This window comes from Streptomyces sp. NPDC090741, from assembly GCF_044769045.1.
In the GTDB taxonomy this organism is placed as follows: domain Bacteria; phylum Actinomycetota; class Actinomycetes; order Streptomycetales; family Streptomycetaceae; genus Streptomyces.
Map to the genome: position 1 here is coordinate 121,476 of NZ_JBIVXF010000010.1, position 57,003 is coordinate 178,478.

50 protein-coding genes and 6 pseudogenes (2 of these 56 running past the window's edge) are annotated in these 57,003 nt (G+C 72.6%); 38 read left to right on the forward strand and 18 right to left on the reverse strand.

The features are described 5' to 3' along the window. Positions 1 to 311: the end of a transposase gene (locus tag ACIQU4_RS26205; protein WP_403735290.1), read on the forward strand. The gene continues 313 nt to the left of window position 1, outside the view; the window shows 311 of its 624 coding nt (coding positions 314-624); its start codon lies off the left edge, out of view; its stop codon occupies positions 309 to 311. Between the two features lie 132 nt (positions 312 to 443). Here the strand turns inward: ACIQU4_RS26205 and ACIQU4_RS26210 are convergent, their stop codons facing one another. After that, positions 444 to 1,349: a S41 family peptidase gene (locus tag ACIQU4_RS26210; protein ID WP_403735293.1), complete on the reverse strand. Its 906-nt coding sequence runs from the start codon at positions 1,347 to 1,349 to the stop codon at positions 444 to 446. 57 nt (positions 1,350 to 1,406) lie between these two features. On the opposite strand from ACIQU4_RS26210, the gene ACIQU4_RS26215 reads away from it, so the two are divergent. From ACIQU4_RS26215 to ACIQU4_RS26225, 3 genes are all read left to right on the forward strand, one after another. Beyond that, on the forward strand, positions 1,407 to 1,949 hold the full coding sequence (locus ACIQU4_RS26215) for an ArsR/SmtB family transcription factor (RefSeq protein ID WP_403735296.1): 543 nt from the start codon (positions 1,407 to 1,409) through the stop codon (positions 1,947 to 1,949). A 93-nt stretch (positions 1,950 to 2,042) separates the two neighbouring features. Further along, on the forward strand, positions 2,043 to 2,597 hold the full coding sequence (locus tag ACIQU4_RS26220; protein WP_403735299.1) for a helix-turn-helix domain-containing protein: 555 nt from the start codon (positions 2,043 to 2,045) through the stop codon (positions 2,595 to 2,597). 114 nt (positions 2,598 to 2,711) lie between these two features. Next, on the forward strand, positions 2,712 to 3,662 hold the full coding sequence (locus ACIQU4_RS26225; protein WP_403735302.1) for an aminotransferase class IV: 951 nt from the start codon (positions 2,712 to 2,714) through the stop codon (positions 3,660 to 3,662). On the opposite strand, the gene ACIQU4_RS26230 is transcribed toward ACIQU4_RS26225, so the two are convergent. The 3 genes from ACIQU4_RS26230 to ACIQU4_RS26240 all read right to left on the reverse strand — a co-directional run bounded on the left by ACIQU4_RS26230 (position 3,631) and on the right by ACIQU4_RS26240 (position 5,950). After that, positions 3,631 to 3,927, reverse strand: a complete 297-nt coding sequence (locus tag ACIQU4_RS26230; RefSeq protein ID WP_229343881.1) for a hypothetical protein — start codon at positions 3,925 to 3,927, stop codon at positions 3,631 to 3,633. The two genes, ACIQU4_RS26225 and ACIQU4_RS26230, sit on opposite strands and share 32 nt — an antisense overlap. A 120-nt stretch (positions 3,928 to 4,047) precedes the next feature. Further along, complete coding sequence (locus ACIQU4_RS26235) at positions 4,048 to 4,872, reverse strand: hypothetical protein (RefSeq protein ID WP_403735306.1); 825 nt, start codon at positions 4,870 to 4,872, stop codon at positions 4,048 to 4,050. Further along, entirely contained in the window at positions 4,865 to 5,950 is a 1,086-nt protein-coding gene (locus tag ACIQU4_RS26240; protein WP_403735308.1) for a Gfo/Idh/MocA family protein, read from the reverse strand. The genes ACIQU4_RS26235 and ACIQU4_RS26240 overlap by 8 nt, the downstream gene beginning before the upstream one ends. A 327-nt stretch (positions 5,951 to 6,277) precedes the next feature. Here ACIQU4_RS26240 and ACIQU4_RS26245 point away from each other — a divergent pair, with 327 nt between their 5' ends. The 23 genes from ACIQU4_RS26245 (at position 6,278) to ACIQU4_RS26355 (ending at position 32,301) form a co-directional block, all read left to right on the forward strand. Further along, positions 6,278 to 7,093, forward strand: a complete 816-nt coding sequence (locus ACIQU4_RS26245; RefSeq protein ID WP_385575845.1) for a transketolase — start codon at positions 6,278 to 6,280, stop codon at positions 7,091 to 7,093. Then, positions 7,090 to 8,034, forward strand: a complete 945-nt coding sequence (locus tag ACIQU4_RS26250) for a transketolase C-terminal domain-containing protein (protein ID WP_403735311.1) — start codon at positions 7,090 to 7,092, stop codon at positions 8,032 to 8,034. Before ACIQU4_RS26245 ends, ACIQU4_RS26250 begins: the two co-directional genes overlap by 4 nt. Positions 8,035 to 8,036: 2 nt before the next feature. Then, positions 8,037 to 9,293: a hypothetical protein gene (locus tag ACIQU4_RS26255; protein WP_403735313.1), complete on the forward strand. Its 1,257-nt coding sequence runs from the start codon at positions 8,037 to 8,039 to the stop codon at positions 9,291 to 9,293. After that, positions 9,290 to 10,321, forward strand: a complete 1,032-nt coding sequence (locus ACIQU4_RS26260) for a phosphotransferase (protein ID WP_403735315.1) — start codon at positions 9,290 to 9,292, stop codon at positions 10,319 to 10,321. Before ACIQU4_RS26255 ends, ACIQU4_RS26260 begins: the two co-directional genes overlap by 4 nt. After that, positions 10,314 to 11,834, forward strand: a complete 1,521-nt coding sequence (locus ACIQU4_RS26265) for an FAD-dependent oxidoreductase (RefSeq protein WP_403735318.1) — start codon at positions 10,314 to 10,316, stop codon at positions 11,832 to 11,834. Before ACIQU4_RS26260 ends, ACIQU4_RS26265 begins: the two co-directional genes overlap by 8 nt. Beyond that, entirely contained in the window at positions 11,831 to 14,266 is a 2,436-nt protein-coding gene (locus ACIQU4_RS26270) for a non-ribosomal peptide synthetase (RefSeq protein ID WP_403735321.1), read from the forward strand. The genes ACIQU4_RS26265 and ACIQU4_RS26270 overlap by 4 nt, the downstream gene beginning before the upstream one ends. Continuing rightward, positions 14,263 to 17,340, forward strand: a complete 3,078-nt coding sequence (locus ACIQU4_RS26275; RefSeq protein ID WP_403735323.1) for a type I polyketide synthase — start codon at positions 14,263 to 14,265, stop codon at positions 17,338 to 17,340. The genes ACIQU4_RS26270 and ACIQU4_RS26275 overlap by 4 nt, the downstream gene beginning before the upstream one ends. Continuing rightward, a complete protein-coding gene (locus ACIQU4_RS26280) occupies positions 17,337 to 18,179 on the forward strand; it encodes a 3-hydroxyacyl-CoA dehydrogenase family protein (protein ID WP_403735325.1) in 843 nt (280 codons plus the stop codon). The genes ACIQU4_RS26275 and ACIQU4_RS26280 overlap by 4 nt, the downstream gene beginning before the upstream one ends. Before the next feature lie 2 nt (positions 18,180 to 18,181). Beyond that, positions 18,182 to 18,463 (forward strand): acyl carrier protein, encoded by a 282-nt coding sequence (locus ACIQU4_RS26285; protein WP_403735328.1) that lies wholly within the window; start codon positions 18,182 to 18,184, stop codon positions 18,461 to 18,463. Further along, positions 18,460 to 19,644 (forward strand): acyl-CoA dehydrogenase family protein, encoded by a 1,185-nt coding sequence (locus tag ACIQU4_RS26290; protein WP_403735331.1) that lies wholly within the window; start codon positions 18,460 to 18,462, stop codon positions 19,642 to 19,644. The genes ACIQU4_RS26285 and ACIQU4_RS26290 overlap by 4 nt, the downstream gene beginning before the upstream one ends. Continuing rightward, positions 19,631 to 20,764 carry an HAD-IIIC family phosphatase gene (locus ACIQU4_RS26295; RefSeq protein ID WP_403735334.1) on the forward strand — a complete coding sequence of 378 codons (1,134 nt, stop codon included), beginning with the start codon at positions 19,631 to 19,633 and terminating at the stop codon, positions 20,762 to 20,764. The genes ACIQU4_RS26290 and ACIQU4_RS26295 overlap by 14 nt, the downstream gene beginning before the upstream one ends. Beyond that, the gene (locus tag ACIQU4_RS26300) at positions 20,761 to 21,384 is read left to right on the forward strand and encodes a class I SAM-dependent methyltransferase (RefSeq protein ID WP_403735337.1); all 624 of its coding nucleotides are present in this window, start codon (positions 20,761 to 20,763) and stop codon (positions 21,382 to 21,384) included. The genes ACIQU4_RS26295 and ACIQU4_RS26300 overlap by 4 nt, the downstream gene beginning before the upstream one ends. Continuing rightward, entirely contained in the window at positions 21,384 to 22,118 is a 735-nt protein-coding gene (locus ACIQU4_RS26305) for an SDR family NAD(P)-dependent oxidoreductase (protein WP_403735341.1), read from the forward strand. Before ACIQU4_RS26300 ends, ACIQU4_RS26305 begins: the two co-directional genes overlap by 1 nt. A gap of 93 nt (positions 22,119 to 22,211) precedes the next feature. Then, on the forward strand, positions 22,212 to 23,486 hold the full coding sequence (locus ACIQU4_RS26310) for an MFS transporter (protein WP_403735344.1): 1,275 nt from the start codon (positions 22,212 to 22,214) through the stop codon (positions 23,484 to 23,486). A 142-nt stretch (positions 23,487 to 23,628) separates the two neighbouring features. Continuing rightward, the gene (locus tag ACIQU4_RS26315) at positions 23,629 to 24,444 is read left to right on the forward strand and encodes a 4'-phosphopantetheinyl transferase family protein (protein ID WP_403735347.1); all 816 of its coding nucleotides are present in this window, start codon (positions 23,629 to 23,631) and stop codon (positions 24,442 to 24,444) included. Between the two features lie 108 nt (positions 24,445 to 24,552). Further along, positions 24,553 to 25,800: an ATP-grasp domain-containing protein gene (locus ACIQU4_RS26320; RefSeq protein WP_403735350.1), complete on the forward strand. Its 1,248-nt coding sequence runs from the start codon at positions 24,553 to 24,555 to the stop codon at positions 25,798 to 25,800. Between the two features lie 53 nt (positions 25,801 to 25,853). Then, a complete protein-coding gene (locus ACIQU4_RS26325; RefSeq protein WP_403735353.1) occupies positions 25,854 to 26,585 on the forward strand; it encodes a class I SAM-dependent DNA methyltransferase in 732 nt (243 codons plus the stop codon). Positions 26,586 to 26,589: 4 nt separating this feature from the next. Further along, positions 26,590 to 27,435 (forward strand): hypothetical protein, encoded by an 846-nt coding sequence (locus ACIQU4_RS26330; protein WP_403735356.1) that lies wholly within the window; start codon positions 26,590 to 26,592, stop codon positions 27,433 to 27,435. Further along, entirely contained in the window at positions 27,432 to 29,444 is a 2,013-nt protein-coding gene (locus tag ACIQU4_RS26335) for a hypothetical protein (protein ID WP_403735359.1), read from the forward strand. The genes ACIQU4_RS26330 and ACIQU4_RS26335 overlap by 4 nt, the downstream gene beginning before the upstream one ends. Then, the gene (gene gntA / locus ACIQU4_RS26340; RefSeq protein WP_403735361.1) at positions 29,441 to 30,133 is read left to right on the forward strand and encodes a guanitoxin biosynthesis heme-dependent pre-guanitoxin N-hydroxylase GntA; all 693 of its coding nucleotides are present in this window, start codon (positions 29,441 to 29,443) and stop codon (positions 30,131 to 30,133) included. The genes ACIQU4_RS26335 and gntA overlap by 4 nt, the downstream gene beginning before the upstream one ends. A 192-nt stretch (positions 30,134 to 30,325) precedes the next feature. Further along, positions 30,326 to 31,705, forward strand: a complete 1,380-nt coding sequence (locus ACIQU4_RS26345; RefSeq protein WP_403735363.1) for a helix-turn-helix domain-containing protein — start codon at positions 30,326 to 30,328, stop codon at positions 31,703 to 31,705. 123 nt (positions 31,706 to 31,828) lie between these two features. Further along, positions 31,829 to 32,044, forward strand: coding sequence for a hypothetical protein (locus tag ACIQU4_RS26350; RefSeq protein ID WP_403735366.1), 216 nt, complete (start codon positions 31,829 to 31,831; stop codon positions 32,042 to 32,044). Positions 32,045 to 32,124: 80 nt separating this feature from the next. Beyond that, complete coding sequence (locus ACIQU4_RS26355) at positions 32,125 to 32,301, forward strand: hypothetical protein (RefSeq protein ID WP_403735369.1); 177 nt, start codon at positions 32,125 to 32,127, stop codon at positions 32,299 to 32,301. 97 nt (positions 32,302 to 32,398) lie between these two features. On the opposite strand, the gene ACIQU4_RS26360 is transcribed toward ACIQU4_RS26355, so the two are convergent. The 6 genes and pseudogenes from ACIQU4_RS26360 to ACIQU4_RS26385 form a co-directional block, all read right to left on the reverse strand. Then, positions 32,399 to 35,326, reverse strand: a complete 2,928-nt coding sequence (locus tag ACIQU4_RS26360; protein ID WP_403735372.1) for a BTAD domain-containing putative transcriptional regulator — start codon at positions 35,324 to 35,326, stop codon at positions 32,399 to 32,401. A 158-nt stretch (positions 35,327 to 35,484) separates the two neighbouring features. After that, a pseudogene (locus tag ACIQU4_RS26365) lies at positions 35,485 to 35,916 on the reverse strand (arsenate reductase ArsC); the annotation flags it as partial. Between the two features lie 123 nt (positions 35,917 to 36,039). After that, positions 36,040 to 36,228: pseudogene (locus ACIQU4_RS26370) on the reverse strand (aquaporin); the annotation flags it as partial. Positions 36,229 to 36,349: 121 nt separating this feature from the next. Continuing rightward, positions 36,350 to 36,634 (reverse strand): hypothetical protein, encoded by a 285-nt coding sequence (locus ACIQU4_RS26375; RefSeq protein WP_403735375.1) that lies wholly within the window; start codon positions 36,632 to 36,634, stop codon positions 36,350 to 36,352. 66 nt (positions 36,635 to 36,700) lie between these two features. Beyond that, a complete protein-coding gene (locus tag ACIQU4_RS26380; RefSeq protein ID WP_403735378.1) occupies positions 36,701 to 37,168 on the reverse strand; it encodes a hypothetical protein in 468 nt (155 codons plus the stop codon). Continuing rightward, positions 37,150 to 37,917, reverse strand: coding sequence for a hypothetical protein (locus ACIQU4_RS26385; RefSeq protein WP_403735381.1), 768 nt, complete (start codon positions 37,915 to 37,917; stop codon positions 37,150 to 37,152). Before ACIQU4_RS26385 ends, ACIQU4_RS26380 begins: the two co-directional genes overlap by 19 nt. Positions 37,918 to 37,980: 63 nt before the next feature. Here ACIQU4_RS26385 and ACIQU4_RS26390 point away from each other — a divergent pair, with 63 nt between their 5' ends. Together ACIQU4_RS26390 and ACIQU4_RS26395 are read left to right on the forward strand one after the other, a co-directional pair. Next, the gene (locus ACIQU4_RS26390) at positions 37,981 to 38,745 is read left to right on the forward strand and encodes a polysaccharide pyruvyl transferase family protein (protein ID WP_229343867.1); all 765 of its coding nucleotides are present in this window, start codon (positions 37,981 to 37,983) and stop codon (positions 38,743 to 38,745) included. Next, positions 38,742 to 39,560, forward strand: coding sequence for an aspartyl/asparaginyl beta-hydroxylase domain-containing protein (locus ACIQU4_RS26395; RefSeq protein WP_403735384.1), 819 nt, complete (start codon positions 38,742 to 38,744; stop codon positions 39,558 to 39,560). Before ACIQU4_RS26390 ends, ACIQU4_RS26395 begins: the two co-directional genes overlap by 4 nt. 23 nt (positions 39,561 to 39,583) lie before the next feature. Here the strand turns inward: ACIQU4_RS26395 and ACIQU4_RS26400 are convergent, their stop codons facing one another. Then, positions 39,584 to 41,791 carry a sulfotransferase gene (locus tag ACIQU4_RS26400; RefSeq protein WP_403735387.1) on the reverse strand — a complete coding sequence of 736 codons (2,208 nt, stop codon included), beginning with the start codon at positions 41,789 to 41,791 and terminating at the stop codon, positions 39,584 to 39,586. After that, positions 41,788 to 43,152 (reverse strand): 2OG-Fe(II) oxygenase, encoded by a 1,365-nt coding sequence (locus ACIQU4_RS26405; protein WP_403735390.1) that lies wholly within the window; start codon positions 43,150 to 43,152, stop codon positions 41,788 to 41,790. Before ACIQU4_RS26405 ends, ACIQU4_RS26400 begins: the two co-directional genes overlap by 4 nt. Positions 43,153 to 43,187: 35 nt before the next feature. Here ACIQU4_RS26405 and ACIQU4_RS26410 point away from each other — a divergent pair, with 35 nt between their 5' ends. Continuing rightward, a complete protein-coding gene (locus tag ACIQU4_RS26410) occupies positions 43,188 to 44,168 on the forward strand; it encodes a hypothetical protein (RefSeq protein ID WP_403735393.1) in 981 nt (326 codons plus the stop codon). Here ACIQU4_RS26410 and ACIQU4_RS26415 read toward each other — a convergent pair. Beyond that, complete coding sequence (locus ACIQU4_RS26415; protein ID WP_403735396.1) at positions 44,137 to 44,925, reverse strand: hypothetical protein; 789 nt, start codon at positions 44,923 to 44,925, stop codon at positions 44,137 to 44,139. The two genes, ACIQU4_RS26410 and ACIQU4_RS26415, sit on opposite strands and share 32 nt — an antisense overlap. Before the next feature lie 130 nt (positions 44,926 to 45,055). On the opposite strand from ACIQU4_RS26415, the gene ACIQU4_RS26420 reads away from it, so the two are divergent. After that, positions 45,056 to 45,349: a hypothetical protein gene (locus ACIQU4_RS26420; RefSeq protein WP_403735398.1), complete on the forward strand. Its 294-nt coding sequence runs from the start codon at positions 45,056 to 45,058 to the stop codon at positions 45,347 to 45,349. 8 nt (positions 45,350 to 45,357) lie between these two features. Here ACIQU4_RS26420 and ACIQU4_RS26425 read toward each other — a convergent pair whose 3' ends face one another. Both ACIQU4_RS26425 and ACIQU4_RS26430 read right to left on the reverse strand, forming a co-directional pair. After that, positions 45,358 to 45,864, reverse strand: coding sequence for a hypothetical protein (locus tag ACIQU4_RS26425; protein ID WP_403735401.1), 507 nt, complete (start codon positions 45,862 to 45,864; stop codon positions 45,358 to 45,360). 32 nt (positions 45,865 to 45,896) lie between these two features. Next, positions 45,897 to 46,079, reverse strand: a pseudogene (locus ACIQU4_RS26430) (helix-turn-helix domain-containing protein); the annotation flags it as partial. 330 nt (positions 46,080 to 46,409) lie between these two features. On the opposite strand from ACIQU4_RS26430, the gene ACIQU4_RS26435 reads away from it, so the two are divergent. Further along, entirely contained in the window at positions 46,410 to 46,712 is a 303-nt protein-coding gene (locus ACIQU4_RS26435) for a hypothetical protein (RefSeq protein ID WP_403735404.1), read from the forward strand. Between the two features lie 14 nt (positions 46,713 to 46,726). Next, positions 46,727 to 47,020: a hypothetical protein gene (locus ACIQU4_RS26440; protein WP_403735407.1), complete on the forward strand. Its 294-nt coding sequence runs from the start codon at positions 46,727 to 46,729 to the stop codon at positions 47,018 to 47,020. Between the two features lie 337 nt (positions 47,021 to 47,357). Here ACIQU4_RS26440 and ACIQU4_RS26445 read toward each other — a convergent pair whose 3' ends face one another. Then, entirely contained in the window at positions 47,358 to 47,729 is a 372-nt protein-coding gene (locus tag ACIQU4_RS26445; RefSeq protein WP_403735410.1) for a hypothetical protein, read from the reverse strand. Positions 47,730 to 48,606: 877 nt separating this feature from the next. Then, positions 48,607 to 49,425: a phosphotransferase family protein gene (locus ACIQU4_RS26450; protein ID WP_403735413.1), complete on the reverse strand. Its 819-nt coding sequence runs from the start codon at positions 49,423 to 49,425 to the stop codon at positions 48,607 to 48,609. A 1,282-nt stretch (positions 49,426 to 50,707) separates the two neighbouring features. Here ACIQU4_RS26450 and ACIQU4_RS26455 point away from each other — a divergent pair. The 4 genes and pseudogenes from ACIQU4_RS26455 to ACIQU4_RS26470 form a co-directional block, all read left to right on the forward strand. Beyond that, positions 50,708 to 51,011 (forward strand): annotated as a pseudogene (locus ACIQU4_RS26455) (aldo/keto reductase); the annotation flags it as partial. A 1,747-nt stretch (positions 51,012 to 52,758) separates the two neighbouring features. Continuing rightward, entirely contained in the window at positions 52,759 to 53,088 is a 330-nt protein-coding gene (locus tag ACIQU4_RS26460) for a hypothetical protein (RefSeq protein WP_403735416.1), read from the forward strand. Positions 53,089 to 53,685: 597 nt separating this feature from the next. Next, positions 53,686 to 54,275: pseudogene (locus tag ACIQU4_RS26465) on the forward strand (50S ribosomal protein L25). Between the two features lie 1,097 nt (positions 54,276 to 55,372). Next, positions 55,373 to 55,483 (forward strand): annotated as a pseudogene (locus ACIQU4_RS26470) (AAA family ATPase); the annotation flags it as partial. 38 nt (positions 55,484 to 55,521) lie between these two features. Here ACIQU4_RS26470 and ACIQU4_RS26475 read toward each other — a convergent pair. After that, positions 55,522 to 56,307, reverse strand: coding sequence for a GNAT family N-acetyltransferase (locus tag ACIQU4_RS26475; RefSeq protein WP_403735419.1), 786 nt, complete (start codon positions 56,305 to 56,307; stop codon positions 55,522 to 55,524). 337 nt (positions 56,308 to 56,644) lie between these two features. Here ACIQU4_RS26475 and ACIQU4_RS26480 point away from each other — a divergent pair, with 337 nt between their 5' ends. Continuing rightward, positions 56,645 to 57,003 carry the beginning of an ISL3 family transposase gene (locus tag ACIQU4_RS26480; protein ID WP_403735422.1) on the forward strand. 1,234 nt of this gene lie beyond the right edge of the window, so 359 of the gene's 1,593 nt are visible here — the first part of the coding sequence; its start codon is at positions 56,645 to 56,647; its stop codon lies off the right edge, out of view.

Genomic DNA, 57,003 nt, shown 5'->3' on the forward strand with positions numbered 1-57,003 from the left:
TTGTCGAGGCACCGATCGTGCTGGTCTGGGACCGCCTGAACACCCACGTCTCCCGCAAGATGCGGCAACTCGTGGCCGAGCGTGAATGGCTGACCGTGTTCCTGCTGCCCGCCTACTCATCCGACCTGAACCCCGTCGAGTGGGTATGGGCACACGTCAAACGCAGCCTCGCCGACCTCGCCGTCATGGCCCTCGACCGCTCGAATCCCTCGTCCGCAACCGCCTCAAACGCCTTCAATACCGGGCCCCACACCCTCGACGGCTTCATAGCCGGCACCGGCCTGACCCTCGACGACCCGGCGTCACCCTGACGAGCCGAAGTCAGTAGTCGTGCGGGGTGAACACGGGGGCCGTCGGAGACCGGGGCCTCCGCCGCCGAAGTCAGCCGCTGACGTTGATAGGGCGAGGTGCTGCGCGCAGTGCTGTCGACGACCTGGACTGGGTCAGCCTGCCAGTTGGGCAAGGGCCAGCGTGTGTGCGCGGGCGAGGGAGTCAGCAGCAGCGCAAGGGATGTCCGGCTGCACGCCGGTGCCCTCCCAGTTCGTGTTGGAGACGGGGTTGATGGCGCGGCCAACGGGGATGGTGGCTTCCAGGTGTGGGTGCACCGTCCAGCCGTTGCACGGATGTGCGCCGCCGCGGGTGCGCTCGCCGACGACTACGGCGCGGCCGAGCTGCTGGAGGTCGTACGCCAGCTCTTCAGCGGCAGAGAAGGTGCTGTCGCTGGACAGCACGTACAACGGCTTGCTGCCGCCGAAGCGCGCGCCGGGAACGTGCGGCAGGCTCCAGGACTGCTCGCTGCGCTCGCCGCCGCGCCAGTGCATGGTGTTGAGGTGAGTGCGCTCGTCGAGTAGGTAGCTGCAGACGAAGGCGACCGTGTCCGGGTCGCCGCCCCGGTTGGTGCGAAGGTCAACGATCAGCGCCTGGGCGCGGGAGGCCAGGGTGAGCGCGGCGGCCAGCGGTTCGGCGGCCCACTCCAGCGGAAACAGCATCGGTGCCAGCTCCACCACGGCGACCCCTCCGTCGAGCAACTCCACCCGGGGCGCACCGCCCAGCGAGGTGTCGAAGTCCCGGCGCATGGCGTCCAAGGTGGCTGCCCCCTGCTTCGGGGGCACCGGGTCGGCGTGGTGCTTCAGCCTCAGGTGCCGGTCGCCGTTGACGGACTGCAGGTCTGCGGTGACCAGCCGGGCGAGCTCCTCGGCGCCGTCGACGTCATAGGCGCCCTCGGCGAGGCGTCGTTGCAGCAGGCCGGCGAGCTGCTCGGCTATCTCGGGGAAAACGTAGTTCTCGGTCAGCAGCCGGGCTGTCTCGTCGATGACAGGGGCCGGCGGAAGCTTCGTTGAAGTCGTCATGGCAGGGAGTAGAGCACTGCCCTTGCGAAAGCGTCAACGAATTTAGACACTTTCGGTATGCGCGATCAGCCTCCCTATCTGCCACCCCCTGAGGACGTCCTGGAGATCGGTGCGCCTGAGCAGTTCGCGGCGCTCGCCCATCCGTTGCGTCAGCGGTTGCTCTTCGCCCTGGGCCACCGGCCTGCCACCACCAGCCAGCTTGCGGCGCAGCTCGACGCGAAGAAGGGCAACCTGGCCCACCACCTCAAAGTGCTCCGCGAAGCCGGGCTGGTCCACATCGCCGAGACCCGCCAGGTCCGCGGTGGCACCGAGCAGTACTACCAGCGCACGGCCCGCCACATGGTCGTCGCCGAACCCCAAGCGGCAGGCACCGCCGCGATGCTCGCCGCGTTCGCCCAGGAGCTGGACCTCTCACCCGCCGAGACCCACCTGACACTGCGCCACCTGCGTCTCAGCCCCACGAAGGCAAGAGAACTCGGCGAGACCCTCGCCCAACTGGTCGACGAGGCCGAGGAAGGTGCAGAAGACCAGCCCGTGCACGGCGTGTTGGTAGCGCTCTATCAGCAGGCCCTGCCGGCCGGCACCACCAGTTCCGCCTAGTGGTGCTTTGTTACTGACTTTGAAGGTGGGTTGTCGTGGGGGCTGGCGATCGGTGATCGTCGCGGTATGCCGGGTGTATGAGGTATCCGCAGGGTGGGTCTGACCGCGGAGAGGCAGGCGTTCCGCGAGCGGGTCCGGATGGAAGCAGTCGCAATGTTCGCCGCCGGGCGGGGCGGCACGGACATCGCGAAGGAGTTGCGGGTCAGCGTCCGGTCGGCCCAGCGTTGGCGGCAGGCCTGGCAGGAGACCGGCCAGGACGGGGTGCGCTCCCGCGGCCCGGCGTCTCGTCCGAAGCTGAGCGAGACCCTGTTCGCCGTCCTGGAGGAGGAACTGGTCAAGGGCCCGGCGGCTCAGGGCTGGCCGGACCAGCGATGGACGCTGGCCAGGATCAAGACCCTGATCGGCCGCCGGTTCCACAAGTCGATGACGCCGCCGGCCTCCCGCACCTGGAGCCGACGCGGCAGCACACCGGTCATCCGGGTCCGCGCACGCTCCCAGCGCCGCTTCTCCATCGCCGCCTTGTGCTGTTGCAAACCCGGCGAACGCCCGCGGTGGCGCCCGTTCTCCTCGATGAGGAGTCGTTCCGCGGCCGGATCGCCGCGCGAGGCGTGTCGGCGGTGCCCCCAGTGGGCCGAACCACGCCCATGACGCAGATATTGACTGTTAATTATGACAGCCTTGACAGTGATTCACGGTCAAATCTAGAGTTCGGTCAGGGCTCCCTGTGGGCCCGCGTCCAGAGGGTTGCCGATAGGGGTAAGTGTGTCTTCTGAATACGGGCATTTGATTTGGCGCAACGGCACCTTCATGCCGTGGGAAGAGGCGACGGTCCACATCAGTTCCGTCGGACACGCCTCGGTCTCCGCCGCGTTCGAAGGCGTGCACTCCTACTGGAGCGCCGAGCGGGGGGTCCTGCATGGCTTCCGGCTCCGCGACCACATGCAGCGGCTGCTGGACTCGCTCCGGCTGAGCTGGCTGGAGCCCGAGTTCGACGCGGACGCGCTCGTCGCCGCCACCGTCGAGCTGCTCGCCTCGTGGGAGGCCGGCGGCAAGGACCTCTACGTGCGCCCGTGGGGCTTCGCCGCCGGGACGCACAAGGAGCAGATGGTGCCTCGCGGCACTCCGGCCGAGATAGCCATCGAGACCTGGGAGTTCGAGAGCAAGCTCGGCCGGGGGCGTACCTGCACGCTCGCCGTCAGCTCCTGGCCCCGCTTCAACCCGGGTGCCTCTCCGGCATCGATGAAGGTGTTCTCGAACTACCACAACGGCCGGCTGGGCAATGTCGACGCCCGGGCCCGCGGCGCCGACTGGCCCGTCTTCCTCAACGGCGCCGGGAACGTCACGGAGTCGTCCGGCTCGTGCATCGCCCTGGTCAAGGGCGGCCGGATCATCACCCCGGACCTGGCCAGCGGGGTCCTGGACAGCATCACCCGCAAGACCCTGTTCCAGCTGGCCGAGGAGGAACTCGGCCTGACCGTCGAGGCCCGGCCCGTGGAGCGCACGGAGCTGTACCTCGCCGACGAGATCTTCCTGATGGGCACCGCGGCGGAGGTGCTGCCGGCCGTGGAGGTCGACGGGTTCCGCCTCGGTGACGGCAAGACCGCGGGGGAGGTCACCCGGGCGCTGGAAGCGTGCTACCACGACACGGTCCGCGCCGTCACCGCCAAGCACGACGAGTGGCTCACTCCCGTTCCGGCGGCGCCGGCACGCTGAAGCGCGGCTCGGCCGCCCGGATGCGGGCGGCGTAGAGCGCGGGGTCGAGGCCCAGTACGCGGAAGGCCGCCAGCCGTACGAGCAGCACCGGGTGGGCCCCGCGGCGGTACAGGGCGGCGACGTCGCCCCGCAGCAGCTCGTCCCGCTCGTCGGCGGTCAGCGGGCGGTCCGCGAGCTCCCGCCGCGGGTCCGCCCGCAGCCGTTCCAGGGTCCCCGGCTCGTACGCGATGTCGTAGCAGAGGCGGTCGATCGCGTGGACGCTCATCAGGGGGTCCTTTCGTCGTGTGTGATGTGCCCCGTGCGGCTCCGGCACGCGTCGATCGCGTTCCGGAGCCGTTCGCCTCGCCCGCACCGTGCGGGCGACCCGCGGCCGGCCCGCGGAGGTTCAGGCCGGTCCCCACGCCGCGAAGGCGTGTCCCTCGCCGTCCCGGTGGTCCATGTGGGCGACGGACAGGTCCGCGGCCATCTCGGCGGCGGCGATCCACGGCAGCACCTCGCCGGCGACCGTCCCGGCCTCCTCGATGCGCCGCTCCGTCGTCTGCGCCACCAGCCCGTCCAGGTCCCCGCGGTGCAGCCGGTCGGCGACCGTCCGGGCCCAGCCGGGCCGCGGTACGCCGTACAACCTGTCGGGCAGCATCCGGGGGCCGCCGACCTCCAGGGAGAAGCTGCCGCTGGCGACCACCGCGATGCGGCGGCCCGGCAGGTCCTCCAGGGCGCCCCGCAGCACTCGGCCGAGCCGTCTGCAGCGTTCGGCCGAAGGGCGGGGCGCCACCATGCCGTTGAGGTACACCGGGACGACGGGCAGCCCGCGCGTGTTGAGGAAGTGCAGCGGCACCACGACGGAGTGGTCGACCGAGTGGCCGCGCAGGGCCACCGGGTCGAAGTCCTGGCCCACCAGGCCCCGGTGGAGGGTCGCGCCGACGCCCGCGTCGAGCGCGTACGCGGTGGGGGGGACGCCCGGGACGTCGTCGTTGGGACCGAGCGCGCCGTCCCCGGTGGCGATGGCGAACGTGGGCCACATGTCCGGGGTGAACGTGTTGATGTGGTCGCAGGTCAGGACGAGGAGGACGTCCGCGTCCGCCCGTTCGACCACCTCGTCGACCGCCGCGTAGCGCTGTGCCACGTCCGCCCCGGCGGCCGTGTCGGTGCGGGCCAGGGCGGGGAAGCCGGGGGTGTGCGGGACCCCGGCGACCGCGACGATCTCAGCCACGCGCCGTCACCGCGCCCACGGCCGCGGTCCCGGGCGGTGCCGCGGCCCCGCCCCCGGAGCGGGCCGTGCGGTACATCTCCCGGAGCAGGCGCAGGGTCTCGAGCCCCGCCGTGCCGTCGGCGGCCATGGTGTGCCGGGGGTCGCGGACCGCGGCGGCGAAGTCGGCGATCTGCCGGCGGTGCGAGATGCCGTAGTAGCCGATTCCGGCGGGTGGGGGTGACACCTGCCCGCGCACGGTGCGGGCCGCCGCGCGCAGCGCGTCGCCGCCCTCGGCCAGGTGCAGCGTGCCGGGGTGGTCCAGGTCGAAGAGGACCGAGCCGCCGGTGCCGACGAGTTCGATGCGGGTGCGCCAGGTGATGCTGCTCGCGACCGTGACCTGGTACGTCACCAAAGCGCCCTGCGGGCCCCGCAGAACGGCCGCCAGGGTGTCCTCCGTCTCCATGCCGCCACGGGGAGCCGTGTGCCCGGTGGCGGCGCCGACCACGGTGAGGCCGCCGGTCAGCCAGCGCGTCACGTCGAGTGCGTGGTAGCCCTGGTTGACCAGGGCGGAGCCGCCCTCGCCGGCGAAGGTGCCGCGCCAGTAGCTCTGGGCGTAGTACGCGTCGTCGCGGCCGCACTGGAGGCTGACGGTGCCGGACACGAGGCGTCCGAGCAGGCCGTCGGCGATCCAGTCGCGCACGGCGGTGACGACCGGGTCGTAGCGGTGCTGGGAGACGACCGACAGGACGCGGCCGGCGCGTTCGGCGAGGGCCGTCAGGGCGGCGCCCTCCTTGACGGTCATGGCCAGCGGCTTCTCCACCAGGACGTGCTTGCCCGCCATGAGCGCCGCGGCGACCAGTTCGTGGTGCCCGGCGTGGTCGACGGCGACGGAGACGCTGTCGACCTCGGGGTCCGCCAAGACCTCGCGCACGTCCGAGGTCACCCGCGGGAGGCCGTACTCCCGGGCCAGGGCGCGCGCCCGGGACAGGTCGCGGTCGCAGGCCCAGCGCAGTTCGGCGTCCGGCAGCGCGGTAAATCCGTCGACGTGGTTGGGGGCTACGCGACCGCAGCCCACCACGGCATGGACAAGGGGTTTCACGGAGAACTCCTCGGGTCTCGCGGTTGCCCGCCGGATGGCAGCGCAAATGAAGGGAAAAGGCGCGCGGCGGGCTCTCGACTTCAGTCAATGTCACGCGACTTGCGAATGTCAATGCGCGGATACTTCTCTCGGTCATCCATGAAGGCTCGTTAGTGACTCAGTTAGTGACTGAGCTTGACAAGTAATCATGAAGCGGCTTGACTCTGCCTCGCCCGGCGTCGGGGCGCCGCCTCGCGGGCCGCCCCGGGGAGCTCCCTCAGCGGATCCCCGCCGGCTGATACGCACCCGACCCACGAGCCGCCCCGTCGCGGCAGACCGGAGGACGTCGTGCTCCACCCGGACGAACTGGCCCGGCGTGCCCGGCAGCGGGTCGTCGAATTGGCCGCACGCAAGGCGGTCCACCTCGGCGCCGCACTGTCCATGACCGACCTGCTCGCCGTCCTCTACACCCGAGGCCTGCGCTACCGCCCGGACCGGCCCGACTGGCCCGACCGGGATCTGCTCGTCCTCAGCAAGGGCCACGGGGCCTACGGTCTGTACGCGGTCCTCGCCGAACTCGGCGTCATCGAGGCCGACCTGGCCACCCTGCCCGGCCACCCCTCCGACTCCGTGCCCGGTGTCGAGGCCGCGACCGGTGCCCTCGGCCACGGACTGTCCCTCGGCTGCGGCATGGCCCTCGGCGCGCGGCTGGCCGGCCGGGACCAGCGGGTCGTCGTCGTGACCGGCGACGGCGAGCTCGACGAAGGAAGCAACTGGGAGGCCGCGCAGTTCGCCGCGCACCACCGCCTCGGCAACCTCGTCGCCGTCGTGGACCGCAACCGGCTCCAGCAGGAGGGGGACACCGAGAACGTGAACGCACTCGAACCGCTCGCCGACAAGTGGCGGGCCTTCGGCTGGCGCGTCGCCGAGGCCGACGGGCACGACACGGCCGCGGTCACCGACGCCCTGGCCGGACTCCGGTCCGGCGACGGCCCCGCGGTACTGATCGCGCACACCGTCAAGGGCAAGGGCGTCCCCTTCGCCGAGGGCGATCCCGCCTGGCACATGGGCTCGTTGGACGCGGAGCAGCTCCGGACGGCCCTCGCCGCACTCGGCGCACCCGCCGTCCCCGCCCTGGCGGCCGCGCGAGGTGGCCGGCCGTGACCACCACACCGCCCACCATGCGCACCGCACTCGCCGCCGCACTCGCCGAGGCGGTCGACGCGGACCCCGCCCTGGTCACCCTGGGCGCCGACGGACAGGGCCTGTTCCAGGGCGTCATGGCCCGCCACCCGCGCCGGTACCTCGACGTCGGCATCGCCGAGGCCAACCTCGTCGGAGTCGCCGCCGGACTCGCCCGCAGCGGACTGCGCCCCGTCGCCGCCGCCATGGCCCCGTTCCTCGTCCGCCGCGCCTACGAACAGCTGCGTCTCGACGTGTGCGTGCCCGAACTGCCCGTCGTCCTGCTCGGCGTCGGCGGGGGACTCGGCTACGGGCCCCTCGGCCCCACCCACCACGCCACCGACGACATCACGCTCATGTCGGCGCTGCCCCACATAAGCGTGCACTGCCCCGCCGACGCCGCCGACGCCGTGTCCGTCCTGCGCAGCGTGCTGTCGTCCGGCGGTCCCGCGTACGTACGGCTCTCCGCGCGCCAGGACCCGCCGCTGCCGGCCGCGGCGTCCGACGGCGACCCGGGCACCCCCCGGCTGCTGCGCGACGGCGACGACGTCCTGCTGCTCGCCACCGGCCGCTGCGTGGCCGAGGCCCTCGCCGCGGCCGAGGCCCTCGCCGCCGACGGAGTGGACGCCGCCGTGGCCTCCGTGACCACCCTGCACCCCTTCCCCGGGGACGCCGTCCGCGCTCTGGCCCGCTGCCGGGCGCTCGTCGTCACCGCCGCGGAGTCCCTGGGCCCCGGCGGCCTGGGGGACCGCACCGCACTGACCCTCGGCCGCGACGGCCCCCCGTTGGTGCGCCTGGAGACCGACCACCGTTACCCGCCGGTCGCCTCCCACGAAGACCTTCTCCACTTCTACGGCGTGGACAGCCGCGGCATCCGGTCCGCCGTGCTCGGCCGGTTCACCAGGAACACGAGGAAAGCGTGACGATGAGGATCCTCTCCAGCGCCCAGGCCTGCGGATTCGGGCCCGTCTCCAAGCTGGTCGCCATCACCCCCCTGCTCGCCGGCAGCCGCGTCGACTTCGTCGGCCAAGGCGTCGCACTCGACTTCGCCCGGCGCCACAGCCACCGCTTCCACCGCATCACCGAAGGCGACACCAGTCGGCACGAGGACCTCGCACAGGGCCTCGCCGACGCCGACCTCGTGGTCAGCGTCATGGACGCCGAGCTCGTCTTCCGAGCGGTGCGCGCCGGCCGCCCCGTGCTCTTCTTCGACAGCCTCCTCGGCTTCTGGCTGACCGACCGCAGCTTTGAGGAGCTGGCGGCGCGCGCGCAGCTCGTCCGCTGGGCCGACCACGACACCGCCCGCTACGTCTTCGACACCCTCGCCCCGCACGAGCGCATCCTGCTGGCGCACCTCCTCGCCCGCCGGTCCTACGCGCAGAACTTCCCCGGAGTCCCCGCGCGCATCGCCGCCCTGGCAGCGACGGGCGCCGACCACATCGAGCTGTGCGGTCCCATCGTCGACCGGGGCGCCCTGGAAGGCGCCCTCACCGAACCACCCCCGGAGCGGCCCGCCGGCCTGCTGATCAACCTCGGCGGCTTCCAGAACTTCTTCCTGGACTACGAGTCCCACAACGCCTACCTCGACCTCGTGCGCCGCTGGGTCTCCGAACTGGCCGTGGCCCGGCCCGAACTCGGCCGCATCCTGGTCTGCGGCGGAGCGTTCCGCCGGGGCGTCACCGAGACCCACGGCGACGTGGAGGTCGAGTACGCCTTCCTGCCCCAGACGGAGTTCCTGCGCCAGCTCGCCCACACCCCGCTCTACGCCGTCCCGCCGAGCCTCACCTCGCTGCACGAGTCCGTCATCCTGCGCCGGCTCCCGCTGCTGCTCCCCGAGCAGCACTACGGACACATCGCCAACCTGAGGGCCCTGCGCGGCACCGTCGCCGGCGACATCGCGGCCAGCCTCACCGACCTCGGCAGCAGGTTCATCGTCCCCGAGGACGACCTGGAGGGCACCAAGGCCCTCGACCGGCTCACCCGCGAGCTGCTCACGGACGAGTCCGGCTACCGCCGACTCGCCGACCACCTGGACACGCGCCTGACCGCCTACCAGGAGCTGACGGAAGAGGAACGCGGCGCCGCCGTCGACGAACTCGGCGCCCTGCTCGGCGGACCCGCACTGGCCGAACTCCTGGACCGCGTCGACCTCACCCCCGCCACCGCCGGGAGCACCGCATGACCCGCACCCCCGCCCTGCCCCCGCCCGCCCCCGTGGACCTCGCCGACCTGACCGAACGCAGCGTCGACACCGACGAGGTGGCCCGGCTGATGCTCGCCGCCCACCTGGAACGCACCGGCACCCCCGAGCCCGGTCCCGACCGCGTGCGCTCGGCCACCTGGACACCGGCCGGCGCCCGCAAGGTCCGCCGCCGCACCTTCGTCCGGCTCGACATCGACGGCGCGCCCGTCGCCGTCGCCAAGGTCCCGCTGTCCGTCACCGATCCCAAACTGGCCCGGGAGCTGGAGATCCTGCGCGGCTTCCCCGCCCCCGCCCCCCTCGGCAGCCCCGTGCCGCTGGACGCCCTGTGCGGCGGGTTCACCATGACCCACCTGCCCGGCGTCGACCTGCCCACCGCCGTCGCGGGCACCGACGGGCCCGGCGCCCTGTGGCAGGTGCTGCGCCCCGCCGTCGAACGGGTGGCCGAACTGCACCTGTCCGGAGGAACGTCCGGCCCGGCGACCACCCCGGACCAGGCACTCGAGACGGCCGCCGCGTACGTCCGCGAACCCGAGTTCGGCGTCCCGCACGCCGACGAGGCGCTGCGCACGGCCCTGCTCGCGCCCACCCACGGCGACCTGGGCCCGTGGAACGTGCGCTACGACGCCCGTGACGGCTCCGCCCGGGTGCTGGACTTCGAGGACTACCGTGCCACCGGCATCGCCGCCATGGACGTCGTGAACCTGCTCGTCACGACGGCCCTGCCGGTCTTCCCGGACTACCCGGAACACGGCTTCGACTGGCTCTACGACCAGGTCTTCGCCTCCGACCACTGGTTCCGGTCCGTCCTGCAGCAGGGACTGGACCACTACGCCGCGCTCACCGGGCAGCACCCCGGCCGCGTCCTCGACCTGCTGCCCTTCACCTGCCAGTGGCTCATCGAGCGCATCGAGGCCGAAGGCCGCGACACCAGCGGGCTCTTCTACCGCACCTTCGTCGAGCGCTACCTGGAGCGGCGCCCTACGGACCACGGGAGCAGCCATGTCTGAGCAGACCCGTACCACGCCCGCGGACACGGTCGTCATCGGCGGCGGTCCCGCCGGACTGTTCGCCGCGCTCACCCTGGTCCGGGCGGGCCGGCGCGTCGTCCTCCTCGAAGCGGGCGGCGACATGACCGAGAGCCTGTGCCCCCGGCTCGTGGCCCGCATGAAGGGGCGCACGGTCCGCGACGCGGAGAAGTTCCGCCTGCAGTGCGCGCGCTGCACCTGCCTCACCGGACTCGGCGGCGCGGCGTTCCACTTCGACACCAACCTCGGATACATCTCCTCGCTCACCCGCTCCAAGATCGAGACGGCGCCCGACGGGACGGTCCGCTCCTACAGCGGCCTGGAGCGCGCCCTCGGCTCCTTCGACCGCGCCCAGGACCTCATCTCCGAGGCGTACCGCATCCTCTACGAGCTGGGCCTGCCGCCCGCCGGACCGGCGCACGAGGCCGACGGCGCCCTCCTCGGCGACGGCACCGTCTTCCAGCACGTCGACACGGCGTACTCGCAGAGCGTCACAGTGGACGACTCCCTCGTCGTCATCGCCCGGCTCAGGGCCGAACTGGAACACGGGGGCGGCAGCGTCCTGCTGCGCCACCGGGCCACCGATGTCGAGCCGCTGACCGGGGGCGGCTTCCACGTCCGCGCCGACACCCCCGACGGGCCCGCCGTGTTCCGCGCCGACGACGTCATCGTCGGCGTCGGCAAGCTCGGCCTGCCCTGGGTGCGTGACCTCGCCGGACGGGTCGGCGTACGCCACCGGCCCAGCAGCCGCGTCGACCTGGGCGTGCGGCTGGAGGCGGCCCGCGAGGACCTCGCGCCCCTGCTGGACGGCTGCCACAACCCCAAACTGTCGTTCCTCAACGAAGAGGGCCATTCGGTCCGGACGTTCTGCGTGTGCGAAGGCGGTCGCGTCATGCAGTACGGCTTCCTCGACGCCGTCGCGCTCGACGGGCAGCACTGCCTGAACCAGCCCACGACCAAGTCCAACCTCGGCATCCTCACCACCGTCGACCTGCCCGAAGGAACCGACGGCACCGAACACGCCGCCGCCTTCGCCCGGCGCGTCGCCGCCCACGGCTCCGGCAGGCCCGTCGTCAGCACCGTCGACGAGCTGGCCGGACGGCCCGCCCCGGACGGCCCGCTCGCCACCAGCCTCATCAGCTACCACCACGGCGACCTGCGCGACTGCCTGCCCGCCTCCACCGTCCGCGACGTCCTCGCCATGGTCGACCGGCTCAACACCCTCCACCCAGGGCTCGTTCCCGGCACGGCCACGGTCGCGGCGCCCGTCGTCGAACGCCTCTTCCCCGACCTGGACCTCTCCGACGACCTGGAGTCCTCCGTCCCCGGCCTGTACTTCGTCGGCGACAGCTCCTCGAAGATCATCGGCATCACGTACGGCGCCGCCACCGGCATGGCCGCGGCCCGCTCCGTCCTGCAGCGCCGGGGCGCCACACCACCTGCGGCCGGCACGGCCACGGCCATGACCCCGGCCGCGAGCGGGGGACCCCGATGATCGTCCTGCCGCACCGCGTACGCGCCGCCACCCCGCCCCGCCCGGCGCACTGCACCACCCCCCTGTCCGCACCCGCGGCGGCCCTGCTCGACGGACCCGAAGGCCACCTGGCGCTCGCCGCGCTGACCCATCTGCTGCTCCACCGCTACGGAACCGGCTGGGACGTCTTCGGCGCCACCGGCGCGACATCGCGGTGCTACCTCCCCGCCGAGGACCAGGAGAGCGCCACCCTGGCGCAGCTCACCGCGGCCGCCCGCGCCGTCGACGCCGCCCTGCCGTCCGACGGCGCACCGTACGCGGCGGTGCTCCCCGCCCGCCCGGACACCGAGCCGCCCGCCCTCGGACGACCCGTCTGGACCGCCGCCGCCGAGGGCCCGGACCTCCACCTCGCCTACGACGGCGCCCTCGTGGACGCCACCACCGCGGAACACGTGGCCCGGCACCTGGCCCTGCTCGCCGACCGCGCGGCGCGGGAGCCCTCGACCACCGCGGGAGCCGTCGACCTGCTCCTGCCGGACGAGCGCGAACTGCTGCTGGACACCTGGAACGCACCACCCACCCCGCACGCGGACACCACCCTGCACCGCATGATCCGTGAGCAGGCCGCCCGCACCCCCGACGCGATCGCCCTGCGGGACGGCGCCGCCGAGCTGACGTACGGCGAACTCGACGCCGCCTCCGACCGGTTCGCCCGCCGGCTGCGCCCGCACCTCGCCGGGCCCGGTGACCTCGTCGTCCTCACCGGCGACCGGGACCTCGCGCTCTTCACCGCCGTCCTCGGAATCTGGAAGGCCGGGGCCGGCTTCGTCCACCTCGACCCGCACCTGCCGGACCTGCGGGCCGAGGAGGTCCTGCGCGTCACCGCGCCCGCGATCACGCTGACCACCGCGACCGGTCACCGGGCCGTCGCGGACCGGGCCCTCGATGCCGCAGCGTTCCTCGACGGCGCACCGGACCCCGGCGCGGCCGACGGCCCGCCCGGTGCCCCCGACGACCGGGCCCGCCCCGACACCACCGCCTACGTCCTGTTCACCTCCGGCAGCACCGGCACCCCCAAGGGCGTCGTCCGTCCGCACCGGATGCACACCTCGCGCATCCGGCTGGAGCAGGGGATGTACGGCATGGGCCCGGAAGACCGGCACCTGCTGAAGTCGCCCATCAGCTTCCGGGAGTTCGCCTGGCCGCTGGCGACCGGCGGCACGGCGGTGCTGGCGGCCCCCGGCAAGGACCGGGACGACCGCCACCTCGCGGAACTCATCCACGACCAGCGCATCACCACCGTCAGCTTCGTGCCGTCCATGCTGCGGCTGCTGCTCACCCAGCCCGCGTTCCGCACCGCGCCCGCACTGCGCCACGTCTTCGTCGGCGGCGAGGCCCTCGGGCAGGACCTCGAAGACGAACTGCGCGCCCTCGGCTTCGAGGTCCACAACACGTACACCCTCAGTGAGGCGGACTACGTGTGCCACCGCACCGGACCGCTCACCGCCCCCCGACCCGAGGGCGCGGTCGGGACCGTCGTCGGCGTTCCGCTCGACATGCGGACCTACCTCTGCGACACGGCAGGCCGGCTGGTGCCGCCCGGCGTCGTCGGTGAGATCCACACCGGCGGACCCGGGCTGGCCGACGGCTACCTCGGCCGCCCGGACCTGACCGCCGAGCGCTTCCGCCCCAACCGGATCGACCCCACCGGCCCCGAGGTCCTCTTCCGCACCGGAGACCTCGCCCGCCACCTGCCCGACGGCCAGATCGAGTACCTCGGACGCGCCGACGACCAGGTCAAGGTCCGCGGACAGCGGGTGGAACCCGCCGAGGTGGAGACCGTACTGCGCACGCACCCGGACATCGCCGACGCGGCCGTCGTCGGCATCCCGGACCCCGACCAGGGCGCCGTCCTCGCGGCCTACGTCGTGCCCGAGCACGACGAGGTCCCGCCCCAGCGGCTGCGCGAGCATCTCGCCGCCCGGCTCCCGGACTTCATGGTGCCCGCGCACCTGGCCTCGGTCCCCGCCCTGCCGCTGCTCGGCAGCGGCAAGGTCGACCGCAACGCACTGCGCGTGTCACCGCGCACCCGCCCCGCCCTCGACGTGCCCTGCACCCCGCCTGCCACCGCCGACCAGGAGCGCGCCGCCGTACTCGTGGCACGCGTCCTCGGCCTCGACACCGTGGGCATCGACGACGACTTCTTCGCCCTGGGCGGCGACTCCCTGCGCCTGATGATGCTGCGCGGCGCGCTGGAGTCGGCCAGCGGCCGAGCGATCGCCCTCGCCGACGTCCTCGCCGCCCGCACCCCGCGCGGCCACGCCCGGCTCCTCGGCGAGGCGACCGGCTCCGTCGACGCCCGCCGCCCCGCCGAACGCCGGCGCCCGCCGCGGCGCGCCGGCACCGTCACAGCCCCCCGCACCCGACCGTCCGAAGGAGGCGAACCCAGGTGAGCGCCCCCCTGCCCGGCCACCACGCCCCGGCCCCGGCCGCGGACGCGGACGACGAGTACGCCGTGGCCGTCGTCGGCATGGCCGTCCGCCTGCCCGGCTGCGACAGCCTCGACCGCTACTGGGAGATCCTCGCAGCGGGCGAGGACGCCGTCACCCGGCGCACGCAGGAGCCCGGCACGTTCGTCCCGGCCTACGGCACCGTCCCCCGGCCCGCCCACTTCGACCCGGCACGCTTCGGCATCGCCCCCTCCGAGGCCCTGCTCCTCGATCCGCAGCATCGGCTGCTCCTGGAGGCCGCCGACGAGGCGCTGGAGGCCGCCAACGTCGACCGCGTCCGTACCCCGGCCGTCAGCATCTACGCCGGTGTCGGCCACAACGACTACGAACGCTGGGTGGGCACCGCCCTCGCCGGGCAGCCCGGCGTCGACGCCCAGGCCCTGGAGGTCACCAACCGCGGTGACTACGCCGCCACCCGCGTCGCCTACCGGCTCGGCCTGCACGGCGCCGCCGTGACCGTCCAGTCCGCCTGCTCCACCGCGCTCACCGCCGTCCACCTCGCCGTGCAGGACCTCCTCGCCCACGGCAGCGACCTCGCCGTCGCCGGCGTCGCCGCCGTGCGGGTGCCGGCCCCGGGCGGATACGACGCGCCACTCGGCGGCATCGGATCGCCGGACGGCGTGTGCCGCCCCTTCGACCGTGCGGCCGGCGGCTCCGTACCGGGCGACGGCGCCGGCGCCGTGGTCCTCAAGCGCCTCGGCGACGCGGTGCGCGACGGCGACGACATCTGGGCGGTCGTCCGCGGCACCGCAATGAACAACGACGGCTCCGGCAAATCCGGCTTCGCCGGCGTCGACGCCGCCGCACAGGCCGAGGTCATCCGGACCGCCCTGCACGTCGCCGGTCTCCGGCCGGAGGACATCGACTACGTCGAGGCGCACGGCAGCGGCACCCGCATCGGCGACGCCACCGAGTGGAGCGCCCTCGGCGAGGTCTTCGCCGACGTGGACCACCCCGTCCGCGTGGGCGCCGCCAAGGGCGGCCTCGGCCACCTCCGGGAGGCCGCGGGGCTCGCCGGACTCGTCAAGGCCGTGCTGTCGCTGCGGCACGGACGGCTCGTCGCCACCCCGCACTTCGACCGGTTGCCCTCCGACCTCGCCCGTACGGGCGGCCCGCTGCACCCGCTCGGCGAAGCCCTCGACTGGCCGCCCGCCGAGGGTCGCCCCCGGCGCGCCGGAGTCAGCGCCTTCGGCCTCGGCGGGACGAACTGCCACGTCGTCCTCGAAGAGGCCCCGCCACGGCCCCAGGAGCACGGACAGGGCACGGACGGCGCGCAATTGCTGCTGGTCTCCAGCCATCACCCCGACGCGCTGACCGCCGACCTCGACGCCCTGCGCGACCACCTCGACCGGCACCCTGCGCGTGCGGCGGTCACCGCCTGGACCACCCAGACCGCACGCCACCGCCACCCGCACCGCGGCTACGCCGTCGTCACCCCCGAAGGCGGCACCCGGGCGGCCTTCGACGCCGACCGCCTGCGCGTACAGCACGGCCGGGCCCCGTCCGGACCGCCCGAGGTCGTCTTCGTCCTGCCGGGCATCGGCAGCCACTACCCGGGCATGGGAGCCGGCCTCGCCGCCACCGACCCGGTGTTCGCGAGCCACCTGCGGGCCGCCGTCGAGATCGCCGACGGACTGACGGACGGAGCCGTGGGCCGGTCCTTCGCCGCCCCCGAGCCGCGCCCCGCCGGTGACGGCGGCCGCGTCGACCTGCTGGCCCTGCTGCGCCGCGACGGCGCCGCCCGTCCGCCCCGCCGCGCGCTGCGCGAGGTCCACCTGTCGCTGTTCTGCCTCGAACACGCCATGGCCCGCACCCTCATCGACCTCGGCATCCGGCCCGCCGCCCTCCTCGGCCACAGCCTGGGGGAGTGGGTGGCCGCCGTACTGGCCGGCGTCATCGGCCTCGACGACGCCATGGCGGCCGTCGCCCGCCGGGCCGACCTCGTCGTGACGGCCGGGGAGGGCGCCATGCTCGGCGTGCTCGCCCCCGCGGAGGACGTCGAGAAGTACGCCGCCGACGGCACCTGGCTCGCCGCCGACAACGGACCCGGGCACTGCGTGTTCTCCGGGCGCCCGGACGCGGTCACCGCACTCGCCGGCCGGCTGCGCGAAGACGGCTTCACCGTCCTGCCCGTCGACACCGCCCACCCCTTCCACACCCCCCAGCTCACCCAGGCCGCCGACCTGCTGGGCGAGGACATGCGCGACGTGCCGCTGGGCCCGGCGCGCATCCCCATCGCCTCCAGCGTCCTCGGCCGCTGGCTCGACGGGGAGACGCCCACGCCCTCCTACTGGCGCGACCACATGGTCGGCCGCGTCCGGTTCCGGACCGCCGCCGGGCTGGTCCTGGCCCGCCACCGCGTCCTGATCGAGGTGGGTCCCGGCACCGCACGCCCGTGGATCGGCCAGAGCGACCCCGACGCCGTCTGCGTACGGACCGTCCGGCAGTCCTACGAGCACGTGCCCGACCGGCAGGTCCTGCTGGAGGCCCTCGGCGAGCTGTGGACCCACGGCGTCGAGGCCGAGTGGGAGCGCCTGCACCCGGCACCCGGTCGCAGGACCACCCTGCCGCCCCGGAACCTGATCCGGCGCCGGTACCTCCCCGACACACCGCCGCCCGCCGACCCCTTCGCGCCGTCGGCGCCCGTACCGGCGGCCGGCACGCCCGCGACTGCGGCCGGGGGAGAGCAGAACGGACCGGAGCACCGCCCGGATCCGGCGGCCGGCCCGCAGCCGCCCTCGACGGTGGGCGGGTACCTCGCGGAGCGCTTCCGCCTGATCCTCGGCCTGCGCGAGGTCCACCCCGACGACCACTTCTTCCACCTCGGCGGCGACTCGCTGATGGGGGTCCACCTGATCGCGGGCCTGAAGGAACTCACCGGTACGGCCGTGCCCCCCTCCATCGTCTTCGCTTCCGCGACCCTCGGCGGCATGACGCGCGAGGTGGAGGCCTGGCTGGCCGCCGCGGAGCAACAGCAGCCAGAACCCCTCGACGACAACGAAAGCCGCAGGCCATGACCCCACCCACCATCGGCGTGCTCGGAGCCGGAGTCATCGGATCCAGCGTCGCCCACGCCGCCGCGGTGGCCGGCTACACGGTGACGCTCGTCGACTCCGACCCCGCAGCGCTCGCCACCGCCCGCCGCACCGTCCGCCGCCACCAGCGCCTGGCCACCCTCCTCGGCGGCACGAGCGCCCCGGCGCTCGACATCCGCCCCGCCACCGACCTCGCCGCCCTCGCGGACGTCGGGTTCGTCGTGGAGAACACCACCGAGTCGGAGCGGGCGAAGAGGGCCCTCTACCCGGAGCTGGAGAAGGTCCTCGCCCCGGGCACGACCATCGCCGCCAACACCTCCGCGGTCCCCATCGGCCGGCTTGCCGAAGGGCTCACCGACCCGGGTCGGGTCGTCGGCGTCCACTTCATGAACCCGGTCGACCGGATCGACATGGTCGAGGTCGTCCGCGGCGAGGACACCTCCGACGCCGCCCTGCGGGACGTCGACCTGATGCTGCGGCGCATGGGCAAGAAGGCCGTCGTCGTCCGTGACGCGTCCGGCTTCGTGATCAACCGCGTCCTGATGCCGGTCGTCAACCTCGCCGCCGCCGTCGTCGCGGACGGCGTCGCCACCCCGAGCCAGGTCGATGACCTCTTCAAGGGCTGCCTCGGCCACACCTCGGGCCCGCTGCGCACCGCGGACCTCATCGGCATCGACACCGTCGTCCGCACCCTGGAGGTGCTGCACGAGCACTACGGGACCGACGAGTTCGTCACCCATCCGGCGCTGCGCCGGATGGTCGACCAGGGCCGGCTCGGCGCGAAGAGCGGCCGAGGCTTCTACTCCTACGACGGGAACTGACCATGGCTGCTCCGCAGACCGCCGCCCCCCGCCCGCACACCCCCGAGGAAGTCACTTCCACCGTAAGGCAGTTCATCAGCCGGCTCAGCGGACGCCCCGGCATCGAGGACGACCGGCCGCTGATCTCCGACGGGGTCCTCGACTCCGTGGCCGCCGTCCAGATGGTCGACTTCGTCGAGCGCACCTTCGACATCGAGATCGCCGACGAGGATCTCGAACTCGCCAACTTCGACTCCATCCGGGGCCTGGCCGGGCTCGTCAACCGCCGGCTGGCCGCATCGTGACCGGCTCCGCCCCCGAGGCCCTCCTGGCGGCCCTGCGCGACGACGCGTTCACCGCCCGCGCCACCGCCTGGGAGCGCGCGGGAGCCGTCCCGCGCGCGGCCATCGACGAACTGGCCGCCCTCGGCCTGCTCGGCCTCACCGTGGACACCGCCCACCGGGGCAGCGGCACACCCCCGGCCGCCGTCACCGACGTGCACCGCCTGGTGGCCGCCGCCTCGCCCAGCCTGCACAGCCTGCTCGTCGTCCACGCCATGGTCTGCCACGCGGTGCGCCGCTGGGCGTCCGCCGAACTGCGCGACGCGCTGCTGCCAGAGCTGGCGACCGGCCGGATGCTCGCCGCGTTCGCCCTCACCGAGCAGCAGGCCGGCGCCGACACCGGCGCCCTGACCACCACCATCGAACGGGACGGCGACACCCTGCGGATCACCGGCACCAAACGCTGGCTGTCGTTCGGCCAGATCGCCGACGCCTACCTCGTCTTCGGCAGTACGGACGGGCGCGGCAGTTGCGCCCTGGTGGACGCCGGAGCGGGCGTGCGCGTCGCCGTGGAACCCGTCACCGCGGGGCTGCGCGCCGCCCGGCTCGCCCGCGTCACGTTCGACGGCGCCACGGCACCGGCCGCCCGCGCGATCGCCCGCCCCGGCATCGGCATCCCGTTCGTGGTGACCTCCTGCCTGACGCTGGGCAGGCTGTACGTCGCCGCCGGCGCCGTGGGCGTCGCCGAGGCCGCCCTGCGCCTGGCCGCCGACCACGCGGCCACCCGCGCCCACGGCGGCACCACCCTCGGTGACCGGCAACTCGTCCGGGGCCTGCTGGCCGACGCCGCCCTCGCCACCGACGCCGCCGCCCGCTACGTACGGCACACCGCCCACGAGATCGAGGACCGGGAGCCGTCCGCAGCGGTCACCGCCGCCCGGGCCAAGCTGCTGGCCAGCCGGGCGGCGACCACCGCCACCGCGACCGCCTCCCGCCTCCTGGGCGCGGCCGGGCAGACCGAGGACCACCCGCTGGCCCGCCTGCACGCCGCCGCGCGCGTCCACGAGGTCATCGAGGGCCCCACCGAAGTACTCCAGGACATCATCGCCGCCGACCTCCTGCGGGGCCGGCACAGCACCACGGACCGCGCCCCGTCCCCGGCGGCGCCGTACCGGGAGGAGGACGACCACCGTGCAGAGCACTGAGCCGCCCACCCCGCCGGCCCCGCAGGTCAAATGCGTGGTCTGGGACCTCGATGACACCCTGTGGGACGGGACCCTCCTGGAGGGCGACGACCTCAGCGTCCCCGAGGCGAACCGGCAACTGGTCCGCACCCTCGACGAGCACGGCATCCTCCAGTCCGTCGCCAGCCGCAACGAACCCGACGCCGTCGCCGAGCGGCTGCGCGCCTTCGGGCTCGACGAGTACTTCCTGTACCCGCAGGTCGGCTGGTCGGCCAAGTCCGCCTCCCTGCGCGCCGTCGCCCGGGAGTTGAACATCTCGCCCGAGAGCGTGCTGTTCGTGGACGACTCCGAGTTCGAGCGCGCCGAAGTGGCCGGCGCACTGCCCAGCGTGCGCTGCATGACCCGGCAGGAGCTGCACGCCCTGGTGGCGGCCGGCGCCGTGCTGCCCGCGCAGGTGACCGACGACGCGCGGCGCCGCCGCGCGATGTACCTGGCGGAGAGCAGGCGCCGCACCCACGAGGTGGTGTTCGACGGCCCGGCGGCGGAGTTCCTGGAGTCCCTCGACATGACGCTGCGCGTGCGCGAGGCGAGCACCGCGGACCTCGCCCGCGCCGCCGAACTGACCCAGCGCACCCACCAGCTCAACACCACCGGCATCACCTTCGGCCAAGACGAACTGGCGTCACTGACACGGGACCCGGGCCACCGCGTGCTCGTCGCCGAACTCGACGACCGCTTCGGCACGTACGGCACCATCGGGCTCGCCGTCGTCGCCACCGGTACGACCGGCCAGGCCGGGGCCACGCCGCGCGCCGCCGCGCCCCCCTGGACGATCCGGCTGCTGCTGATGTCGTGCCGCGTCATGGGACGCAACATCGGCACCAGCCTCATCGCCGCCGTCGCCGGACTGGCCGCGGCGCACGGCGCCGGCACCGTCGCCCACTTCCGGCCCACCGACCGCAACCGGCAGATGCTCGTCACCTACCGGTTCGCGGGATTCACCGTCGAGTCCCGCACGGACGACCTGGTCGTCCTCTCCCTCCCCGAGGCGGGCGGCCCGGCCGTGCCCGGCTACGTACGCCTCGTCATCGAAGACATCCCAGCCGCCCCGCGCGGCACGAGACAGGAGCTCATCGCATGACCGCCTTCACGCAGACCTGGACCGACACCTTCTCCTCGGTGTACGCGCAGGAGCCGCTCGCCACGCTCTCCTGGTTCAACGCCTCTCCGGGGCTCGAACTCATCAAGCGCGTCATCGACGGCACCCTCAAGCCCGGCCAGCGCCTCGTCGACCTGGGCAGCGGCCCGGGCGTCGACGCCGTGTTCCTCTCGGTGCAGGGGCTCGACGTGACCGGCGTCGACCTGTCGCCCGACGCGGTGGCCCGTGCCCGCCGGTGGGCCGAACTCGCCGGAGCGCCGGCCGAGTTCATCCAGGGCGACGTGCTCGACGTACCGCTTCCCGACCACTCGGCCGACGTCGTGACCGACTCGTTCGTCTTCCACAACATGCGCGACGACGCACGGGAGCGGTACGCCGACGAGGTCCACCGCCTGCTGAAGCCGGGCGGCCTGTTCCTGCTCAACTCCTTCTCCGACCACATGGTCGAGGGCACCGGCCCGCGCCGCATCACCAGCGAGGAGATCCTCGCCACCTTCCGCTCCGACCGGTTCACCTGCGTGGGGCTGTACGTCTACCGCAACGTCCCCACCCAGGCCAAGCCCGACCAGCTGCACTGGTTCGGCGAATTCCGGGCCCGCTGATGCGCGTCGTGGTCACGGGCGGCGGACGGGGCATCGGACGCGCCGTCGCCCTCGGATTCGCCGAGCGCGGCGCCCGCGTCGCCCTGATGGCCCGTACCGCCGCGCAGGTGGAGTCGGTGGCCGCCGAAATCGAGGCCCTCGGCGCCGAGAGCCTCGCGCTGCCGGCCGACGTCGCCGACGAACAGACGGTCGAACGGTGCGCCGAGCAGGTCGACCGGGCGTTCGGCGGCGTGGACGTGCTCGTCAACGCCGCCGGGCTGTTCGACCTCGGCCCGACCACCGGGTTCTCCGTGGACGCCGCCCGCGGCCTGCTGGACACGAACGTCATCGGCACCTTCCTCACCTGCAAGGTGTTCGGCGGACGGTTTCTGGAGCAGGGCCACGGCAAGGTCGTCAACTTCTGCTCCCTGCTCTCCTACACCGCCTTCCCCGAACGGGCGCTGTACGCGGCGAGCAAGGGCGGGGTCCTGCAGCTGACCCGGAGCCTGGGCGTCGAGTGGGCGGCGCGCGGCGTCAACGTCAACGCGGTGGCCCCCGGCATGATCCGCATCGAGACCCCTCACCCGGCCGCGCTCGCCGAGGACGCCATCGTGGGGCGGATCCCCGCCCGCCGGCGCGGCAGACCGCAGGACATCGTCGGCCCGGTGCTCTTCCTGGCCTCCCCGGAGGCCGACTACATCAACGGCCAGACGCTGGTCGTCGACGGAGGCTGGCTCAGCTATGGATACCTCTGAACACCGCCCGCCCCCGGGCCTCCGCGGCCGGGCGTCCCCGGGTGATCCGCCGCGCCACGCCGTGCCCGCGTCCGCACCGGACGGTGCGGACCGGTGAAGGCGGCGGCAGGCGGGCAGCCGCTGCCCCTCTACACGAGGTTCCTCACCGGCTGGGGTGCCACCACGTTCGGCACCGGCCTCATGCTGCCGCTCACCGTGGCCTACCTCCGGGAGGTCCTGGGCCTGCCCACCTCCGGCGTCTCGCTGTATTTTGCGCTGTTCGCGGTGGCCGGACTCGCCGTCAACCCGCTCGCGGGCAGGATCGGCCGGATCCACGGCCCCGGTTTGCCCGCGATCGGAGCCACCGTCCTCCAGGCCACCGGCGCGGCCTGGCTGGCCCTGGCGGACTCGATGGCCGCCACCGTGCCGGCCGCCTGCCTCTCCGGCGCGGGCACCGGCGCCTACTACGCGGTCCAGACCCCGCTGCTCACCAAGGTGTTCGGCACCTCGCACCTGAGCCGCGTCCTCTCCGGCCAGCACCGCGTCTCCGCTCTGACCGTGGCGGTGGGAGCGCTGCTGGGCGGGCAGGCCGTGGAACACCTCGGCGAGGGCGGCTACACCCTGTGCGTGGTCGCCAACGCGGCCAGCTACCTTCTGTACGGGGCGACGCTCGTGCGGCTGCGCCGGGCGGAGGGGCGGCCCGCCGGACCCGGTACGCACCGCGCGGATCGCGGCGCCCCGCGCGCCGACCCGGGGGAGCGCGGCACGGCGCTGCGCGACCCGGTGTTCCGGCGGCTCCTCCTCCTGCAGACGGCCCTGGTCGTCTTCGGGCTGGCCCAGGTGGACGCCGTGGTGCCCGCGATCCTGCGCAACGCGCACCTGTCGGTGTCCGCCGTCAGCGTCGTGGTCGCCTGCAACACCGTCGGCGTGATCGCCTTCCAGGGCCTGGCCCTGCGGGTCGTCGAGCGGATCGGGTACGTCGCCGCGCTGACGGCGGCCATCCTGGTCTGGGTGGTCTCCATGGCCGCCCTGACGGCCGCCGTGCTGGTGCCCGGAACCGGCGTACGCCTGCTGCTCGGTGCCCTGTTCGGTCTGGTCTTCGCAGTCGGGGAGTGCCTGATCGCGCCGAGCGTCCAGCCGCTCGTCACGCTGGCCGCCCCAGCGGCCCGGCTGGAGAGCTACGCCGCCGCCACCTCGCTCGCGCACGGCCTCGGTGCCTTCGTCGCGCCGCTGGTGCTGCTGCCGGTGGTGGACGGCGGCGGGGTCTGGAGCTACCTGGCCCTGCAACTGGGCGGTTACGTGCTCGCGTTGTACGCCCTGCTCTCGTTCCGCGGCCGCAGCGTGCGCCGCCTCGCCGCCCCCGTCCTGAGCAAGGAGGCACCCCCGTAGGGCGTGTCTTTCGGATCAGGCTCCCCCAGCTACCGCTGGGAGGTATCCCCAGGCCCGCGGCGCCCGGGACCGGAAACCGCGGGCTGACCCGACCTGATCCGAAAGACACGCCCTGGGAGACACGTCCGTGAAGGAGCCCCGAATGCGCCCCGAGCCACCACGGTACGCACCGCCGGCCGCGACGACGCGGGACGGCCGGCCCGCACGCGGCGACCTGCCGGGACCGGGCGAGGCCGCCGTCTGGGTCGTCCCCCTGGACTCCGTGCCCGACGCCCGTCACGAGCGGGTGCTCGACCGGGGGGAGCGGGCCCGGGCGGCCGCGTTCCAGGACGCCCCCGCGCGGCGCCGCTACGTCGCCTCGCACCTCGCGCTGCGGACCGTCCTCGGCGGATGCCTCGGCATCCGGCCCCGGGAGGTGCGCCTGACCCGCGAGCCCTGCGGCCTGCCGCACTGCGCCGGGCCGCACGGGCGGCCCAGGACGGCGGGCGACGGGCAGGCCGTCGAGTTCTCGCTGTCCCGAGCGAGCGACCTGGCCGTCGTCGCGCTCGCCGCGGTCACCGTCGGCGTCGACGTCGAGTCACGAGCCTTCCGCCACCCCGACAGCCCCCTCGACGGCATGATCCGGCGGCTGCACCCGGCCGAACGCGCGGCGCTCGCCGAACTCCCGCCCGAGCGGCGGGAGGAGGGCTTCCTCAGCTGCTGGGTGCGGAAGGAGGCCTACCTGAAGGCCATCGGCACGGGGCTGCCCGGCGGACTGGCCGGCCCGTGCGTGGGTCTGGCCGCCGACGCGGCCGCCGGCGGGAAGGGGCCGGAGCCGACCGTCCGGGGCTGGGCGTTCGCCGACCTCGACCTGCCGCCCGGCCACCGTGCGGCCCTCGCCATCGCGGCGCAGGACGAGCCGCCCCGTACGCCGGTCGTGACCGTCCGGACCCTCCGGCTGCCTGCGCAAGAATATTAGTGACTGCATTACTGACTAATCTTGACAGCGAGTCGCAGAGATATTTGACTCTCTTTTACCCACCCCGATCGGCGACTGCGGAACCCGACCGGACCGAGAGGAAGACACGTGACACACGACCGTGCGGGCAGCCGTGAGACGCTGCTCGTCGTGGGGTCGGGCTACCGCGCCGGCCACGAGCGCCTGCTGGCCCAGATGGCCGCGGACGCCGACCTCGTCCTGCTCAACCCCGAACCGCCGACCTGGCAGCTGCACTGGGTCCAGGACTGCGCGGTCTTCGACGCCTCCGCAGGCGGTGACACCGACGACGACGCCCTGCGGGCGGCGAAGGCCCTGCTGGCACGCCGCCGGGTCGCGGCCGTGGTCACCTACGAGGAGACCATGGTCGTCACCGCGGCACGCCTGGCCCGCGCCCTGGGACTGCCGGGCGTGCCGGTCGCCGCGGCCGAGCTGGCACGCGACAAGCACCGCCAGCGCACCCTGCTCGCCGACACCGGCATCTCCCCGACCCGCTCCCACCTCGTCCACGACCTGGACGCGGCCCGCCGGGCCGCCCGCGACATCGGCTACCCGCTGATCGTCAAACCGCGCGGCCTGTCCGGCAGCGCCGGCGTGCGCCGGGTGGACGAGGAATCCGAGTTCGACGCCGCTTTCGACGCCGCGCTGCACGCGGACAAGATGGGTCTCGAAAGCGAGGGGATCCTCGTCGAGGAATTCCTGGAGGGTTTCGAATTCGACGTGGACTGCCTCGTACACGACGGCACGGCCACCCCCGTCTCCTGGGCCCGCAAGATCTGGGCCTACGACCCCTACCCGGTCGAGGCCGGCTTCATCACCGGACACGGCACCCTGGGCCGGGCCGAGATGACCGAGGGGTTCGACCTCGCCTGCCGCAGCGTCCTCGCCGCCGGGATCGACCGCACCGTGGCCCACGTCGAGGTCAAGATGACCCCGGCGGGACCGCGCATCATCGAGCTCAACGCGCGACCGGGCGGCGACATCGCCTCCCGCATCGTGGAGCTGGCCCGAGGGGTGCGCCTGGGCTCCCTGCTCACCGCCGCCGCACTGGGCCGCGAGCCGGAGATCGCTTCCAGCGGCGACCGCTCGGCCGGCATCCGCTTCCTCTACCCCCGCACCCGCCAGCGCTTCGACGGCCTCGCCGAAGCCCCCGCGCTGCGCGCCCGCCCCTGGATCCACGAGATCGGGGAGCTGCGCCCGCGCGGCGAGACGGTGACGCCCCCTCCGCAGGACCTCTACGGGCGGGTCGGTTACGTCATGGCCACCGGCCCGCACGCCGACGAGGTCGAGGACCGCCTGCTCCTGGCCCACCACGAGCTGCGCGTCCTCGGTTCCTGACCCCACCGCCCGACCCCACCGCACCACCCCGGACCACGAGAAAGGCCAACAACATGACCGACTGGAAGCCCGAGACGTACGGCCCCCGCTGGAAGAGCGTGTACGACGAGATCGACTGGCCGCAGCCCGAGGGAGCCGTCGACTTCCTCGCCAAGCGCGCCGGCGGCGGCCGGGCCCTCGAACTCGCCATCGGGACCGGCCGCGTCGCCCTCCCGCTCGCGCAGCGCGGCGTCCCCCTCGACGGGCTCGACGCGTCCCCCGAGATCGTCGACGTGATGCGCACCAAGCCCGGCGGCGACTCCATCGAGGTGTCCATCGGCAACATCGCCGACTTCACCTCCGAGCGCCGCTACTCCCTCATCTTCTTGCTGCTCAACTCGCTGTACGCGTTGCAGACCCAGGAGGAGCAGATCCAGTGCTTCGAATCGGTGGCCGCCCACCTGGAGCCCGGCGGGCTCTTCGTCGTCGAGACCTTCGTGCCCGACCCGACCCGCTTCCGCTTCAACGGCCGCGCCCACGTGTACGACGTCGGACTCGACCACGTCCGCATCGAGGCCGACACCTTCGACCGGGCCACCCAGCACATCAAGGAGAACCACGTCGAGATCCGGGAGGACGGCATCAAGCTCTACCCGGCCTTCCTGCGGTACACGTGGCCCTCCGAGCTCGACCTCATGGCCAGGATCGCCGGACTCGAGCTCAGCGAGCGCTGGGGCGACTGGGGCAACGTCCCCTACGACACGTACTCCGAGAACCACATCGGCGTTTACCGCAAGGCGGGCTGACACCGTGCCGGACGAACGGGCCCCCGCCGCCCTGACCCCGGAGGTGGCCGACGCCCGCTGCGACCCCGGGCTGCCGCCGGCCGGGCCGCACACCGGGCGGCCCCATCCGGTGGCGGCCCTCGTGGACCGGATCGGGGACCTGTTCGTGCCGCTCGGCTTCGACGTCGTCGACCTGCCCCTGCTGGAGTCGGCCCGCGACAACTTCGACGTGCTCGGCTACCCGCAGGACCACCCGACCAGGACCCGCCTGAGCTTCTTCCCGGCCCCCGACCTGGTCCTGCGCACCCACGCCACGTCCGGCGGCCCGCAGGCCATGCGGGCCGCCGCCCCCGGGCCGCTGCGCACCCTGCTCGTGGGCACCTGCTTCCGCAACGAACTCTCCTCCCCCTACTCGGGCTCCCAGTTCACCCAGATCGACGGACTGGTGGTCCAGCCGGGCGCGGGCCTGCCGGACCTCATGGGGCTCTTCGACCGCCTGGTGTCCGGCCTGTTCGGACATGGACATCCGTGGCGCGTGCGCCGCGGCGATTACCCCTTCGCCTCACCTGGGTTCGCCGTGGACGTGGCCTGCCCCCGCTGCGCCCCGGGCTGCGATGAGTGCGAGGGCCGCGGACGCATCGAGATCGGCGCCGGCGGCCTGCTGCGCGACGAGGTGCTCACCGCCGGGGGCTACGACCCGCACGAGGTCGTGGGGCTGAGCTTCGGCTGCTCCGTCGAGCGCCTGCTCAGACTCACCCACGGACTGACCGACATCCGGGAACTGCTGGTCAACGACGTGCGCCTGCTGGAGCAGTTCGACCACGCCGGGCTGCCGGCGGGGCCGCCGCAGAAAGGAACCGACCGACCGTGAAGATCCCCCTCGCCTGGCTGGAGCAGGAGTGCGGCGGCCCCGTCGACCGCGCCGCCCTCCTGGACCACCTCCACGAGAGCGGAGCTCGCGCAGGGTTGCACGCCGATCGCGTGGTGGAGGTCCTGCCCCCGCCCGAGCTCGCCCACCTCGGCTCCGTCCGCGGACTGGCCGCCGAGGTCCGCGCCCGCAACGCGGCCGGGCCGACCGCGCCCCAGCGGTCGGCATCCCAGCGATCGACGCCCCTCCCGGACGGCCTCGTCCTGGCGGCGGAGGACGGCCTCCCCGGCCGCGTGGCGGCTGCCGTCGTCCGGCTCCCGGGCGAGGTCCGCCTGCCGGGGGCGGCAGCGGACCGGCTGCGCGCGGCGGGCGTGCCGATCACCGGAACCGTGGCCGACCTGGCGGCGTACGTCGGGCTCGAGACGGGGCAGCCCCTCGGCGCGGCCGACGCCGGGGAACTCGACCTCACCGGCCTGCGACTGCGCTCCGCGGGCCCCGCCGATCCCGCGGATCCCGCCGGGCCGCCCCCTGGAGGACTGCTGCTCCGCGCCGGCGAACACACCGTGGCCGTCCTCGGACGGGACACCCCGGCGGCAGCCGTCCCCGCCGACGGCCGCGACACCCTGGTGTGGGCCTGGTGGCTCGACCCGGCGGCAGCGCACCCCGCCCCCGGGCCCGGCCCGTGCCCCGACGCTGACGGGCCCCCCGCCGTACGGGGACACGACCCGCGGTCCTGCGACCGGGCGGTGGCCCGCCTCGTCGCGCTCGTCACCGACTGGGCGGGCGGCACCGTCACGGCGGCCGGCGGGGCCGGCGCGTCCGCGCCCGCACCGCGCGTGCTGCGCCCGGACCCCGGAGAACTGCGCCGCCTGGTCGACCCGGACCTCGACCTCGCGACGCTGGCCGCCCTGCTGACCGCCGGCGGAGCGGTCGTCGCGCCTCCCGAGGAAGGCCACCCGCTGCACGTCACGGTGCCCGCCGCCCGGCCGGACCTGGACGGTGTCCCCGCGCTGGCGGGGGAGGCCGCCCGGGTCCGCGGCTACCCGACGCTGCTGCGCCGACTGCCGCCCTCCGCCGCCGGCCCGTGGCCGGACCGGGCGCGCCTGCTGCGCCGCGGCCTCACCACGGCCGCCCTGAGACGGGGGCTGCAGCAGGTTACCACCCCCGTGCTGCTGCGCTCCGGCGAGCCTCTCGGCGCGGTCGGCACCCCACCGGCGGCCGAGACCGTCACCGTGCACGGGCGGGCCGGACTGCGCGCCATGCGGGTGCGCGGTTCGCTGCTGCCCGGCCTGCTCGTCGTCGCGGGCCGAGCGCTGCGCCGGACCGGAGCGGCCCACGTCTTCGAAGTCGGCCAGGTCTCGCGCTCCGCCGCGCTCGGGGACGAGTCCTGGCGGATCGCCGCCGTCCTCGCCGGAGCCGTCGCGCCCCCGTCCCTGGTCGAACCCCGGCCACGGACCGCGGGCTTCGCCGACCTGAACGGCCTTCTACGGACGGCGGCCGCCGCGGCCGGCCACGAGGCACTCGAGCTGACGCCCGAACCCCACGCGGAGTTCGCGGCGGGCGCCTCCTTCACCGTCCGCGTCCGCGGCACCGCGGTGGGCCGGGCCGGGGTCCTCTCCGAGGAGACCGCGGCCCTCGCCGACGCCGCGGGGGAGCGGGTGTGCTGCGCCGAACTCGACCTGGACCTGCTGGGCGGCCCCGCGCCGGTCCCGCCCACCGTGCGGATCCCGGAGCCGCTCCCGCCGCCGGCGTTCAACGTCAGCGTCGTCGTGCCCGAGGCCGTCTCGGCCGGCGAGGTCCTGCGGGTCGTCGCCCGGGCCGGCGGCACCGAGGACCGGCGGGTCGCGGTGAAGGACCTGCTGCAGGGCGGGCGGGTGCCCGCCGGGCACCTCTCGCTCACCGTACGCGCGGAGTTCCTCCGTACGGACGACGGCCCCCTGCGCGACGAACGCCGCCGCCGCCGAGAAGCGGTCCTGCGGGCGCTCGCCGACCGCGGCTGGAGCGGGCGATGACGGAACGGAACACGCCCGGCCGAGAGCAGCCCGGGCACGCCGAGGAGGCCGTGGAGCGCTTCACCGCCTGGCTGCGCGCCGACACGTTCACCTGCCTGGGCGCCCGCGCCGCACTCCAGCGCGGTGAACTGGCCACCGGCGTCTACGGGACCCTGGGCGACCGCGAGGACCTGCACCGGCTCCGCACGGACCTCGTACGGTTCGTCACCGGCCCACTGGCGGGCCCCGGACGCTTCCACTCCTTCGCGGCCATCTTCACGCGGTCCGATCCGGCGGACGAGGAGGTGTTCGAGGAGTTGCTCTGGCAGCAGCTGAACGCACTCCACCGGGCCGACCGCGCGGACCACCCGTGGGCCCGCGAGGTCTCGCCCGACCCGCGCGACCCCCGGTTCGGGATCAGCATCGGCGGCCACCCCTTCTTCGTCATCGGCCTGCACCGCCGCGCCTCGCGCATCTCCCGGCGCTTCGCCCATCCCGTTCTGGTCTTCAATTCCCACCGCCAGTTCGCCGAACTCAAGCACACCGGCGTCTACCAGGGAATGCAGACGAAAATACGCGGCAAGGAAGTGGCGCTCCAGGGCGATGTGAACCCGATGCTCGCCGAGCACGGCGAGATCTCCGAAGCACGGCAGTACTCCGGCCGCGCAGTTTCCCCGCACTGGACGTGCCCGTTTGACTGGCACGACTGAAGCCTGCGCCACCGGCCGGACCCGTACCGGGCCGACCACCGCGCCGCCACCCGCCCCCGAGGGCCGGCCCCAGCACGCCGGCGACTGACGCACCACCGGGTCCCACCCGGTCCGACCTGGTACCGCCCGGTCTTGACCGAGTATATTCACTCGTTCTGTCCCGCAGTCAGTCACAATGAAGGGGAAGCCGCCATGGCGGAATCGCAGGCTCTGGGGTCACGGATCCGCCGGCTGCGCCGGGAGGCGGGCCTGTCGCAGATGGACCTGGCCGGCACGGAGCTTTCCCCGAGCTACATCTCGCTGCTGGAGGCCGGCAAGCGGACCCCCTCCCCGGAGGTGCTGGAGCAGATCGCCGCCCGGCTCGGCTGCCCGCCCGAGCACCTGCTGGAGATGGTGGCGACCGATCGGCCCGACACCCTCCAGACCGATCTGCGCTACGCGGAGATCAGCCTGCGCAACGGCGACCCGAAGACCGCGCTGGACACCTTCACCGCGGTCCGCGACGCGGCCGCCGCCCAGGGCAAGGACGCGGTCCGGCTCTCCGCCGAGTACGGCGTGGCCCAGGCGCTGGAGCACGACGGCCGGCTGGAGGAGGCCGCCGAGCGCTACCAGGCGCTGCTCGACCACGCCGGGTACGGGCAGTCCCTGGTGCCGCGGCTCGCGGTCGCGGTGGCGCTGTGCCGCTGCCACCGCGAGATGGGCGACCTCGCCCACGCCGTCGACCTGGCCACCACCACCCTGGAGGAGGCCCGCAGGCTCCGGATCACCCCGACCGTGCTGGGCGTCGAACTGCTGGCCACACTCGTCGGACTGCACTGCGAACGCGGCGACCTGCACCGTGCCGCCGCACTGGCCCGGACCGCCATCGAGGAGGCCGAGGGGGTCAGCGACCGCAAGGCCCTGGGCGCCGCGTACTGGAACGCCGGAGTGGTGGCGCACCGCAGCGGTGAGTCCGCCGACGCCCTGCTCCTGCTGGAACGCGCCCTGGCCATCTACTCCGAGGGTGACGACGCCCGTGCCCTGTCCCGGCTGCGCAACGCCTACGCGTCGGTGCTCATGCAGTCGGAGACCGGCGACATCGCGGAGGCCAAGGCGCAGCTGACCCGCAGCGCGGAGGCCCTCGCCGACCACGGCAGCACCGTCGACATGGCCTACTGCGAGACCTCGCTGGCCCGCGCCTGCCTGCTGGAGTCCGACGCCCCCCAGGCGGAGCGGCACGCCCGCCGGGCCCTGGAGCTGCTGGGGTCCGGGCACCGGCTGGAGACGGCCCGGACCCTTCTGGTGCTGGCGGGCGCCCAACTGCAGCTCGGCGAAGTCGCGGCGGCCGAAGCCGGCTGCGAGCGGGCCGCGCTCCTGCTGGAGGCCTCCGAAGCCGACCGGCAGGCCGCGTCCGCGTGGAACGACCTCGGCGAGCTGCTGGAGCGCTCCGGGCGCACCGAGCGGGCCGTGTGGGCGTACCGGCAGAGCCTGCGCTGCCTCGGCCAGCGCAGCAGCCTGCTCCCTGCCGCCGGCGCATCCACCGGGGTGTCCGGCAGCGGCGACCTCGGTCAACAGGGTTCGGCCCGGGCATAGATCGGCTGCTGATCCTGTGTTGATCGTCGGCGACTAGCGTCGGACACGACAGGCCGGGAAGGGCCGCAACCCTCTCCGCGTTCCCTCTCCCCGGTCCATGCCCCGACGAAAGTAGCGCTCCGCATGTCGCACGTCCCCAGCCGCTCCACCGGTGCCCCCACCCTCCGGGTCGCCGCCACCAGACCTTTCCCCCGGCTGACGGCCCGCGCGGTGGTCCTGGCCCTGCTGCTGGCCCTGTGTCCCGTCCACATCGCCCTCACCTCGACGGCGGACCGCGATGTCCTGCCGACCGGGCACCAGAGCCTGCGCCCCGAGCGCGACATCCCGCTGTGCTGCTGACGCGACCCGTCGGCATCACCGCACCGCCCCCCAGCACCCACCGGTGGACCACCGGTGGTGACCGTCAAGGAGGACCACCCATGTCCAAGCTGCCCACCGCCCGCCCCGCCCTCGGCCTGCTGACCCTTCTGGCCGCGGCCGTCCTGTGCCTCGCGGGAGCCGGTTCCGCCCCCGACCTCGTCGCGGCGGGCGGTGGCCGCACCATCGCCGTCAACAACACCGGGTCGGACTTCACTCCGCGGGGACCCATCATCTGACGCACGCTCCAGGGACGGCCGTCCGGCAGCGCGGGTACCCCGCGCCGGGCGGCTGTTCCGCACCCGGAATTCCCGTCCCCCGTAACGGGAACCCCGGTCAGGCCAAGGTGGCCAGCAGCTCCGACACGTCGGCCGCGTCGGGCAGCCCGAGCCGTGTGAAGACGCCGTGGGCCTGCTCCAGCTGCTCCCGGGCCCGGTACGTCTCACCCAGGTCCGCAAGCGCCCGCCCCATCGCCACCGAAGCCTGCGCCCGGTCGCGCTCCGAGCACGCCTCCTCGCAGCGCTCGACCGCCGCGGCCGCGTGCTCCAGCGCCTCCGGCACCCGCCCGGTCCGCCGCAGCGTCTCCGCCAGCCGGTACAGCACCTGTGCCTCCCGCTCCCGCAGCCCGGCCGCCCGGCATACCGCCAGGGCCTCGCCGTAGCGCACCACCGCCTCCTCGAAGCGGCCCACCCCGTGCAGCGCCAACCCGAGCACGTACAACGCGTACGCCGCCCCGACCTGGTCCTCCAACTCCTCCATGACCAACAGCGCGGACTCACAAGCGGGAACCGCCTCCGCGGGAGACCCGCTGCGCACCCGGGCCAGCGCCGCGTTGACGCTCGTCACCGCTGCACCGGACCGGTGGCCCAGGGTGTGCGCCAGGGCGATCGCCTCGTCGTAGCAGGCCGCCGCCTCCTCGAAGCGGCGGAGGAACTGGGCGACCAGCCCAAGGTCGTTGAGGGCCTGGCGGAGCGTGTAGACGTCGCCCGCGGCACGGGCCGCCGCCACGGACAGCTCGGCGTGCCGCCCCGCCTCCTCGATCCTGTCCGCGCGCAGGGCGATGCCGCTGCACAGCATCCGCGACCGCCCGATGGTCCGCCGGCAGCCGCTCAGCTCCGCGGCCTCGGTCAGCGTCAGCGCCACCGGCGCCATCCGCTCGTACCAGACGGCGGGGGTGAACGGGCTGACCGCGAGCAGCAGGTCGACCGCGCCGGCGAGCCGGTCCCCGGCCGCGCCCGGCAGCCGCAGGGCGACGGTGCTCAGCGCGGCCGCCATCAGGCCGTCGATCTCCGTCACCACCCAGGCCCGGGCGGCGTGCACGTCGCCGAACTCCAGCCCGCCCGAGCGCAGCGGACCGAAGGCGTTCGCCACCGCGTCGCCGGGGATCGCGTGCGGGAAGGCACTGGCGGCCGTCGCCAGCAGGAAGTCCAGCAGGCTGCCGAAGGCCTCCGCCGCCTCCGCGGGGTCGTGCGACTCGGCACGCTGCCGGGCGAAGACCCGCACCAGGTCGTGGAAACCGTAGCGGCCGGGCTTGGCCGACTCCACCATCGCGGCATCGGTCAGCGACTCCAGCAGGTCCTCCGCCGTCGATTCGTCGACGCCCAGTGCCGCGGCGGCCGTCGGCACCCCGATGTCCGCCGCACCGGCCAGGGAGACCAACCGGAACGCCCTCGCCTGGGCGTCGGTGAGCTGCTGGTAGCCCAGTTCGAAGACGGCGTCGATGGCCAGCGTGCCGATCCGCAGCTCGGCGATGCGCCGCTGCTCGTCCGCCAGGCGCGCGGTCAGCGTCGCCACCGGCCACGAGGGCCGCGCCGACAGCCGGGCGGCCACGATCCGCACCGCGAGGGGCAGATGGCCGCAGGCCTCGACCAGCCGCAGCGCCTCCTCCCGCTGCGCGGCCAGCCGCTCCCGGCCGATGATCGCCCCGATCAGCTCCAGTGCCTCGTCGGTGCGGAACGGCTCCAGCAGCAGCTGGGACGTCAACGGCAGGTCGAACATGGGCGACCTGCTCGTGATGACGACCGCGCAACTGGGTGACCCGGGGATGAGTTCGCGGACCTGGGCGGCGTCCCGGGCGTTGTCCAGGACGATCAGCAGCCGCCGCCCGTCGATCAGCGACCGGAAGAGCCTGCCCCGGTCCTCGACGCCGTCCGGGACCTGGTCCTCCGGCATCCCCAGGGCCGTCAGGAACCCGGCCAGGACGAAACCCGGTTTCGCCGGGTCGGGCCCGATGCCCCGCAGATCGGCATGGAGCTGGCCGTCCGGGTAGTGGGAGCGCGCCCGATGGGCGACGTACAGGGCGAGGCAGGTCTTGCCGACGCCCCCCATTCCCGCGGCGGCCAGCACGACCGGCGTCCGGCGCACCGGCTCGGTCAGCAGCGCGTGCCAGACGTCGACCTGATCGCGCCGTCCGACGAAGTCCGGCGCGTCGTAAGGCAGCTGGGCGGGCACCACGCCCTCGGTCCCGGCCCCCACCACGCCCGGCTCCGGCGACGGCTCCGGCGCTGACGCCGCAACAGACGGCACCGGCTCCGGTCCGGCCTGCACGGGATCGCCGACGAGGATCCGACGGTGCACCTCGGTCAGCTCCGGCCCGGGTTCGATGCCCTGTTCCTCGATCAGCAGGTCCCGCACCCGCCCGAACACCGCCAGGGCATCGGCCTGCCGCCCCGCCTTGTGCAGCGCCCGCATCAGCAGGCCGTAGGGACGCTCCCGCAGCGGGTACGCCTCGGTCAGTTCGACCAGATCCGCAATGGCCGAGCGGTGCCGGCCCAGCGCCAGGGCGAGCTCGAAGTGCTCCTCGCACAAGGTCAGCCGTAACTCCTCCAGGCGCACCCGCTGCCGCTCCGCGAACGGCCCAGGCACCCCGGCCAGCGGCTCCGCCTGCCACAGCTCCAACGCCTGCGCCAGCAGCCGGGCGCCCTCCGCCGTCCGGCCGTCGGAGGTGGCGCGCGCCGCCGCGGCCGCCAGCCCTTCCGCCCGGCAGAGGTCCAGTGCCCCGTCGGGCACCGTCAGCCGGTAGCCGTCACCGGCCAGCTCCAGGGCGGTCGGCGAGGCATTCCCCGGGCCCAGCAGCTTCCGCAGCCGCCACACGTACGTGCGGACGGTGGTCACTGCCCGGGCAGGCGGCTCGTCCGCCCACAACGCCCCGACGATCTGCGCCATGGAGACGGGCTGGTTCCCCCGCAGCAGCAGAAGCGACAGTAACGCCTGCTGCTGCGGCGGCCCCACCCGCAGCTCGACGTCCCCCCGGTATGCGCGCACCGCGCCGAGTATTTCGAATCGGAATGCTCCAGCCACTTGGTGGTTCTCCTCGCAACAGCCGGTACCAACACAGGCACATGACGCCTGTGGTCCTCTGCAAGACGCGATTCACCGGGCCGAGGATCCACCTCTTGGGCCGTGAGATGATGATGAAAATGAAACGTCGCCGCAGTCCAGGCGGCCGCGATCTCGGTGATCAGGCCCTCCACCAGCGTCCTGATCCGGTCGCGGACCGGACGGACCGCGTCGACGCCCTGGCCGGCCGGGTCGTCGAGCTTCCAGTCGAGGTAGCGCTTGCCGGGGAAGACGGGGCAGGAGTCCCCGCAGCCCATGGTGACGATGACGTCCGAGGCGCGGACGGCCTCGGTGGTGAGGATTTCGGGCGTCTCGGCGGAGATGTCGATGCCGACCGCGCACATCGTCCCCACGACCGCGGGGTTGACGGCGGCGGCGTGGGCCGAGCCGGCGGAGCGGACCTCGATGCGGTCGTCGGCGAGGTGGGTGAGAAAGGCGGCGGCCATCTGGGAGCGGTCGGCGTTGTGGACGCAGACGATCGGCACGGAGGAACGCGGGGCGGCGCAGGAGCTCATGGGCAGGGGGCTTTGTCGGGGGTACGGATCGGTCAGGAGACGGCGCGCGCGGGCTCGGTCCGCGGGACGGGGACCTCGCCCCCGTGGCGGGCGGCGATCGTCCGGATTGTGGCGGCCGGTGAACCAGGCGGCGAGGGTGACCACCGGGTTGAAGTGCGCGCCGGAGACCGGACCGAGCAGCAGAATGAGTACGCCCAGGCCGCAGACGGTGGCGAGGGAGTTGGCGAGCAACTGGACGCCGACGTCGTCGGACAGCTCGGTCGCCTGGATCCGGGAGCCGATCACCACGGCCGTCAGAAGCCCGGTCCCGATGGCCTCGGCGGCGTTGTTTCCGTCTCCGTTCGTGCTGCGTCAGCACGTCGGCCAGGTCCGGGCGGCACGCAGCCGGACCCAGGCCGCTCCCATGAGTCTGCGCAGCGGGCTGAGCCGGAGACTACTTCGCCGGCCGCTTCCGCCAGCGGTCGTGGTGGAAGATCGGTTCGACGGCGACGACGCAGAACGCGTGCATGGGCCGGTCCGTGCGTCTGGGGTCGAAGAATCCGACCATGTCACCGAGGAGGCTTTCGCCGTGCCGGTGGACGTGGGGGTCCTGGGCAATGCGATCGCCGAGGTCGGTGAGCCAGTCCCCGATCCAGAACAGGAGTTCGGCTCCCAGCGTCAGTGTCCGCCCGGGCGAACTCGGCGGGCGGACTGAAACGGAGTAACGACCCATCGACATTGCAGACTCGCCCTCCCCGGCCACCGCCTCCCCGGCGGCGGCCGGGGAGACTGACGCTGGCGGGGGTCAGGCGTACGCGTACGAGCTCGACGAGTACTCGGAGTACGAGCCGTTCGTCTTCAGGCGCGGGACGTCGTGGCCGCACTGGGCGCAGGCCACCGGGCGGCCGCCGTCGCGGCCGCGGATGGTGATCCATTCGCCGTTCTTGCCCGTCAGTACGTCGCGCAGGGCCTCCTTCGCGTGCATGCCCAGGTCCACCGCGGTCTTCGCGAAGTCGAGGAACGTGATGCGACGCCCGCAGGAGGAACACGTGGCGTCGAACACCTTGAAGGGGCCCTTGAGCGAGCTCGGCGAGGTGTCGAGGTAGTCGGCCAGTTCCTGGATCTCCGACGCGCCCAGGAGCCGCATGTGAGGTGGCTCGGTCAGAGGGAGGGCGGCGATCACCCCCTGCGGGACCTGGTAGGTGCGCGTCGTGTCCGGCCTGTTCTTGACGTATTCGAGTACCTCGTCGAGCGTCAGCTGTGCCTGTTCCACTTCGGGTACCTCTCTCCGCTGTCGTGAGATGGCGCGGCTGCCACGCTTCCAGCCGTGGTAGGGGTCCACCACTCCGTTACGCCGACCGGTCCGGTGACCACCCGGTCCAGCTCCTCGCGCAGGCGGGTGCCGATGCCCGCCCTGCTCCAGTACCAGCGGCACAGCTCCGGCGCCGCGCCGGAGCTCGCGTCGTACCAGGTGAACGACGCCCGGTGAGCCGCGTGGGCGTGCGCGCCGAGCGCGTTGAACTCGGAGAACCCGCGCGGCGGGCGGCCCGCCACGTATCGGTCGAGCGGGATCCTGTGGCGGTCCGCGCACAGGGCGCGCAGCTCCCCGTACAGCGCGCGCGGATAGGTGAAGGGCGGGTGCTGCATGAAGTCGAAGAACACCTGGTGGCCCAGGAAGTCCTGCGTCGGTGCGAGCCAGGGCCGGTGCCGGCCGAGTTCGGTGACGGGGCGGCGGACGATCCACGGACGCCCGTCCACGAGCAGGTCGGCGGGGGTGACGGGGCGGAAGAAGACCATATCGGAGTCGACGTGGCAGATGAGGTCGGCATCGGTGAGCTGGTCCGCGTACAGCTTGCTGACCTGCTGGCCCAGGTAGTCGTCGCGGTGGTCCGGGCCCACCTCCAGGCGGACCCCGTCGCCGACGGACCGGCGCACGGCGGCCGCCCCGGTCCGCGGGGTGACGACGACCACCTCCGAGAAGCCCCGGCACCACGTCCGAATGGCGGCCAGCGCGTAGCGCAACCAGGCGACGTCACCGTGGTAGGTGCGGATGAACAGCGCGGTCCGCTCACTACGATGGGAGCCGTGGTCGAGGCTGTGCCCGCCTTCTGGTGCCGGGCTCCCAGTCAGGGCAATGTCGGCGACAGGCTCACTCCCTGGCTGGTCCGGCGGATCTGCGGTGCCCCGGCCCGGTGGGTCGCGCCGCACGCGCCGGGGCGCAAGCACTTCGTCACCGGCAGCGTGGTCTCCCTCGCGGGACCGGGCGCCGTCGTCTGGGGAGCCGGGGTGATGTGCGCCGGTGAGGACATCGACCCGCGGGCCGATCTGGTCGCCGTACGCGGCCCCCTCACCCGGGAGGCGGCCCTGCGCTCCGGGGCGGCCTGTCCGCCGGTCTACGGGGACCCCGCCCTGCTGGTCCCCCGTTTCCTGCCCCGTGGTGGCCGGGGTACCGGGCGGCGTCCCGCCGTCGTGCCGCACTTCGCCGACAAGGCTGGTGCGCGGCTCGGCACTCCGGCCGGCTGGCGGCTCGTCGACGTGCAGCGGCCGGTCGAGGAGGTCGTCGAGCAGCTCGTACGGGCGCCTCTGATCGCCTCGTCGAGCCTGCACGGGATCATCCTCGGCCACGCCTACGGGATCCCCGCCGTCTGGATCCGCTACCGGGACCTGCCCAGCGGTGACGGGAGCAAGTTCCACGACTATTTCCTTTCGGTCGGGGTGCCGGTCCCGCCGCCCGTGTCCGTCGGCCGGACGGGCGCGGGGCTGGATTCGGCGGCGCTCGCCGATTTCGCGACGCTTCCGGCGCGACTTCCGGACCTCGACCTGCTCCTGGAGAGGTGCCCGTTCCGTTGACAGCACACGAAGACGACGTGGACCAGGGCCTGCGCCAGATCCTCCACGGCATCCGGGACGCCAACTACCACCGCCCCGGCATCCGTTGCCTGCGGCTGCTGGAGACCGGGCCCGACACCGCCGCGAGCCTGGCCGCCGAGGTGGCGCTGCTGCGATCGCGGCAGCGCCCTTCGTTGGCCGGAGCCCCAGGCCATGTGACGGCGTGGACCGGTCCCCGCGGCCGGGTCGAGCAGTTCAGCCTGCTCAACGCCTCCGGCCGCTGCGACGACTTCTCCCGCGACCACGACCTGTCCTGCTTCGGCAAGCGCTTCCACCACGGCACGTACCACCCCGCCCTGGCCGCGCTGATCGGGTCCCTGCCGCACCTGGTCAACTTCCGGGTCAACGTGCTGGGGCCGGGTGCTTCGCTGTCCCCGCACGAAGAGCACAGCGTCGTACGGGCGCGGTCGGGCACGGTGGGCATCCGGGCCCGCTTTCACCTGCCCCTGACTACCCATCCCGCGGCGACGCTGACGCTGGACGGGGACGTGCACCACTTGGTGGCCGGATCGGTGTACCTCGTCAACCACGGCTGCGTGCACGCCGCCGAGAACGGCGGGCCCGCCGAACGTGTCCACCTGGTCTGGGACATGTTGCTGACGGCGGACGCGGCGGCTGCCGTGTTCGGGCCAGGCCCGGCGCCGGCGGGCCTGACCCGGACCCGCCGGCGCACCCAGCCGCCCGTCGGACGCCGCACGGTCACCGGGTGGGAGCGCATCGCGCCGCAGGTCCGGGAAGCCGAGGCTCGGAGCATCGGCCTGCTCGCGGTGCAGTAGCAGTAGCCGTAGCAGGAGGCGTTTCAGTACAGGGTCCTGCGGAACTCGGCGGGAACATAGTGGAACAGCAGCGAGGTGTGCGTGCTCCCGTCGGGCAACGGCGGGCGCCCGTGCGGCACCGTGGTCCCCCTGAAGAGGACGGCCTGACCGGGCCGCTGGACGAGGCTGACCTCGCCCTGCGGGGTTCCCAGGTGCAGCGGCCAACCGCCCTCGATGCCCGGGCCCGACTCCCCGAGCAGCAGGGACACGGTGTACTCGCACTGCTCCCGGTCCACGTGACGGCCCAGGACCGCGCCGGCGCGGTACGCCGAGACGTAGGAGTACGAGGGGCGTACCGGCCGGCCCGCGATCCGCCCCACCAGGGCGCGGAACTGGTGGTGGAAGAAGCGGGACAGGGATTCGTTGTACCAGCCGTAGCGGCCGGAGACCTGGGCGTCCCCCAGCGGCCACGAGCCGGTGGCGATGAGCCGCTCGTAGTAGTCGAGCAGGGCCAAGCGGTGCCGGGGGTGGACCATGCGGTCGATCCGGCACACGTCGTTGCGCTCGAAGTCCGCGGCGGCCGCGGCCCGGGCGGTGTCGGCCCTGGTCGCGTCCCGGGCGCGCAGCCCGGCCGACCCGAGCGCCCCGGCCCGGGCCAGGGCGGCGCGCAGCCGCGCGGGGAGCGCCGGTGAAAGGGGCCGTCCCGGGACCAGGGTGCGCAGCGCCCAGAAGTCTTCGAGGGAGACCCAGAACGGGGCGAGTGCGCCGGTTGACGGGTCGTCGGTCCACAGGATCGGCCGGTCGGGCAGGAACCGGTCCCGGAACCGGGCCCGGCCCGCGAGGCCCAAGGGGATGGTGACCCCGTCCTGGAGGACCACGGCCGGGTCGAGGAGCGGGTGTTCCGGCTCGGGGCCGGGCGTCGGGGCCGAGGCGTCGTCCACGGAGCCGGCGACCGGGGAGCAGTCATCCGCGGCGCCGTCGTCGAGCCAGCACACGTAGGAAGGGCGCCGGGGCAGGCCGCGGACGGTTCGGGGCATGGGCGGGGTACGTCCGTTCGTCAGGCGCCGGCAAGTGGACGCCACGGTGTCGAGGGACGACGGGTCGAAGCCGGGTGTACTGCGCCACTTGCCGGGGCGCGGAGGCGTGATCGTCGTCGCGGAGAGCGGGAGGTCCCGGCCGGGCGGACCGGCGGGCAGCCCGAGTTCCCGCTCCAGCCACCGGATCGTCCGGGCCGGAGCCGCGCTCAGCTCGGCGTAGTCGAGATCTACCCAGCGGATGTCGGGCGGCCCGGCGGCACGACTGTCCAGTACCGCTTCCGTGGCGGCCGCCCACTGGCGGGCCGCGATCCGGGACAGGTCGTCGCCGAGCCCTCGCCGCCAGCCCGGCGGCAGCAGCAGGTGCCAGGCCCGGCGGGGCCAGCCGGGCAGGTCCGGGATGTTGACGAACCCCGGATGGGTCCAGGCCCGCACCATGCTGGCCACGGTGTCGCGCGGGTCGCGGTGCAGGTGTACGACGGTGGCGTCCGGGAACAGCCGCAGCAGGAAGGGCAGCCGCAGGCAGTTCTCCGGGGTCTTCTCCAACAGCCTCGGCGGCGGATCCTGGGGGCCGCCGTGGTCCGGCCAGTTCCGGCCCCGCGCATCGCGCAGCCCGGCGAGGAAGCCCGCGCGTACGGCCCCGCCGTACCGGTCGGCGTGCGCAGCGTCCAGGGCGTGCGAGGCGTACCCGCCAGCCGCCGGGTGGAGCCCCGGTACGCCTTCGATGACGCTCTCGCTCTCCCCGCCGACCGTCCACAGGCCGGGGTGCCGGGCGAGGGCTTCGTACAGGGCCGTGCTGCCCGAGCGTGGCGGCGCGACGATGATCACGGGCGCGGTGCCCGTGGTCGGCGCCGCCGCCGCGGAGACCGGCCGTACGGCACCGGTGACGGGCGGGCCCAGACGGCCGAGTGCCGGGTCGTGAGCGGCCCGGAACGCCGCTGCCGCGGGCTCGGATGCGAAGAGGTACCTGGCGCGTACGCCGCCTGCGTCGGGCCGCACTGCGCGCGCGAGGAGCCCCGCGACCCGGGGGAAGAGGGCGTGGTGCAGGGCGCGGGCTTCGGGGCGTGCCCGGCCGGAGGGGAGCGCCACGCGGGCGACCACGGTCCAGGCGAGGGCGTCGGCACCGGCCTCGGCCCGCCCGGCCTGGTCTTGGGCCCGGGCCCGTGTCGCGGCCCGCGCCGCCCGCGCCCGGGTGGCTCCGGTCTCCCGGTCGCTCACTGCCGGTGGATCCAGCCCGTGACGCTGAAGCGGCCGTCCGCGAACGCCTTGCTCGGCACCCGGATCGGGAGTACCTCGTGGTCGTGCCTGCTCGGGAAGAACATCGCAAGGTTGGCGCGCGGCACGATCGTCTGGCTGCGGTCCGTGGCGACCACCCTCCCGTCCTCCGGGACCGTCTCGAACACCCGCAGCTCCCCGCCCGAGAACCTGCGGGGCTCTCCGGAGAAGAAGTACACGAAGGTCAGCTCGCGGGTGTCCCCGTCGTCGCTGTCGCGGTGCATTCCGAAGTAGTCCCGGTCGCCGTTGGCGGTCACCTGGAGTTCGATGCGGCCCAGCGGGAATGCAGGAAGGTTCAGCCGGCCGCTGATCTGCTGGACGTGTTCCTTGATGCGCTCCGTGAACAGGGCTTCGTAGGGGCCCAGTTCGTCGAGGACCAGACTGCGGCGCACCCGTTCGTCCACCACCGCCGGACCGCCGGACCCGGACATCCGCACCGTGGCGGGCTTGAAGTCGGGTTCCCGGTCCAGCACGTACGCGCGGAACTCGTCGTGTTCCGATGCGCTGAGGAACTCCCGTACGCCCTGGGCCACCTCGGCGACCGGATCCCGTTCGTAGCGGCCGGTGCCCGTCGGCACGCCGGCGGGCTTGCTGTAGTGGCCGCCGCGGACCAGCCGGGCGATCTCGGACGGGACGGAGGGCCGGTCCACCACCCATTCCGCACGCGAGCCCAGGTAGACCGTGTTGTGGAAGGCGGCGTTGAGCGCGAACACCTCGTCGTCCAGGGCGCCAGCGAGCACGTCGACCGTGTCGGCCTCGGCCAGGCCCAGCCGGTTCAGCAGCTCACCGGCCGGGGCGCGGTACGTGAGGTAGCGCGCGGCCTCGGTGAGGAAGGCGTCCTCCGTCCGCTCGAAGCCGACGCGGCGCAGCGTCAGGTCCGCCAGCCGTGATTCCTCGGCGACGAGGTAGTGCACCTCGGCGTTCGGGTCGACGGCCAGTGTCTCCAGGGCTTCCTTGTACACGGCGGCGCACAGTCCTACGTTCGTCAGGTCCTCGTCGGCGACGTGCACGGGGCTCAGGCCCCAGCATCCGTCGCCGACCAGGTGGGTCTGCACGAAGGCGACGATGTTGCGGGCGCCCAGCCCCCACGGTGGCCAAGGCCGGTCCCGGACAGCGGCGAAGACCTGCGAATCGCCTTCGCAGAACAGGGGCAGGACGACCTCGTCCATCAGGTGGGGTGCGCCGGCCCTCCGGAAGAACGTGTACAGGGCCGCCTTGGCGGTCTCGCTCAGCTCGTCGAAGATCTCGATCCGCGTGCCGCCGTTGCCATCCGTGTAGAAGTCGCGTCTGATGGTCGGGATCATGGCCTCTCCTGCCGATTCGAGTGGGGGGACGACGGTTGGACCTTGCTGCGGGTACGGGCCTCGACACTGGCGCGGGCACCGGCGTGGGCGCGGGACCGGGCGGGGACACGCCCTTCATGCGGGTGACGGGGCCGGGTGGCGAACACCTGCCGTGGGTCTTGGTCCGCGCGCCCGTCGTGACGCACGCACACCACCTGCGGCTGGCCGCACTGGCCCGCGCCGGCGTCCGGTTCGCCGGAGTCACCAGCTATCTGGGGTTCCCCGGCTCGCCTTGGCGGGACGAGCGCGACTACGGGCTGCTGTGCGAGGCGTGGTTGCACTGCTTCCGCGATCCGGAGCACTTCCTGCCACCGGCCGGCCCCCGGCTGCTGACGAGCGAGTCCGACTTCACGGACCCGCTCCGCGTGGATCCGGCCCGGGTGGCTGCCGGGGCTGCCGGGGCTGGGACGGAGGGGGCGGTAGGCCCCGACATCGTGCACGTGTCCGGCCGGGAGCCGTGGCGGCAGGAGGCGAAGAACTGGCCGCTCGCCGCGCGCTGCCTGCGCAGGCTGGCCCGGGAGACGGGGCTGCGGATCCTGGTGGTCGACGCGCCGGCCGGGGTGGAGCCGATCTGCGGCGTACGCATGGTCGGGCCGCTGCCGTGGCGGCGGCTGCTCGCGGTCATCGCGGGGGCACGGGCCCTGTTCGTACCGGCCGTGCTCGACGCCTCGCCACGGGTGCTCGCCGAAGCCCTGTGCCTCGACGTGCCGGTCGTCGTCAACCGGGCGATCCTCGGCGGCTGGCAGTACGTCAACCCGTTCACCGGGGTGTTCTTCGACGGGGAGGACGACGCGGTGGCGGCGGTACGGGCCGTGCTCGGCGCCCGACAGCGGCCCCGGGCCTGGTTCGCGGCGCACCACGGGCCGGCCCGGTCCGGGACCCGCGTCCTGCGTCTGTTGAGCACCCTGGACGACTCCTTGCCGGGCTCCCTCACGCACGTGCTGCTCACCCCCGACCAGGGACCGGGGACACGTTGAGCACCAGCCGTGCCATGCCGCGCATGGGAGAGCGGTGGATCCACACGTCGCTCACGGGATGCACGGACCAGTGCCGTCGTACGTCGAGGTGCCGGAAGAAGACGGTCGCGTCGGCCGGCACCCGCCGGACGACGGCACCCGGCCGCAGGAACGACGGGCTCCCGTCCATCGCGCACAGCTTGGCGAGGGCGGTCCCATCGGGTCTGTCGGCCCGTCGCTCGCGCTCCGCCTGCCGCGACAGCCGCTCGCGGCGTGCCAGGTAGGTGTAGAACTCGCCCATGCCGAGGACGTCTTCGCAGGCGACGTACTCGGTGGTCGGGCCGTTGTATACCCGTACGGCCCCGACCGTGGGACTCTGCGGCGGCACCGTGTCCACGTGGAAGCCGCACCGCCGCGTGGGGGCCTCAGTGAACACGCGCACCATCGCCTTGTCCGTCCCCGCCGTGTCCACGACCCGGGCCAGGATCCCAGCCATGGCATCGACGAGGGGAGCCGCAACGGAGGCGGGAGCACCGGCCAGTGCGGTGTGCGCCCAGCCGGTGAACTCGTCGGGCGTGACCGAGGGCAGGGTGGTGCGGGGGATGACCAGCCGTTCCCCGGCCACGAGCTCGGCCAGCTCCTGCAGCCACGGCTCGCGGCGGCCGTCGGGGACGATGACCGCGCTCAGCGCGGGATCAGCCGCGAGACGGGCGGCATCGGCTGCCGTCGCCCCGTGCAGGACACCGGCGACGGCCGTGTTCCGGGAGCTGGAGACCACGAACGGCAGGCTACTCGGTGCCACGGCGGGCGCCCGTCCGACAGGCTGGTCCGGCGGCGGCGGAACCCGTACGGTCGAAGCTACGACCGTGACGGGCAGGTCTACCCGGGTTCGAGGCTGCCGCCCGCTCATGCCCGAACAGCCCGTGCGCGACATCGTGTTCGTCCTGCCCGTCGAGAAGGGCGACGGGACCAAGTACGACCACGCCCTGGACGAGATCCGCAGACTTTCCGCGGACCTGCGCGACGGGAACCTGGGGCATCTGGTCCCCGTCATGGCCTGGGGCCAGGTGGACTTCAGGTACTACCGCTCCGGCATGTACGCCCACATCCTCGGACGTGTGCTGCTGGTCCCGGCCTTCTTCCGGTTCCCCTCACCCGAGCGCGGCCTCCTTGCCGTCAGCGGTGGGGACGCTGACACCTGACCCCGTCGCTACGCGAGGAGTGCCTGCGCCATGTAGAGCTCGCTGATCGTGTGGCCTCCGGACGGCAGTTCCCGGGTACTGGCGGCGACGAGTTGCTCGATGAGGGGAACGTCCTCGGGGGCGCTGGCCCGTTCCGGGTAGGAGGCGTTCTCCCACAGTTCCCGTACGTACTGCCACAGGGCGTTCGCCTCGTCGGACTCCTGTTCGTCTTTGTGTACGGCGATATCGGCGATGGCCGAGGAGAGGACGCCCTCGCGGCGGGCGGCGGCGGCCCGCGCCGCCCAGGCCTGTCGCGTCTGCGAGCGGCAGCAAAGGATCGTGCGGTCGCGCATGGCGGTGTAGCGGTCATCGGCGGCGAGAGCGGCGTCGAGGTGTGCCCGCATCTCCTCGCGGCGCGGGCCGTCCTGCCACTGGAGGCCCCACCGGGCACCGCTGTCGTGGGCTATCTCGACGCGGACGGCGGTGAGCTGCGACAGGTGTCGGGCCAGGTGGATTGCCTGCCCACTGCGGTTCATGACGGGTCGTCCTCTTCGCGGTTCGGAGGCGGAGGATTCCCCACCTGGATACGGGAGGGTTCCATGCCCCGATCGAACACAGGCGGCCGGTCGGAGTTCAACGCGGCCCGCACCGTGTTCCGGGTCACCCTCAACCGCCGCGCGATCTGCTTGATGGGCACACCCTCCGCCTGGCGCAGAGGGTGTATCTCGGCCAAGTCCTCCACTTTCAGCACCCTCCAGATCATCAAGGGGGTAATTCTGCGGGAGCACCTGGGGGTCATTCTTACGGGAGCAACGACAGCTGCCACGGCGGCGGGTACGGCGCGCCTGTTTCGTGGCCGGGGCCCACCGTGCGCACCGCTCTCCAAGATCTGTGCCAGAGCCCACAGCCCGTGAATAAGGCCAGGCTCCGATGCCCCGGCGAGACCCGGGCACCGGTTCGGCGAGCCCATCAGATCGTGGCTCGAACGGGCATTTTGAGGTCGCCTGAGGTTCAATGAAAGTACAGGTCCAGTCACCTGTCGTGTGGCATTCAACTCAGCGACTCCTATGGAGGGCGTGAGATGCCGGTAAACATTGTGGACATCGGCCCACCTTCAACTATCGCATCAGGACGAACGCTCATCGAGACCTACTTCTTCGGGGATTTCTTCGACGTTGGCGTGTGCTACGGGACGCTGGCGACGGAGCCGAAGTTCCTGGGCTGGCTCGATGTCACAGACCAGGGCAGGGTGGGATCCATCCGATCCATCGGCGGGGTTCCGCACCTGGACCTGAGGAATTGGCAGTACACCATGACGGTGACGAACCGATCCAACGCTACGGTCCCCTACAACATTCGGATCGCGACCTTGACCAGCGGGTGAGTGCGATGCCCAGAGTGAGACTTACTGTCATTACGGACCCGGACGGGACGGTCGTCGGCACCAAGCAGATGGTCGAGCCGGGTGATCCCCTGGCGCCGGAGTTCTCCTACCGGCCCGTCACACAGCCGGGAGGGGAGGGGCCGGAAGTCATGATTCCGGTGTACTCCCAGATCGTCGCGGGACCGGACCAGGAGGCGCACGTGTTGGACGTCGACCTGCCCGAGCAACTCTTCGTGTCCCTGGACCCGGCCACACTGCACGAGATAGTGCAGACCAGGATCAATCAGGTGAAAGGCCGTGAGGCCTGATCGCGGCATCTGCCGCTTCCTCGGCCTGGCCCTCGACCGGCTGGCAGCAGGCCGATGAGCCGCACCTTCCAAACAGGAGACCGGGCACTCGACACACGGCGCAACCAAGTCGCGGTCGTCACCGGACAGATCCTGGACGCCGGAAGCGTGCTGCGCGGCGAATACAACGGCGGCACTTGGTCCGCGCATGCCCACACCCTGAGGCTGCTGCCCCCACTGCCCGATGGGCATGGTCCGCCACCCCACCCACAGCACTACGGCCCACCGCCCTGCCCCTCCTGATGCACCGGCGGGCCCGATACGTGTTCGTCCGGTCGCGTGTCGTGTGTCATGCGGGTCAGGGCCGGCCCGCCGTAGAAGCTCCAGGTGATCGCTGGGACACAGGGCTTGACCGGGGGTTCTGCGTCGCAGTGGTTGTGGCGGCGGTCGTGAGCGGAGCGGGTTTGCGGCGGCGTTTGCGTGCTGAGCGTGCCTTGTTGAGGTAGTCCTCGAAGTCGGGCATGCCGTCTTTGGGGGCGGCGGTCGCCAGGATGACCTCGAATCGGTTGCGCCGTGCACGGGCAGGGCCCCTCCAGCTTTCCTTCTGGCGCGTCTTCTTGGCACGTTCGGCTTCGATGTGCCGGTCGACGCGTGACCAGGCGTCCAGCCAGGGAGCGTGGCGGGCCGCGGGGAGGTTGTAGGCGAAGAGCAGGGCCCGCATCTCGTGCATGCCTGGCACCGTGCCGGCCGGCGATGTCCGCGCGCCGTGCTTTTGCCTGCGGCCGCCGGGCAGGGGGCTGCCCGGAAGCGCACTCGCTGCGCCCCACTTACGCCGTGCTCGCTCCGGTTCGTCCCGCCAGCGCCGTCCACGGTGACCCGGCCCTTGTCGTACTGCCCGACGCCGACGCTGGCGTCGCCCGAGGCACGGGACGAGCCGGCGGGCCGCCCGTGGCCGGGGTTGGCTTGGTGGTTCTGGCCGTGGGGACTGCCCCGCACGCCTGCATGCGCCCCGTCGGAGCCGGGCCCGAGCGGGGCCGGGTCGGGGATGATCAGGTCATGATTGAGGACCCTGCAGCCGGCCGGCGGTGCGCCGGCACCGCGACCGGATGCCACAGCGGAGCTGCGAGAGCTGGCCGCATCACGCCGACTGGCCATGGACAAGCCGGTGTTCACCGCCCCCGGGTTGCCGGGGAAGTTCCGCCTGCAGCTGTTCACCGCGCCCGGGACGTCCTGCGCCCTGCCCGTCTCCTGCTCCAGGCCGCCCAGGCCGTGCCCGGCCACCCGCACGCCGACGCCGTCACGCAGCTGCGTGAGGCCGTCATCAACGCGGGCGAGGTCGACACCGCCCGGACGACCGCCGACTGACCTTCCGCAGCCGGCCGTCACGGCCGGGGCTGGGCGACAACGGTCGAGATGGGGCCGCATCTGTCCCGGGAGCCTGGCGGCGTCGGCCGTGATCCGGGGCGCGGACGAGCAGGGCGGCGCAGAGCGAGCCCGGCTCTCCGGCCCAGGTCGGATCGCCGGCCGCCGGTCGTGGACCCGTCGGCCCGCCGCCCGGGCTGCGCCCGGCTGCCGTCACGGGCCGTGCCTTCGCAGGTCGTCCGGGTTCAGGGTGTGGCCCAGTACCGGGCCCAGGCCCGGGCGGCCTTGATCGTCTCCTCCAGCCCGGTCGTCCCGTACGCTTGCCAGGCTTCCCAGGACCGCGCTTCGGCCTCGGTGAGGACCACTACCGCCTCGCGGGGGGCGGCCGCGAACGCGGGGACGGTCCGCGCCCAGCCGGCGGCCTGCTCGGGGGTCTGGTTGCCGTCCAGGACGAGCCGCATGCCCCACAGGGCGGTGTCGATCCAGGCGGGCCCGCGCATCGCCCATGCCCAGTCGATCATCCATACGCGGCCGCTGCGCTCGACCATGAAGTTGGAGGCGGCCGGGTCGGAGTGCACGAGCCGGTCCCCGGTCAGGAGCGGCTCGTCGGCTGGGTCGCAGTACGCGGCCCACCGCTCCCACGGCGTGAGCCGGACCTCCTTCGGGGCGGGGTACTGGCTCAGCTCGCGCAGCACGGCGGCGATCGGCTCCAGGTGGCCGCTATCGTCGCCGAACCACGCCCACGCGCTCGCGTTAACGCCCTCGAAGCCGACCAGGAGCCAGCCGCCGGCTTCCTGCTGCCACAGCATCCTGGGGGCGCGGGCAGGCAGGTGCGGGTTGACGGCGGCCTCCGCTTTGAGCTCACCGATCCGTTCGTGGTCGAGCGGCAACCCCTTGACGAACACCATCTCCTCGTCCGAATCCGAAGGCCACAAGAGGGAGGCGAGTGCGGAGCTGGTGCCGTTCTCCACCTCGGCGCGTGGGCAGCCGGGTCCGACCCGGTCGGCGATCGCCTGCCGGGTTGCTTCGGGAAGCTCGTCGAAGGGGAGCCGGTCGACACGCATGCCGGCTCAGCGCCCGGGCGGGGGCTGCTGCGGGTTGCTCGGCGGGAACGGCGGGTTCTTGTCTGGCCGGGTGGGCGGGCCGGTGGACGGTCGCCCCGGCGGCGGCGTGGAGGTGGGCCCGGGGGTCGGGCGGCGATCGAGTACCGGGATCGTCATGGCGGCGAAGGTACCCGCTGTCACGGGGGCGGCGCCGGGTGTTGGACGCAAATGGCCGATTGCGGCGGGCCGGGCGCCGGGGGTGGCCCGCGCAGCACCCCGCCGACCGGGGATCGCCGTCCGGCCGTGCCCCCGTCCCGCCGCCCGCTGCGCCCCGGCCTTCCCGCGGGCGACTGGCCGCCGTAGCACCCGGCCCTGGCCGGAGCCTGGTTCACCGGGGCCGCTGGCCCGTCCCGGCCGCTGCGCCGCGGGCACCGGCCGGGAGGACCCTGAGAAGGTGGCCCCGGCCGTCGGGCTAAACGTCGAGGAGACCCGTACGCTGCTCGCCCGGTTCGGTGACCTCGGCCCCTACCGCTGCCCCCCCCCCCCCGGATCGCCGGTGCCGTGTGCGCCGCAGCTCAGCCATTGTCGCCGCGCTGCAGCCGTGGCGGGGTGCCCAGTCGGTCCAGCGGTGGGCATCGCGCGCGGGAAGCTCCAGGGCGAAACGGACGACCATCTTCGACGGCCCCGGATCGGTGCTTCCCTGCAGGGCCGCGAGCTCGGGGGAGAGGCGGTCCAGCGTCTCCCGTCCAACGATTCGCGCCCGAGCGGGTGTCGGGCCGCTTGGGGTTCCGGAGGACGCGAGGCAGGCCTTGAAGGGGCCGCAGGCCCCCTTGGTGGTCGGCGCGCACCAGCGACGTTGATGCGGATCTTGGAGGAGTTCCGTGAAGTGCCTGTCACCGGGCATGGAGGGCGCGTGGATCCAGAACCACTCCGGAGGCCGTTACCCGGCAGCCACAACCTGGCCGGCCGTGACTTGGGGAGGTTCAGGTAGCAGCGACGCGAGGTTGTCCCGTACGAAGTCAGCGGCCCTCTTGACCGACTCTTCGGCCCCGGCTTGGTCTTCGAAGACGCTGGTAGAGAGCATCACTCCGCCCCCCGCGTCAACCCAGTAGTAGGCTACGAATCCAGGCACTTGGCGAAGGAGAGGTACGAACCCCTCTTCCACTCGGCGCCCCGCCTCGGCAGGATCAGTCACCCCTTCGTACCGTCGAACCACTGCGTACATGGCTGATCTCCTCACGGATCCCAAGGTCACCTCGTGCCAAACGACCTACCCCCACCGTGCATCGCTGGCTCGCGGGAGCGCAAGACCAACTCGCGGTTCACCGGTGACAACTTCCAGCGCAACCTGACGATCGTCGACGAGGTGCAGGCGATCGGCGCCGAGATCGGCGCCACGCCGGCGCAGACCGCGCTGGCGTGGATCCTCACCCGCGTCGGCGACATCGCCCCCATCCCCGGAACCCGGCGGGTCGCCCGCGTCGAGGAGAACACCGCCGCAGACGACATCGAGCTCACCCCGGCCCAGCTGGAGCGGCTGAAACAACCTCACCCCCGCCGCAGGCGAGCGCCACGACGAGGCGAACATGGCCGCCATCGACCGCTGACCCCGCCGAGCACGGCCCCGGAGGGGCGACCACCTGCGCTTCGTCAAGGGCGCCACCCTGAGCAAGTTCAACCTCGTTGACGCGACCTGGCACTGACCCGGCCCCAGCCCCACCGCAACGCCCCCGGCAGGCACTGTCGGGGGCGTTGCGGTGGCCCCTGCCGGGAACGGCTCTCTTTCTGCCCTCTGGCCCTCGTTCGCGGCCGTCAACGGTTCGCGGCAGTCAGTGAAACTGAGCAGTCGTCATGCTTCCCGCCTGGGGTTGTGCAGGTCGGCTGAGTGGGTTGGCGACTGTGTTGGCTCACTGAATCTGCGCAGTTCCCGGGTAGGCCAGCCGTCTGACCTGTGGGTTCTTAAGCGTGAAGCCTGGTTGCGCAGGCTGGTTGGGCATTGCGCAGTTGCACTGGTCGGCGACACCTGGGGCCGGAAGGGGCGCAGCAGGGGCCCGGAAGGCCCTCACAGGCCTTTCTTCTTCACCCTGCCGCAAGGCCGAGCGCTACCGTCCCGGGTGCGACGGTCCCGGCCCTCGGGGAGGCGCAGAACGGCCGATACGCGGGAACTGGTCATCTCGTCCCCTCTTCAAGGGGCAGCCCGGCCGCGGTCGTGACGCCTTTCGGGCAGGGTCGTTCATCAGGGCATGATCAAGCACATTGTGACCACAGCCCTTGTTGTTGTTTTTGTTGTTTCTTCTTTTCGGGAAATTGAAAGGTGAGTTGCTGTCGCTTACGACCAGGGTCTGGTTGCGGCGACCGTGTGGGAGAAAGATGCGGCAGTGGTATCCGTCATCCCCGCAAGCGGGATGGTGGTTAACGAAACCGCATTCTGAGGTGGGCAGTCGCTTTCAGCGGGTAATGGGCCCGCGAGGATCCTGTCCGGACCGGAGCTTGCATGCTTTCTGGCTGAGGTACACCTTGTAGTAGTACCTGTAAGCAACTCTGTAGCCACTGGCGTAGCCCATTTCGTAGGTAGTGGTTGACCGGAACAGCGGAGGGCCCCAGCGGGAACAGCTCCGGCCGGCCCTTTTTGCGGCTAGCTCACCCACCTGGTAACCATCACAGTGGCCTCGCCAATAGGGCTGGTTCAACTCCATGTAGCCGCATCCCGACCAAGGGGGTTCCTGTGCAATGGCCCGGGTATTGCGGTACTGTAGCGCCCTCTCCACAGCAGGTGCGGTGGTGCCCGCTGCCGAGGCGGACGGAAATGTTAGGGCGGCGCACAGTAAGATCCCGGCGGCGGGAAAATAGCGCGAGCGGCGCATCTTTGCCTCCCCTCTTGGCGGCTGGTCGGGATGACGTCGCAGAGTCGACCCGGCGTTCACCGTGACTCATAGATGGCGGCATCAGTCAAAGCCTAAATCGGGCACCCAGTTAGTGCATCCTGGGTCGCAGGCCTAAAGAGCATTCGGGCGTTTCGGTAGCGCGTAGTCGTCGCGTCAATTATTGAAATGGAAAGCTATCCTGTGGCCATATTGAGAGGCCCTGACCACCACGGTCGCCGAGGGGCGATCTCTCTTAGAAGATCGCCGTTGACGCCCGAGGTGAGATTCGTCGGGTCGGGGCTGGCTTGATGGCAGCCGAGTCACCCGGGGTCGAGCCGCAGGACTGTGAGGCGATCGAGGCTTACGAGGCCGCGCTGGCTGCCTTCGCCGAGAAGCTGAACCTGTCCACCTATCCGGCGGGTCCCCCTCCTACGCCATGGTCGCCGCCGACTCGGTGCGGCCGCGCCTGACCACGACTGGCCTGACTGAGATGAGCACCGGCAAGCGGTTTCCGTTCCTCGAGGCGCTCTTGGAATCCCTCCGGGTCGTCACCACCCCCAGCGGCCTGGACAGGCCGGCCGCCGCGAAGTTCCGCGCCGACGCCGCCCTCGTGGAGGAGTGGCGCGGGCACTGGCAGGACGCCACGCTGCTCCAGCGCCGGGCCCAGGCCGCGAACAAACGGGTGCGGGCCACGGTCCGCCAGGTCCACGAAGACGCCGTCCGCGACGCGGAGCCCTACGGACCCTGGCGCGCTCTGAAGTGGCGGTCCTGGGCGTGCTTGGGCCCAGGCGGAGACATGAGTGCGGGTATCAGGGTTTGACGGTCTGCAGGCGGATTCGGCGGGCTTTGCGGGAGGCCGTCGCCCTCTGACGTGGTTTCGTCGTCGATCAGCCCGTAGGGGGGCCGGTCCTCGCTGCGGCTGTTCCGCGGATGCTGGGGTGGACTTCAACTTCAAGATCATCGCTGCCGACGGACTGGAAGCCCGACGGCCGGCCCGAATCTCAATGGAGTCCTGACTACAGACGGGATCGGGACGGTCAAGTGCCCGCCGGCGCGTAGCGGGTGGTGGCCGCGCCGTGATCCACGGGCAGGTGGGTGAGCATGGGGGCAACGTAGTCCGCTGGGACGGTGCCCCCGGTGATCTTTGGGATTTTCCGGGATCTGGAGGTGTCTCTCAGGACGGTACCGCTCGGACGGGCACGGCTAGGACCTCCAGGCCGTGATCTCGTGCGGGTGAATCCGGGGCCGCACGTGTGTGGTGGGCGAAGCCCACGGGCCGGGCTGTCTCGCGTCAGGGACGAGGCAGCGGCGTTTGCACGGTGGGAATCCCCCCCGGAACCCTGCTGCATACGCTGGTCAGGCTGCCCGGCGAGGGTCGTGGCCGGGTGGACCGTCTCAGGCTCTACGAGGAGTGCGCATGTCTCAGGTCAAGCTCACCGCCAAGCCCCATACCGGATCGGGCAAGGGTTACGCCCGCCAACTCCGCAGCCTGAACGAGGTTCCCGGCGTCATCTACGGTCACGGCACCGAGCCGGTCCATGTGGCCATGGACGGCCGCGAACTGATGACGGCCCTGCATACTCCGAACACAGTCAGCTCCCTGGATGTCGACCATTCCCTGGATGTCGACGGCAAGACCGTGCACGTCATCCCGAAGGCTGTCCAGCGCGAGGCTCTCAGGGGGTTCCCGGTCCACGTCGACTTTCTCGTCGTCAAGCCCGGCGAGAGGGTGATGGTCGAGGCCGCGGTCGAGACAGAGGGCGAACTGGCCCCGGTGACCACCTGGTCGAGCAGGTGCTGAACGCGCTCCCCGTCGAGGCCGATCCCGATCGCATCCCGGTCTCCGTCACTGTGTCCGTCGAGGGCCTGGGGGCCGGTGCCTCCATCCAGGCCAAGGGCGTCATCCTGCCGGGCGGTACGGATCTGGCCATCGGCCCCGACGCGATCGTCATCCAGATCGTGGCCGCGCGGCACGCGGAACCGGCTGCCGGGGATGCCGAAGTCTGAGTCGCGCCGGCCTGCCTGACCTGGCGTACGAAGAGGACCCCGCGTCCGGCGAGATCCCGGGGCGGGGGCGTCCTTCGAAGCGGCGGAGGGTCAGTAGGCGATGATGAGGCAGCCGCCGTGGCCGTGGGCACCGGTGTGGTGTGGCCGCCCTCGCGGTCTCCTCCCTCACCGCCGGAGCCGCCGTTGCCCTGGCCCTCACAGTCGCGCGGGGCCTGGGCGTTGGTCTCGCCGTCGCCCTTGCCGGGAGTTCCCCCGCTGGGCCTGCCGCCCGTATAACCGTCGTGATTAGTGATCTTGACGTTCTGGTCCAGCCTGCACTTGCTGCCGGAGCCTGTCTTGCCGCCAGAGCCGGGCCCGGTGCCGGTGGCGTCGCCTCCGCCCGCGCCGCCCTTGGCCAGTGCGATGTAGCCCGTGGTGTCGGACCAGCCCGGCAGACTGAGCATGGAGTACCCGCCCTCGTGGCCGGGGTCGCCTCCGTTCCCGGGTGCGCCGCCGGAGCCGATGCGGACGGTCAGCTTCGTACCGGGGGAGTTGTTGATGTCGCAGGTGATCGTGATTCCTGCCGCTCCGGAACCGCCGCCGGAGCCCTGGCCGAACGCTCCTCCGTTACCGCCTCCGCCGCCGCCGATGGCGGTGACGTGGATCTTCTTGACGCCCGAGGGGGCGGTGAAGGGGTGGTCACCGTCGGTGTCGAAGACCACCCGTGTCGTCTTGGCTGCGGCGGCGGAGTTGGCCGGTAGCAGCACGATCGGAAGGACGGCGCCGACGACGGCTCAGAAGAGAAGGCGCAGGTGTGGATTCACGGTGGGGCTCCCTTGGAGGCGGAGGGACGGTACTCGATCCGACAACAGAGGCTCTCACTGCGCCCACTGCACGTCGGTCAGCGGTACACGAGGCCAACGACCCGGCGATCGGGAGGAAACGGCTCACAGGAAACGAAGAAGTCTCCCGTCAGTCATGGCACGGGGGCATCGGTCACGCGCCCAGTCCACGCCCAAGCTCCGCGAGGGCGGCTGTCGTCGACCAGTGAATCTGAGGAGTCGTCATGCTGCTGACCTGGGGTTGTGCAGTTTGGGTGAGCGGGTGATGGGCGACACTGGACCAAGACCTTCACCGACCCCCGTCTCTGAGTGGCCATCGTCGATAGCCTCACCTTCAACGGCACCATCATCGAAACCGGCACCGACTCCTACCGCCTCGCCAGCACCCGCGCACGAGCCGAAGAGCCCGTCAAGGCCGGCTGGGCTCAGGGTGACCACACATACGGCGTCGTCGTGGTGACCGCGTGCAGGCCAAGGCGGGTGAGGATCGGAGTGCTGTCGGCTGAGGCGTCGACGTAGACGTAGGGGACATCGCGGGCAGCAGCGTGTTGGGCTCGGTAGGCGACCATGGCCCGGTAGATGCCCTTTCCGCGCCATTCCTTGAGCGTTGAGCCGCCCCAGAGGCCGCCGAAGTCGATGCCGTCCTTGAACACCAGCCAGGCGGCGCAGACGACTTCGGTGCGTGCCTCGGCGACGAGGACGACGGTGTCCTCTGGGGCGTTCTCGATCCGGGCGGCCAGGTCGTCGGCGAGCCAGCCCCAGTCCTCGCCCCAGACGGTGCTTTCCATGGCGGCGATCCGCTGGAGGTCTGACCTGGCGGTGACACGGCGGAGGGTCACGCCGTCGGGCAGGACGGGGTCTGCGGCCAGATCTGCGGACTGCCCGATGAGCACGGTCTCGCTGTCCTCGGCGATGAAGCCGGCCGCCGTGAGTCGGTCGGTGAGGTCGGCAGGGAGATCATGGGCGCGAGTCTTCCATTCGACCGCCTCACCACGGGCAGCGTAGAAGTCACGCTGCCGCGCTATGAGCGTGTCGAGTTCTGCCCCGTAAACACCGAGGTCGCGTGGGCCCGTGACGAAGCCACGGTGCCACCCGACGACACGGGTCAACGGGCCGTCTCTTTCGATGCGCGCGCTGCCGCCAGGCGGGGTGACACCACGGAGTTGGGCGTCATACGCGGTGCGGAGTTCGTTGATCTGAGTGTCCTTCACCCGAACACCGTACGGACCGGGTCAAGTGATTAAACGCCGGCCGAAGCCGCGCAAACACCAGGGCTGCGCTCTCTCACTGCCGCTACCTGCCTCGACGGCCAGCCGCCCTGCGGGCGGCTGGCCGTCCCCACGTTCGCATCCACACAGTGCCGTCATTTCTCGGTTCTGGCACAGATCTTGGGGAGTCGTCGCCGAGCGTTACCTCCATGTTCGATTGCGAGGAGAGGGGATCGCGTGAGACCACGTACGCCTTGTCGTCCGAAGACCGGAGCTGACGCTCCCTCAGGTGCTGGCCGGCCGCTGCTGAGGTCAGTCGTGGACGGTGATGGTGCTGGTCATGCAGACCGATGCACCGTTCTGGAACTCGCTGGTGTTCGAGGGGATCGACGATGTGGATGTCGAGGCGGTCACGTCCGCGTTCGGCACGGTCGAGGTGGTGGCGAGGGGCCGCGCTGCCGGGGCTACATGCCCTGACTGCGGCCGCTTCTCGAAGCGAGTCCACGACCGTTACCAGCGCAGGCTGAAGGATCTACCGCTCGCTGAGCAGGGCTTTGTGATCCGGCTGACGGTTCGACGTTTCATCTGCGGGTCGGCGGACTGCCCGCGCCGGACGTTCGCCGAGTCGTTCTCCCGGCTCGCCGCCCCGCACGCACGGTTCACCACGCGGCTCAACCACGCCCTGGAACGAGTGGGGCT

What these genes read in the sequence shown, in the direction of transcription:
- ACIQU4_RS26210 (WP_403735293.1), bottom strand. Translation starts at nt 1,349, where the DNA reads ATGACGACTTCAACGAAGCTTCCGCCGGCCCCTGTCATCGACGAGACA.
- ACIQU4_RS26215 (WP_403735296.1), top strand. Translation starts at nt 1,407, where the DNA reads ATGCGCGATCAGCCTCCCTATCTGCCACCCCCTGAGGACGTCCTGGAG.
- ACIQU4_RS26230 (WP_229343881.1), bottom strand. Translation starts at nt 3,927, where the DNA reads ATGAGCGTCCACGCGATCGACCGCCTCTGCTACGACATCGCGTACGAG.
- ACIQU4_RS26255 (WP_403735313.1), top strand. Translation starts at nt 8,037, where the DNA reads ATGAGGATCCTCTCCAGCGCCCAGGCCTGCGGATTCGGGCCCGTCTCC.
- ACIQU4_RS26260 (WP_403735315.1), top strand. Translation starts at nt 9,290, where the DNA reads ATGACCCGCACCCCCGCCCTGCCCCCGCCCGCCCCCGTGGACCTCGCC.
- ACIQU4_RS26265 (WP_403735318.1), top strand. Translation starts at nt 10,314, where the DNA reads ATGTCTGAGCAGACCCGTACCACGCCCGCGGACACGGTCGTCATCGGC.
- ACIQU4_RS26270 (WP_403735321.1), top strand. Translation starts at nt 11,831, where the DNA reads ATGATCGTCCTGCCGCACCGCGTACGCGCCGCCACCCCGCCCCGCCCG.
- ACIQU4_RS26280 (WP_403735325.1), top strand. Translation starts at nt 17,337, where the DNA reads ATGACCCCACCCACCATCGGCGTGCTCGGAGCCGGAGTCATCGGATCC.
- ACIQU4_RS26285 (WP_403735328.1), top strand. Translation starts at nt 18,182, where the DNA reads ATGGCTGCTCCGCAGACCGCCGCCCCCCGCCCGCACACCCCCGAGGAA.
- ACIQU4_RS26300 (WP_403735337.1), top strand. Translation starts at nt 20,761, where the DNA reads ATGACCGCCTTCACGCAGACCTGGACCGACACCTTCTCCTCGGTGTAC.
- ACIQU4_RS26305 (WP_403735341.1), top strand. Translation starts at nt 21,384, where the DNA reads ATGCGCGTCGTGGTCACGGGCGGCGGACGGGGCATCGGACGCGCCGTC.
- ACIQU4_RS26315 (WP_403735347.1), top strand. Translation starts at nt 23,629, where the DNA reads ATGCGCCCCGAGCCACCACGGTACGCACCGCCGGCCGCGACGACGCGG.
- ACIQU4_RS26325 (WP_403735353.1), top strand. Translation starts at nt 25,854, where the DNA reads ATGACCGACTGGAAGCCCGAGACGTACGGCCCCCGCTGGAAGAGCGTG.
- gntA (WP_403735361.1), top strand. Translation starts at nt 29,441, where the DNA reads ATGACGGAACGGAACACGCCCGGCCGAGAGCAGCCCGGGCACGCCGAG.
- ACIQU4_RS26345 (WP_403735363.1), top strand. Translation starts at nt 30,326, where the DNA reads ATGGCGGAATCGCAGGCTCTGGGGTCACGGATCCGCCGGCTGCGCCGG.
- ACIQU4_RS26350 (WP_403735366.1), top strand. Translation starts at nt 31,829, where the DNA reads ATGTCGCACGTCCCCAGCCGCTCCACCGGTGCCCCCACCCTCCGGGTC.
- ACIQU4_RS26355 (WP_403735369.1), top strand. Translation starts at nt 32,125, where the DNA reads ATGTCCAAGCTGCCCACCGCCCGCCCCGCCCTCGGCCTGCTGACCCTT.
- ACIQU4_RS26375 (WP_403735375.1), bottom strand. Translation starts at nt 36,634, where the DNA reads ATGTCGATGGGTCGTTACTCCGTTTCAGTCCGCCCGCCGAGTTCGCCC.
- ACIQU4_RS26405 (WP_403735390.1), bottom strand. Translation starts at nt 43,152, where the DNA reads ATGATCCCGACCATCAGACGCGACTTCTACACGGATGGCAACGGCGGC.
- ACIQU4_RS26420 (WP_403735398.1), top strand. Translation starts at nt 45,056, where the DNA reads ATGCCCGAACAGCCCGTGCGCGACATCGTGTTCGTCCTGCCCGTCGAG.
- ACIQU4_RS26425 (WP_403735401.1), bottom strand. Translation starts at nt 45,864, where the DNA reads ATGAACCGCAGTGGGCAGGCAATCCACCTGGCCCGACACCTGTCGCAG.
- ACIQU4_RS26435 (WP_403735404.1), top strand. Translation starts at nt 46,410, where the DNA reads ATGCCGGTAAACATTGTGGACATCGGCCCACCTTCAACTATCGCATCA.
- ACIQU4_RS26445 (WP_403735410.1), bottom strand. Translation starts at nt 47,729, where the DNA reads ATGCACGAGATGCGGGCCCTGCTCTTCGCCTACAACCTCCCCGCGGCC.
- ACIQU4_RS26450 (WP_403735413.1), bottom strand. Translation starts at nt 49,425, where the DNA reads ATGCGTGTCGACCGGCTCCCCTTCGACGAGCTTCCCGAAGCAACCCGG.
- ACIQU4_RS26460 (WP_403735416.1), top strand. Translation starts at nt 52,759, where the DNA reads ATGAGCACCGGCAAGCGGTTTCCGTTCCTCGAGGCGCTCTTGGAATCC.